At 43.8% G+C, this 57,671-nt stretch carries 59 protein-coding genes and 1 tRNA gene (1 of these 60 running past the window's edge); 24 read left to right on the forward strand and 36 right to left on the reverse strand.

Annotated features, from left to right (window positions below; translation table 11 throughout):
- Nucleotides 1–260: 260 nt before the first annotated feature.
- The 6 genes from NWF01_03020 to NWF01_03045 all read right to left on the reverse strand — a co-directional run bounded on the left by NWF01_03020 (nt 261) and on the right by NWF01_03045 (nt 6,367).
- A complete protein-coding gene (locus tag NWF01_03020) occupies nt 261–692 on the reverse strand; it encodes a hypothetical protein (protein MCW4023989.1) in 432 nt (143 codons plus the stop codon).
- A 339-nt stretch (nt 693–1,031) separates the two neighbouring features.
- On the reverse strand, nt 1,032–2,504 hold the full coding sequence (locus tag NWF01_03025; protein ID MCW4023990.1) for a hypothetical protein: 1,473 nt from the start codon (nt 2,502–2,504) through the stop codon (nt 1,032–1,034).
- Nucleotides 2,505–2,568: 64 nt separating this feature from the next.
- Nucleotides 2,569–2,982, reverse strand: coding sequence for a toprim domain-containing protein (locus tag NWF01_03030; protein MCW4023991.1), 414 nt, complete (start codon nt 2,980–2,982; stop codon nt 2,569–2,571).
- A 5-nt stretch (nt 2,983–2,987) separates the two neighbouring features.
- Nucleotides 2,988–4,076, reverse strand: coding sequence for a tyrosine--tRNA ligase (locus tag NWF01_03035; protein ID MCW4023992.1), 1,089 nt, complete (start codon nt 4,074–4,076; stop codon nt 2,988–2,990).
- A gap of 93 nt (nt 4,077–4,169) precedes the next feature.
- On the reverse strand, nt 4,170–5,402 hold the full coding sequence (locus NWF01_03040) for a hypothetical protein (GenBank protein ID MCW4023993.1): 1,233 nt from the start codon (nt 5,400–5,402) through the stop codon (nt 4,170–4,172).
- A 137-nt stretch (nt 5,403–5,539) separates the two neighbouring features.
- Nucleotides 5,540–6,367: a S1 family peptidase gene (locus tag NWF01_03045; GenBank protein MCW4023994.1), complete on the reverse strand. Its 828-nt coding sequence runs from the start codon at nt 6,365–6,367 to the stop codon at nt 5,540–5,542.
- Between the two features lie 117 nt (nt 6,368–6,484).
- Here NWF01_03045 and NWF01_03050 point away from each other — a divergent pair, with 117 nt between their 5' ends.
- From NWF01_03050 to NWF01_03060, 3 genes are all read left to right on the forward strand, one after another.
- On the forward strand, nt 6,485–7,459 hold the full coding sequence (locus NWF01_03050) for a polyprenyl synthetase family protein (protein MCW4023995.1): 975 nt from the start codon (nt 6,485–6,487) through the stop codon (nt 7,457–7,459).
- Nucleotides 7,460–7,926: 467 nt separating this feature from the next.
- A tRNA-Ala gene (locus NWF01_03055) sits at nt 7,927–8,004 on the forward strand.
- Between the two features lie 171 nt (nt 8,005–8,175).
- Nucleotides 8,176–9,702 carry a PAS domain-containing protein gene (locus NWF01_03060; GenBank protein MCW4023996.1) on the forward strand — a complete coding sequence of 509 codons (1,527 nt, stop codon included), beginning with the start codon at nt 8,176–8,178 and terminating at the stop codon, nt 9,700–9,702.
- A gap of 48 nt (nt 9,703–9,750) precedes the next feature.
- Here NWF01_03060 and NWF01_03065 read toward each other — a convergent pair whose 3' ends face one another.
- The gene (locus NWF01_03065; protein MCW4023997.1) at nt 9,751–9,879 is read right to left on the reverse strand and encodes a hypothetical protein; all 129 of its coding nucleotides are present in this window, start codon (nt 9,877–9,879) and stop codon (nt 9,751–9,753) included.
- 186 nt (nt 9,880–10,065) lie between these two features.
- Here NWF01_03065 and NWF01_03070 point away from each other — a divergent pair, with 186 nt between their 5' ends.
- The 3 genes from NWF01_03070 to NWF01_03080 all read left to right on the forward strand — a co-directional run bounded on the left by NWF01_03070 (nt 10,066) and on the right by NWF01_03080 (nt 11,590).
- Nucleotides 10,066–10,797 carry an SDR family oxidoreductase gene (locus NWF01_03070; GenBank protein ID MCW4023998.1) on the forward strand — a complete coding sequence of 244 codons (732 nt, stop codon included), beginning with the start codon at nt 10,066–10,068 and terminating at the stop codon, nt 10,795–10,797.
- A 99-nt stretch (nt 10,798–10,896) separates the two neighbouring features.
- Nucleotides 10,897–11,382, forward strand: coding sequence for a hypothetical protein (locus NWF01_03075; GenBank protein ID MCW4023999.1), 486 nt, complete (start codon nt 10,897–10,899; stop codon nt 11,380–11,382).
- A gap of 55 nt (nt 11,383–11,437) precedes the next feature.
- Nucleotides 11,438–11,590, forward strand: a complete 153-nt coding sequence (locus tag NWF01_03080; GenBank protein ID MCW4024000.1) for a hypothetical protein — start codon at nt 11,438–11,440, stop codon at nt 11,588–11,590.
- 3 nt (nt 11,591–11,593) lie between these two features.
- On the opposite strand, the gene NWF01_03085 is transcribed toward NWF01_03080, so the two are convergent.
- The 5 genes from NWF01_03085 to NWF01_03105 all read right to left on the reverse strand — a co-directional run bounded on the left by NWF01_03085 (nt 11,594) and on the right by NWF01_03105 (nt 17,933).
- Nucleotides 11,594–12,256 carry a hypothetical protein gene (locus NWF01_03085; protein MCW4024001.1) on the reverse strand — a complete coding sequence of 221 codons (663 nt, stop codon included), beginning with the start codon at nt 12,254–12,256 and terminating at the stop codon, nt 11,594–11,596.
- Nucleotides 12,257–12,424: 168 nt separating this feature from the next.
- Nucleotides 12,425–13,396, reverse strand: a complete 972-nt coding sequence (locus NWF01_03090) for an NADH:flavin oxidoreductase (protein ID MCW4024002.1) — start codon at nt 13,394–13,396, stop codon at nt 12,425–12,427.
- 47 nt (nt 13,397–13,443) lie between these two features.
- Entirely contained in the window at nt 13,444–13,647 is a 204-nt protein-coding gene (locus NWF01_03095) for a hypothetical protein (protein ID MCW4024003.1), read from the reverse strand.
- Between the two features lie 131 nt (nt 13,648–13,778).
- On the reverse strand, nt 13,779–16,943 hold the full coding sequence (locus NWF01_03100; protein ID MCW4024004.1) for a right-handed parallel beta-helix repeat-containing protein: 3,165 nt from the start codon (nt 16,941–16,943) through the stop codon (nt 13,779–13,781).
- Nucleotides 16,944–17,153: 210 nt separating this feature from the next.
- Entirely contained in the window at nt 17,154–17,933 is a 780-nt protein-coding gene (locus tag NWF01_03105) for a hypothetical protein (protein ID MCW4024005.1), read from the reverse strand.
- A 120-nt stretch (nt 17,934–18,053) separates the two neighbouring features.
- Here NWF01_03105 and NWF01_03110 point away from each other — a divergent pair, with 120 nt between their 5' ends.
- The 4 genes from NWF01_03110 to NWF01_03125 all read left to right on the forward strand — a co-directional run bounded on the left by NWF01_03110 (nt 18,054) and on the right by NWF01_03125 (nt 22,663).
- On the forward strand, nt 18,054–19,625 hold the full coding sequence (locus NWF01_03110) for a dihydropteroate synthase-like protein (protein ID MCW4024006.1): 1,572 nt from the start codon (nt 18,054–18,056) through the stop codon (nt 19,623–19,625).
- A gap of 382 nt (nt 19,626–20,007) precedes the next feature.
- Entirely contained in the window at nt 20,008–20,877 is an 870-nt protein-coding gene (locus tag NWF01_03115; protein MCW4024007.1) for an ATP-binding protein, read from the forward strand.
- 72 nt (nt 20,878–20,949) lie between these two features.
- Complete coding sequence (locus NWF01_03120) at nt 20,950–21,870, forward strand: dihydroorotate dehydrogenase (protein ID MCW4024008.1); 921 nt, start codon at nt 20,950–20,952, stop codon at nt 21,868–21,870.
- A complete protein-coding gene (locus tag NWF01_03125; GenBank protein MCW4024009.1) occupies nt 21,845–22,663 on the forward strand; it encodes a dihydroorotate dehydrogenase electron transfer subunit in 819 nt (272 codons plus the stop codon). The genes NWF01_03120 and NWF01_03125 overlap by 26 nt, the downstream gene beginning before the upstream one ends.
- Before the next feature lie 88 nt (nt 22,664–22,751).
- On the opposite strand, the gene NWF01_03130 is transcribed toward NWF01_03125, so the two are convergent.
- Complete coding sequence (locus NWF01_03130; protein ID MCW4024010.1) at nt 22,752–23,069, reverse strand: hypothetical protein; 318 nt, start codon at nt 23,067–23,069, stop codon at nt 22,752–22,754.
- A 323-nt stretch (nt 23,070–23,392) separates the two neighbouring features.
- Between NWF01_03130 and NWF01_03135 the strand changes: the two genes are divergently transcribed.
- Nucleotides 23,393–24,586, forward strand: a complete 1,194-nt coding sequence (locus tag NWF01_03135) for a hypothetical protein (protein ID MCW4024011.1) — start codon at nt 23,393–23,395, stop codon at nt 24,584–24,586.
- A 131-nt stretch (nt 24,587–24,717) separates the two neighbouring features.
- Nucleotides 24,718–25,008, forward strand: coding sequence for a DNA-binding protein (locus NWF01_03140; protein MCW4024012.1), 291 nt, complete (start codon nt 24,718–24,720; stop codon nt 25,006–25,008).
- A gap of 22 nt (nt 25,009–25,030) precedes the next feature.
- On the opposite strand, the gene NWF01_03145 is transcribed toward NWF01_03140, so the two are convergent.
- The 5 genes from NWF01_03145 to NWF01_03165 all read right to left on the reverse strand — a co-directional run bounded on the left by NWF01_03145 (nt 25,031) and on the right by NWF01_03165 (nt 30,221).
- Nucleotides 25,031–25,981 (reverse strand): 2-oxoacid:ferredoxin oxidoreductase subunit beta, encoded by a 951-nt coding sequence (locus tag NWF01_03145; GenBank protein MCW4024013.1) that lies wholly within the window; start codon nt 25,979–25,981, stop codon nt 25,031–25,033.
- 1 nt (nt 25,982) lies between these two features.
- Nucleotides 25,983–27,905 carry a 2-oxoacid:ferredoxin oxidoreductase subunit alpha gene (locus NWF01_03150; GenBank protein MCW4024014.1) on the reverse strand — a complete coding sequence of 641 codons (1,923 nt, stop codon included), beginning with the start codon at nt 27,903–27,905 and terminating at the stop codon, nt 25,983–25,985.
- Nucleotides 27,906–27,926: 21 nt separating this feature from the next.
- Nucleotides 27,927–28,061 (reverse strand): hypothetical protein, encoded by a 135-nt coding sequence (locus NWF01_03155; protein ID MCW4024015.1) that lies wholly within the window; start codon nt 28,059–28,061, stop codon nt 27,927–27,929.
- 63 nt (nt 28,062–28,124) lie between these two features.
- Complete coding sequence (locus NWF01_03160) at nt 28,125–29,105, reverse strand: ferritin-like domain-containing protein (GenBank protein MCW4024016.1); 981 nt, start codon at nt 29,103–29,105, stop codon at nt 28,125–28,127.
- A gap of 120 nt (nt 29,106–29,225) precedes the next feature.
- On the reverse strand, nt 29,226–30,221 hold the full coding sequence (locus tag NWF01_03165) for a hydroxyacid dehydrogenase (protein ID MCW4024017.1): 996 nt from the start codon (nt 30,219–30,221) through the stop codon (nt 29,226–29,228).
- Between the two features lie 218 nt (nt 30,222–30,439).
- Between NWF01_03165 and NWF01_03170 the strand changes: the two genes are divergently transcribed.
- Nucleotides 30,440–30,610 carry a hypothetical protein gene (locus NWF01_03170; protein ID MCW4024018.1) on the forward strand — a complete coding sequence of 57 codons (171 nt, stop codon included), beginning with the start codon at nt 30,440–30,442 and terminating at the stop codon, nt 30,608–30,610.
- Between the two features lie 118 nt (nt 30,611–30,728).
- Here NWF01_03170 and NWF01_03175 read toward each other — a convergent pair whose 3' ends face one another.
- Both NWF01_03175 and NWF01_03180 read right to left on the reverse strand, forming a co-directional pair.
- Entirely contained in the window at nt 30,729–30,896 is a 168-nt protein-coding gene (locus NWF01_03175; GenBank protein ID MCW4024019.1) for a hypothetical protein, read from the reverse strand.
- A 159-nt stretch (nt 30,897–31,055) separates the two neighbouring features.
- Nucleotides 31,056–32,294: a glycosyltransferase family 4 protein gene (locus tag NWF01_03180; protein MCW4024020.1), complete on the reverse strand. Its 1,239-nt coding sequence runs from the start codon at nt 32,292–32,294 to the stop codon at nt 31,056–31,058.
- A gap of 164 nt (nt 32,295–32,458) precedes the next feature.
- Between NWF01_03180 and NWF01_03185 the strand changes: the two genes are divergently transcribed.
- From NWF01_03185 to NWF01_03205, 5 genes are all read left to right on the forward strand, one after another.
- Nucleotides 32,459–33,895 carry a M56 family metallopeptidase gene (locus NWF01_03185; protein ID MCW4024021.1) on the forward strand — a complete coding sequence of 479 codons (1,437 nt, stop codon included), beginning with the start codon at nt 32,459–32,461 and terminating at the stop codon, nt 33,893–33,895.
- A 69-nt stretch (nt 33,896–33,964) separates the two neighbouring features.
- Nucleotides 33,965–34,618, forward strand: coding sequence for a DUF996 domain-containing protein (locus NWF01_03190; GenBank protein ID MCW4024022.1), 654 nt, complete (start codon nt 33,965–33,967; stop codon nt 34,616–34,618).
- 108 nt (nt 34,619–34,726) lie between these two features.
- Nucleotides 34,727–35,050: a metalloregulator ArsR/SmtB family transcription factor gene (locus tag NWF01_03195; GenBank protein MCW4024023.1), complete on the forward strand. Its 324-nt coding sequence runs from the start codon at nt 34,727–34,729 to the stop codon at nt 35,048–35,050.
- Entirely contained in the window at nt 35,047–35,673 is a 627-nt protein-coding gene (locus tag NWF01_03200; protein ID MCW4024024.1) for a 4Fe-4S ferredoxin, read from the forward strand. Before NWF01_03195 ends, NWF01_03200 begins: the two co-directional genes overlap by 4 nt.
- Nucleotides 35,663–35,914 (forward strand): hypothetical protein, encoded by a 252-nt coding sequence (locus tag NWF01_03205; GenBank protein MCW4024025.1) that lies wholly within the window; start codon nt 35,663–35,665, stop codon nt 35,912–35,914. The genes NWF01_03200 and NWF01_03205 overlap by 11 nt, the downstream gene beginning before the upstream one ends.
- A 199-nt stretch (nt 35,915–36,113) precedes the next feature.
- On the opposite strand, the gene NWF01_03210 is transcribed toward NWF01_03205, so the two are convergent.
- The gene (locus NWF01_03210) at nt 36,114–37,157 is read right to left on the reverse strand and encodes a hypothetical protein (protein MCW4024026.1); all 1,044 of its coding nucleotides are present in this window, start codon (nt 37,155–37,157) and stop codon (nt 36,114–36,116) included.
- Between the two features lie 230 nt (nt 37,158–37,387).
- On the opposite strand from NWF01_03210, the gene hisS reads away from it, so the two are divergent.
- Nucleotides 37,388–38,662 carry a histidine--tRNA ligase gene (gene hisS, locus NWF01_03215; GenBank protein ID MCW4024027.1) on the forward strand — a complete coding sequence of 425 codons (1,275 nt, stop codon included), beginning with the start codon at nt 37,388–37,390 and terminating at the stop codon, nt 38,660–38,662.
- A 67-nt stretch (nt 38,663–38,729) separates the two neighbouring features.
- Here hisS and glnA read toward each other — a convergent pair whose 3' ends face one another.
- The 3 genes from glnA to NWF01_03230 form a co-directional block, all read right to left on the reverse strand.
- Nucleotides 38,730–40,067 carry a type I glutamate--ammonia ligase gene (glnA, locus tag NWF01_03220; protein ID MCW4024028.1) on the reverse strand — a complete coding sequence of 446 codons (1,338 nt, stop codon included), beginning with the start codon at nt 40,065–40,067 and terminating at the stop codon, nt 38,730–38,732.
- Nucleotides 40,068–40,229: 162 nt separating this feature from the next.
- Entirely contained in the window at nt 40,230–40,697 is a 468-nt protein-coding gene (locus NWF01_03225; GenBank protein MCW4024029.1) for a hypothetical protein, read from the reverse strand.
- Nucleotides 40,694–41,578, reverse strand: a complete 885-nt coding sequence (locus NWF01_03230; GenBank protein MCW4024030.1) for an RsmB/NOP family class I SAM-dependent RNA methyltransferase — start codon at nt 41,576–41,578, stop codon at nt 40,694–40,696. The genes NWF01_03225 and NWF01_03230 overlap by 4 nt, the downstream gene beginning before the upstream one ends.
- Before the next feature lie 214 nt (nt 41,579–41,792).
- On the opposite strand from NWF01_03230, the gene NWF01_03235 reads away from it, so the two are divergent.
- Nucleotides 41,793–42,926 (forward strand): hypothetical protein, encoded by a 1,134-nt coding sequence (locus tag NWF01_03235; GenBank protein ID MCW4024031.1) that lies wholly within the window; start codon nt 41,793–41,795, stop codon nt 42,924–42,926.
- A gap of 103 nt (nt 42,927–43,029) precedes the next feature.
- On the opposite strand, the gene NWF01_03240 is transcribed toward NWF01_03235, so the two are convergent.
- Nucleotides 43,030–43,545, reverse strand: coding sequence for a hypothetical protein (locus tag NWF01_03240; GenBank protein ID MCW4024032.1), 516 nt, complete (start codon nt 43,543–43,545; stop codon nt 43,030–43,032).
- Between the two features lie 269 nt (nt 43,546–43,814).
- On the opposite strand from NWF01_03240, the gene NWF01_03245 reads away from it, so the two are divergent.
- Complete coding sequence (locus tag NWF01_03245; GenBank protein MCW4024033.1) at nt 43,815–44,696, forward strand: helix-turn-helix domain-containing protein; 882 nt, start codon at nt 43,815–43,817, stop codon at nt 44,694–44,696.
- On the opposite strand, the gene NWF01_03250 is transcribed toward NWF01_03245, so the two are convergent.
- The 10 genes from NWF01_03250 to NWF01_03295 form a co-directional block, all read right to left on the reverse strand.
- The gene (locus NWF01_03250) at nt 44,677–46,029 is read right to left on the reverse strand and encodes a hypothetical protein (protein MCW4024034.1); all 1,353 of its coding nucleotides are present in this window, start codon (nt 46,027–46,029) and stop codon (nt 44,677–44,679) included. The genes NWF01_03245 and NWF01_03250 overlap by 20 nt on opposite strands.
- Nucleotides 46,026–46,811, reverse strand: a complete 786-nt coding sequence (locus NWF01_03255) for a hypothetical protein (protein MCW4024035.1) — start codon at nt 46,809–46,811, stop codon at nt 46,026–46,028. The genes NWF01_03250 and NWF01_03255 overlap by 4 nt, the downstream gene beginning before the upstream one ends.
- A gap of 2 nt (nt 46,812–46,813) precedes the next feature.
- The gene (locus NWF01_03260) at nt 46,814–47,239 is read right to left on the reverse strand and encodes a hypothetical protein (GenBank protein MCW4024036.1); all 426 of its coding nucleotides are present in this window, start codon (nt 47,237–47,239) and stop codon (nt 46,814–46,816) included.
- Nucleotides 47,236–48,264 (reverse strand): hypothetical protein, encoded by a 1,029-nt coding sequence (locus NWF01_03265; GenBank protein MCW4024037.1) that lies wholly within the window; start codon nt 48,262–48,264, stop codon nt 47,236–47,238. Before NWF01_03265 ends, NWF01_03260 begins: the two co-directional genes overlap by 4 nt.
- A gap of 10 nt (nt 48,265–48,274) precedes the next feature.
- A complete protein-coding gene (locus NWF01_03270; protein MCW4024038.1) occupies nt 48,275–49,780 on the reverse strand; it encodes a type II secretion system F family protein in 1,506 nt (501 codons plus the stop codon).
- Nucleotide 49,781: 1 nt separating this feature from the next.
- A complete protein-coding gene (locus NWF01_03275; GenBank protein ID MCW4024039.1) occupies nt 49,782–51,356 on the reverse strand; it encodes a type II/IV secretion system ATPase subunit in 1,575 nt (524 codons plus the stop codon).
- Nucleotides 51,357–51,358: 2 nt separating this feature from the next.
- Entirely contained in the window at nt 51,359–51,805 is a 447-nt protein-coding gene (locus NWF01_03280) for a hypothetical protein (GenBank protein MCW4024040.1), read from the reverse strand.
- Complete coding sequence (locus NWF01_03285) at nt 51,806–52,651, reverse strand: hypothetical protein (GenBank protein MCW4024041.1); 846 nt, start codon at nt 52,649–52,651, stop codon at nt 51,806–51,808. It lies immediately after the preceding gene.
- Between the two features lie 188 nt (nt 52,652–52,839).
- A complete protein-coding gene (locus NWF01_03290; protein ID MCW4024042.1) occupies nt 52,840–53,352 on the reverse strand; it encodes a hypothetical protein in 513 nt (170 codons plus the stop codon).
- Between the two features lie 120 nt (nt 53,353–53,472).
- Nucleotides 53,473–54,051, reverse strand: a complete 579-nt coding sequence (locus NWF01_03295) for a hypothetical protein (GenBank protein MCW4024043.1) — start codon at nt 54,049–54,051, stop codon at nt 53,473–53,475.
- Between the two features lie 328 nt (nt 54,052–54,379).
- Between NWF01_03295 and NWF01_03300 the strand changes: the two genes are divergently transcribed.
- From NWF01_03300 to NWF01_03310, 3 genes are all read left to right on the forward strand, one after another.
- The gene (locus NWF01_03300; GenBank protein ID MCW4024044.1) at nt 54,380–56,008 is read left to right on the forward strand and encodes a hypothetical protein; all 1,629 of its coding nucleotides are present in this window, start codon (nt 54,380–54,382) and stop codon (nt 56,006–56,008) included.
- An 85-nt stretch (nt 56,009–56,093) separates the two neighbouring features.
- Nucleotides 56,094–56,585, forward strand: coding sequence for a hypothetical protein (locus tag NWF01_03305; protein ID MCW4024045.1), 492 nt, complete (start codon nt 56,094–56,096; stop codon nt 56,583–56,585).
- Nucleotides 56,586–56,675: 90 nt separating this feature from the next.
- Nucleotides 56,676–56,936 carry a hypothetical protein gene (locus NWF01_03310; GenBank protein ID MCW4024046.1) on the forward strand — a complete coding sequence of 87 codons (261 nt, stop codon included), beginning with the start codon at nt 56,676–56,678 and terminating at the stop codon, nt 56,934–56,936.
- Nucleotides 56,937–56,983: 47 nt separating this feature from the next.
- Here the strand turns inward: NWF01_03310 and NWF01_03315 are convergent, their stop codons facing one another.
- A protein-coding gene (locus NWF01_03315) for a LysR family transcriptional regulator (GenBank protein MCW4024047.1) crosses the window boundary here: on the reverse strand, nt 56,984–57,671 show its 3' portion. Its footprint extends 218 nt past the window's final position; only the last 688 of its 906 coding nucleotides appear in the window; the start codon falls outside the window, past its right edge; the stop codon is at nt 56,984–56,986.

Genomic DNA, 57,671 nt, shown 5'->3' on the forward strand with positions numbered 1-57,671 from the left:
AACTATTATTTTTTGGCGGTTTTTTGAGAAGGTTTTGGAAGCTTTAGAAGGGGTTGTTGGTTTTGCGTGTGTTTGGAGGGGGGTGTTTGGTTTAACCATTCAGGCCAATCCGTAGTCGAGGAGAAAGGAGAAGGCTTCGAAAACGGAAAGATTTTGGCTTTTTTGGTTAGCCTGCAAACTTGCCACCCTCCATTCACATCTTAAGAATTACGACATTATAAATATAAGCTTTATGAATTTAAAATAAAGATTCAGAATTACTATGCCAGAGACAAAACGCCGTCTAAAACGGCTTTCTCTGAAACAGTAAGCTGCATAGACAACCAGCATTTCAAAAGCACAGACAACTTTGGCAGCTCGCCACTAAAAGAAATAACTTGGTTGCCTTTAACTGCGTTAACCTCAAAAACACGTTCAGCCTCCTTAAAACTAAAGGACAGCATCCTTGCTTGAGAGGCAAGATTCTGGAAATCTTCCCAATTTTTGCACCTTAGGCTTAAATGTGGACCCATCGGAACCTGCGCATGCACTATTGCTGGCGTGGTTGGGGCGGGCTGTTTTGGCTGCTCAGCGGGCAGGGTTGGTGTTGGCGGCGCTGTTTTTGGTGTTGTTTGGGCGTGGTTGATTAGTGCGGCTACTTCTCTTTGGAGAAGGTCGATTTTTTTGTTTATGCCTTCGATTTTTCCTGCCATTTCGCCTGTGTCACTTATTTGTTCGGTGACTGTGCCTAGTTCGTTGATTAGTTTGTCGAGGTCTTTTTCGTGTTCTTTGAGAACGTTGACTATGAAGTCAAGTGCCTCTAATGCTTCGTTTTTTGGTTTATCTGATATGTGCTTTTTCCCCCTGATATCGCAAACCTTACTATACGAGATATGCTTTTAAACATGACGAATCCTAAAACAGGACTCAAACTACAGATTCAAAATAAACAAAAACACCTAATTAACCTTAACCCAAAAAACCACAGATATGTTGCTTTTGCATAGACTACCCTTCTAAGTAGATTAAACATCTAAGTGAACCCTATTTGACTATACTTTAACTGCATTTGCTTTTTTCCTACGCGTAAACGCCATCAGAATAACCAGTGCCCCAGCGACAACTATTGCTGCAACTATGCAACCTGCCAAAGTGGCATCCAGAAGTGGCTCATCCAAAGCCGCGAGGTCCATTTTTATTTGATGTGTACTGTGCGAGTAATTCAAGGTTATAATCCACGATGTTTCATCGGAGAAAATTTGGGGCTCAATCAAGTCCCCATCCAAATACACTCTCAAATCATCCAGGTTTGGAAGAAAACTCTTAGCCACCGATACATTCACGTAGCCTGTGGTTCCAGAGTCCCCCGTAACATTGAAACTTAATTCCTGTTTTTGGCTGTCAAAGGCAAGAGCGGTTATTGTGCTGTTTGATTGGAAATTGAAAAATTCGGGGTTAGGTGTTGAAGATGGCGTTTGGGTTGGTGTAGTGGTTGAGTTTAGGGTTGCGTATTTGAGCCAGCGATCCATATAGTAGCTTATATGCGGGGTTCCAGCTGAATCAAGAGCAAGGGAACATTCATGCCCTTCTGTGTCTACCGTTTGTATGTTCCAGCTTGAACCAGTCCATGTAGCATACTTAACGCCTGGATTAGTCGTAAATGCTATATGGGGATTATTTGCGGAATCTAAAACAAGAGAACATGAGTAGGCAGCGGTCTTTGAATATATCATCTCAACATCCCAACTTGAACCGTCCCAACTGACATATTTCAAACCAGAAGGAAAGCCAGTGTCACAATAGCACATATGCGGATAACCGTTTGAGTCTAAAGCAAGAGAGCATGACCACGATGGACTTCCGCTTGAATCCACAGTTTGAACTTGCCAACCTGAATCTGTCAAAGTGGCATAATTAAAATCGTGCTCATAAGAACCCATATTGAAGCAACAAATATGTGGAGTACCTTTTGAGTCAAATGCAAGTGAAGAAGTTTGTCCTCCACCAACCGTTTGCATATCCCACTTTAAACCATCTAAACTGGCATATTTGCCATCATAACTAATATGAGGATCACCATTAGGGTCTAAACAAAGAGAAGAGTAATAACCACCACGTGAAACACACAATGTATTCCAATCTGAACCATCCCAATTAACATAGAATAATGCTGCTCCAGTTGTGAGGTCAGCATAGGTTATGTGTGGGTTATTAGAAGAATCCAAAACAAGACAGATGTCACCGCCAAACCCGCTAGTGGAAGCCACTTTTTGGGTACTCCAACCAGTTCCGTTCCAACTAACATAGTTTAAACCTTCACCGATACCGCCATAAATTATATGAGGGTACCCATTAGAATCTAAAGCAATTTTGGTATCATAAACGTCTTCTCTCATATCTTTTACTTTTTGAACATTCCAAGTTGGGGCTGCTGCTTGTTGGGCTTGTGTTTTGTAACAGCTTAAAAACATGGTTAAACAAAGTGTGAGCACCAATATACTTACCATAACTGCCTTTTTTTGCAAGTACTTAACCCTCAATTGCAACTTGTGGCATCTACCTTTATTATCCTATCGCAAAAAAGGGTGCTTAACTTTGGGTTTTGTTGTGAAGGGTTTGCAGGTAGCTTGGGAGGCTTTCAATACAGCGAATCTCCTTGCCTGCTAAACGGAAGAGTTGAAGCCAAAAGGTTTGGTCGGGAACGATTTTTAGGCGTTCAAGTTCAACTTTGAGGCGACGTGTGGCTTCTTTACCGCGCCTGTCAAAATCCAAAAAAAGAATAACCCTGCCCGAACCTGTCTGCTCTATTTCTGAGATGACATCAAGGAAGGATTTGCCCCCTGTTTTCAGGGTTAAAACTTTGCCGCTGATTCCCAGTATTTTTAGTGCGTCAGCATCTTTTTTGCCCTCAACCAAAAGGGGTGTGCCTTTGGCGGCTTCAGTGGTGAGTTGAACGATAAGTTCTTGAAGTTTCTCTTCTCTTTCTCTGAGCCGAGATGACAAGGCGTTTACCTTGTGACTTTGGCTTTGCGAATTGTCTCCAAGCAGTCTTTGGCTTCCAAGTTGTTAGTGAAGTAACGGCGGACAGGCTCCAGTATTTTTCCAAGTTCAGTGGCGACGCCGTTTTTGAGGTCCATCGGGTGCAGGTTTCCTTCGGCAAAGGTTGTTTCGAGTTGTTGGAAGCTTTCAAAGCAGATGTTGCCGCCGAATTTGGCTGGGCGTTCAATCGTGAAGGTTGAGTGTTCTCGGAATATGATGTATTTAGCGATGTCTAAAATTGGGTTGTATTTTATTGTGCGTTCGGGGCAGAAGGCTTTAGACATTTTTTTCTTTATCTCTTCGGGTGTGTCGTAGATGAATATGCAGGTGTCAGGTTTGCTTTTGCTCATTTTCGCTGATGCCACTGCCTCTTTTTCTTGCCCCTCGGGAATTGGCCAAATGCCCGGTTTTGCCAGTCCCTGTAGCAGGTGATGATGGATGCAGACAGGTTTGTAGCAACCGATTTTCTCGCCGATTTCTCGTGCTACCATATTGGCTTTACGCTGGTCCATGCCGAGTTGGCACATTTTGACTTTCATGTGAAATATGTCAGCTACCTGCATGGGCGTGTAAAGGTAGTCGCTGACGTAGTGGGCTTCGCCTTCCTTGCGTCCCGCGATTTCCAGCGTGCGGGTGGTTCGTGCTAAGGTGAGATTTTTGGCGATAACCATGGTTTTAGCCCAGTAATCCAAATTGTCATAGAGCTTATCAGAATAAATGAACTCAACCTTGTCACCGGGAACACCCAATGCAAGCCAACTATGCCTAAACAAGTCAGCGGCTTTACGGATAAGTTCAAGGTCGCCGCCGAGCTTATTGTTGAGGTATGCGTGCCATGTAGCAAGGAAAGCTTTGAAATGGATGCCTGCTTCGGCGAAGTCTCTCATTTTATATGCGCAAATCACGCCTGTTCCCAAATGCGCCAGCCCTGATGGTTCCCAGCCGTTGTAGGCGATGGGGTGCTCTTCAGTTTCCAAAAGTTGCCGCAAATCATCTACGGTTACGATTTCTTCAGTTGGTGGTCTGCAGATAAGCTCAAGTTTTTTCTCTAAATCCACGGTGTTTCAGCTCAATTGTCATAGCTTAGATTGTGACTGGTAATTTAAGAATTTAGTTGCTGAAAGGCTACCGTTGTTAAGGAGTGTATGCTGTTAGCTGGTACCAAATCGTGATTTTTTGCGTTGTGCTTTTTTTATGTAGGTTTGCATTTCTCTGTTTTGGATGGTTTTTTGAGAGAGCGTTTCTGGAGCATACGTCAAGGGCAATATAGCTAAGAATAGGAAGAAGCTGGTGAAGGAGAAGATTGCTGTTGAATTAATTAGTGAAGATATTTCAGTACCTATTGAAAGTTCAGTGAAAATTGAGAACAGGAAAGGCAAATAGCCGATGGCGTAGAATTTTTCGCTTTTCTTTCCCATTGCAATGTCACCCCAGATGGTCATCAGGAAAATAGTGTAAAATATACCCCACGAAACCCCATCAGCAACCGTGTAAAACCACCAACTGACAAGGTTTTGTTCAAAAAGCCCAAGACTCGCATATCCTATGCCTAAGAGCACAAAACCTATAAGCACAAGGCGTTTACGTCCAAAACGGTCAGCGAAAAAGCCTGTTGCTACCGCGATTACTCCTGCTAGCAAGTTTTCGATAAGTATTGATTGTTGGAATAAGTCAGGGAATATGTTGTTGACTATGGGTGTGCTGATGTAGTTGACTATTGCAAACATCATCCATGGAACGAAATAGAGGACAAATGTTTTGTTGGTGAAAACTTCTTTGTATTTGACATTTTTTTGAATGACTTGGTCGGGGGGTTTTATTATAAAGATTAATGCAAAAGCTAACGCTTGACCAATAGCTAAAACCACAGCGTTCATGGCAACACTAGAAAGACCTATGGCGCCAAGTAAAAACACGGCTATAAAACTTATTAGAAAAGTAAATCCGCCAAATCTTGCACGATTCTCCTCTTTAGTCACCCACGCAAAATATGCCAAAGCAACAGGCATACCTAAACCAAAATAGGCACCACTTAAAGCAAAGTAAAACATGGATTGATAAAGAACAGAAAAATCCATAACCAATCCCAAAAGCGCCAATGCCAACCCAACAAGCAGCCAATTACGAAGAAAAGAAATCCGACAGAACCTTTTAGATAAAACAAACCCGAAAAATATCGCAAGTACTGTTCCGATTAGGTTCATTGCCCAAATCATTGTTGATTGAGAACTTGAGAATCCAGCGGATACTGTTACGTCTGATATGAATTTGCCACTGTAGAGATACCACACAAAAGTATCAGCCACTAAAATTAATGCCGCAAAAAAGCTTCGGAAACTACCGTTAGGCGTACTTATGAAAGAGCGCTTAGCCGTAAGTTCCAAAATGGATCCTCAAATCAGTTAAAATAAGAAAAAGAGGTTATTGTGTGTTTTTGTGAGCAGAACAGGAAACAAAGGATTTTGCTCAGGAAATTTACCACCACATGCCAACTACGGTAGGGGTAGGTTTTGCTTGGATTTTAGCTTTCTTGTTCAATATTTGCCACCTCCATTATCCAATTGTGTGCCTGTTGAGTGTCTAATCTAACATGATAGGTTACACCAACACAGTTTGTATTGGTTGCATAGGAATGTAATGCAATAACAATGTTTGAGTCCCCAAGCAACACTGGACCACCTGAATCACCAGTGCAGATTCCGCCTCTACCATTACCAGCATTTGCTGAACACCGAATGTATTCATCGCTCCAAGCAAAATTACCTGAAACTGTCGTGGCATAAGCGTAGTTGCGCATGATGTATCCTGCAGTTGCCGTTTCAAAGCCATATCCGACAAGAGTTACATCTGTTTTAGGCAAATCATCCACGATACCTAATTCGGGAAGTTGCCCATAACTGCTAACAACATTTGTTGGCACCGGCTCGTTTAGGATAATCACTGCCAAATCGTTATGCATAAAATCACCCAGTGCACCTTGAGTTGCCATGCTAAACTGTGGGTCTGGATAAGCGGTGCCTTCGTAAATGGAGGTTACGCCTTGAATCTGAAGCGCACCATCTTGGACACCCCACGTTATTGGTCCCTGATCAAAGCAGACCATGACGTTTGGGGTAACGCAACCATGTGCAGTTGTTATCATTACTGTTGGTGAAATGAGAACTCCGCTACAGATGGAAACGGGAAGTATGTTATTGCTGCTGTCCTGCTCGTAAAAGACTACTAAGCCGACAAAAGAGTGAGCATCATCTGGGTGTATGTTTCCTGTTATGGCATATGCTGGCACGGCAGATATTGACAGGATAATTATTAGTGCAAGAATTGTTGTTTGGGTTTTTGTTTGGCGCATTTTTGTGTCCTCTTAGCCCTTGGTAGGTTACTTTTTCGTAAGATATAAGTATATTGAACATTAATACATCATAATACCATTATATGCACCAAAACCAACTTCTAAAGAGAAAACAGCATGACCAAACAAGACCTCACCCTGCAAATACAAACCCTGCTCACAAAATACGGACAAAAAGGCCTACAAACCACAAAACAAAACCTCAAAGACAAAAACATTGCACAACCCATCCAAAAAATACTCACCTACTTCATAGAGGAAACATGGCCAAACACCCATCACCCCGCCCTCATCGCACTCAGCTGCGAAGCCGCAGGTGGCAACCCAGAGGCAGCCAGCACAATAGGCGCTGCAGTTGTTATGCTTACAGGCGCAGCTGACATCCATGACGACATAATCGATAACTCCAAAATCAAAAGCGGAAAACAAACAATCTACGGCAAATACAACAAAGAACTGGTTTTGCTGGCGGGCGATGTCTTGTTTTTGAAAGGATATTTCCTTCTTCAAGAAGCATGCAAAGGTTTTCCCGCAGCCAAACAGCAGGCAATAAACAGCACCATTGAGCAAGCATTTAACAAAATCGCAGCAGCCATAACCAGCGAAAGAGTTCTGCGAGAAAAACCAGTCAACCCTGACATGTTCCACAAGGTTTTGGAGCAAAAAGGCACGATAACACAGGCATGTGTGGAAGTCGGCGCGATTTTGGCAGATGCCCCTGAGGAGCAGCGGATGGTTTTGTGTCGTTTTGGGAAAACTTTGGGGTACTTGATGACTCTAAAAAACGAGTTTGACGACCTATACAAATGTGCCGAGATTAGAAATCGTTCAAAAAACGAGATTCTGCCCTTGCCGTTGCTGTATGCCCTAAAAGATAATGCGGCAAAAAAACAGTTAACTCCCCTGCTGCAAGGAAAAATAAGCCAGAAAAAAACCCGACAAATCGCGGAAATAACCGAAAACGTACAGCGCGTAATCCAACTAAAAACCGACATGTTCTACCTAAAAAACAACGAACAAATAAAACTAAGCCAGCTCCCAAACACTGACGCCCTAAAACTTCTCCTTGACTACACAGTCGTTGAGGCATAACGGTTTTTCGCGGGTAATGTCTCCCCCGTAACCTAACACTCAACCGCACAGCTAAGCGTCGCTTAAAGCTTGGTTAAGCTCTCTCGGCGAGGGATTTTGCTCCCGCAGCTCACCTGTTCCATAATTGGGTAGAACTCGCTCGTCACTGGGTGCAAGATTTGTGGTGCTTGCTCCTCTGTTGAGTCCGTCGTTATGGGTGCTCAATTTCGGTGAGCAAAAAAAATAGTACAACGGTACAGATTAAACATTGCTATACATTCTCGGTTATTTCGGAGACCCTCTCCTATGTTTTCTGCATAGGTTGGCTATTAGGCTCCTAATAGAAACGCAACCACTCCTACCCCTCTATGGTTTCTGCAATGAATTACTAATAGGCTCCTATTAGGCTCCAAATATGTTGGCACCGTTTCCAATCGTGATACCGAAACCTAAAAAAACCCACACAAACCTATCATTGCACCCAACAGGGGCCAGTAGATCAGCCTGGTATGATCGCCGCGTTCGCAACGCGGAAGCCGCGGGTTCAAATCCCGCCTGGTCCACCACAAAATTTTGCACTACCAATGCATTGTCATTAGCCTTTATGTTTGAAATTCTTAATTAGGGTCGTTATGTTTTATTTTTTATTGAGGCAAATATTGTTGTGTGCCTCTACAGCTGATTCTGTGTTAATTCAATCCAAAAAGAAGAAAAAGGCTCCAAAGAAGAATCGTGAGTTGTCAAGTCAAAAGACAAAGCTGCTTGAGTTAGCGGAGCAAGTAGCGCATTTTGGCAGTTGGGAATGGGATATATCAAAGCCAAGAGCAATTTGGTCTCCTGAGTTGTTTCGGATTTTTGGTATTGCACCAAGACGTGAGGGATTAACCCTTGAAGAATACCGAAGTTTCATTCACCCAGACGACTTAGAGCGGATAAGCAAAAGAATGGACATAAGCAACGTGAAAGTCAAGTTAAATCAAACATCTAAAGTTGACTACCGTATAATCCGTGGTGATGGTTCTATTCGGACAATTCATTCTCAGCGTCAGGTAAGAGAAGTTACAGAGGAGGGCAAACTCAAAGTTATCGTAGGTGTAGACCAAGACGTGACCGAGCAAAAGGAGGCAGAGGAGGCGCTTCGTCACAGTGAGGAACGTTTTCGCGCAGTTGCGGAAGCAGCTAACGTTATGGTCTACGAATCTGACTTGGTCACGAATAAAGTCCACGTTGTTAGGGGTGAAAAGGAGCTGATGGGGTTTGAATCTTTTGAAGGTGGCGATCGAACTGTTGATTGGGTTTTAAGTCGCATCCACCCAGACGATGCCCCACATGTACTGTCAGTATGGGGTAAAGCAAAAAACAATCCGAACGTAAACTGGTACTCTTTAGAGTATCGCATACGTCACAAAAATGGTCGCTACCTCATAGTGAAAGATACTGCAAAAGCCGTAAAAGACAGGAACGGCAAAACAGCATTTTTTATCGGTGGCATACGAGATATTACACGACGAAAGCGGGACCAAGAAAAAATCAGGCAATACAGCAAGCACCTTGAGGAATTAGTGGATGAACGTACCCGTCAACTTCAGGAAAAAGAGCGGTTAGCTGCCATTGGTGAAACGGCGGGCATGGTTGGACATGACATCCGCAACCCTCTTCAATCGTTAACTGGTGATGTTTACCTCATAAAAACAGAATTAGACAGCCTACCCAAGAGCGGTATAACAAAAAGTATTATCGAATGCGTAGATAGTATCGAACATGATATTGGGTATATTAACAAAATTGTTGCGGACCTGCAGGATTACTCTAGACAGCTAAACCCTGAATTTCAAAAGGTGAACTTAGCAGAAGTAATTGGAGATGTGGTTAAGAAAATCTCTTTTCCTGATAATGTAAAGTTGATTCTAAACATTGAATCTGTTCCAGAAGTAAGCTTGGAACGCACTTTTTCTAGGCGGGCATTAACTAACCTAATCAACAACGCTATCCAAGCTATGCCAAACGGGGGACAACTTGAAGTCACAGCATATCAAGAAAAAAACCAAATTAACATGGTAGTTGCAGACACAGGGGTGGGTATACCAGATGACATTAAAGCCAAAGTTTTCACACCAATGTTTACTACTAAGGCTAAAGGTCAGGGGTTAGGTTTGGCGGTGGTTAAGCGTTTGGTTGAAGCTCAAGGCGGAAGCATCAGTTTTGAGAGCAAAATTGGTGTGGGTACAAAGTTTTTGATTAAATTGCCCATCGAAAGACCTTAACTAAAGAAGCTATGGGTTCAAATCCTTGTCAACTTTTTTGGTAATTTGTTACTTTTTTGGTTTTGTGCGTCCAGCGAAAATTGCGCCTGAGGTTCCAATTAAGTCGATTCCAACTATTCCTATAACTGTTGCAATCCCCGTATGATTCTCTCCGAAAAGTAGTTCTCCCGCTACCATCACAGCAGCCCCTATCAAACACAACGAAATCCCAAACACAAAAATAACAAACGCCCAACGCATTTGTTGCACGCCCATTCTATCAATAATAAAGGCTCTATATTCAGTTTAATGTTGTGGAAGAGGTGTTTATGGGAATCTTCTTATAGTCAGAGTTGCCCAGTTATTTTTTATGGGTTGAGTTTTATGGGTAAATTAAACGGTAAAGTAGCAGTTGTTACTGGCGCTGCTCAAGGCATCGGACGAGAAATCGCCCTAGTCTTGGCTGAGGAGGGCGCCGCGGTTTTTGTTTTGGATATTTCAGATAAAATTTTTGAGGTCGCCAAGGAGGCAGAAGGGGTTATTGCGGTTAAATGTGACGTAACTGATCCTGCATCTGTTGAATCCGCCATGACGCAAGCAATTGAAAAACATGGGAGCATTGACATTTTGGTTAATAACGCGGGGATTTATCCGCAGAAACCATTTCTTGAAATGACCAAGCAGGACTGGGACAAAGTCATAAACATCAACCTCAATGGAACCTTTAACTGCACCAAAGCAGTCATCCCAAAAATGGTTACAAAACATTACGGCAAAATCGTAAACATCGCCTCCATCGCAGGCGCAGTCGTGGGATTCTCCAACTTGACGCATTACAGCGCAAGCAAAGGCGCAGTAGCAGGATTCACAAAATCGTTGGCACTTGAAATGGCACCGCACGGCATCAACGTAAACGCGATTGCTCCTGGACCCATCGATGTTGGCATAATTCCTGTGGGCTCCGAAATCGCACAGCAAACCGTAAAAGCAATTCCTGTGGGCAGGATGGGGCAACCGCGAGATATTGCTGATTTGGTGGTGTTTTTAGCCAGCAACCAAGCAGGCTTCATCACAGGACAATGTATCGTGTGTGATGGAGGATACACGCTGCCCTAAACTCCGCTTTAATCAAATATAGCTGCCCTTTAGTATCTTTTATATTTACGTTTTATTTTACTGAAACCTATCAAGATAGCGATTGGTGAAATAAAGAATATGAAGTTACCAGGTTTTGTTCAGCAGGAAATCCAGCAAATTCATACACAATTAGCGCCTGAAAAAACCAGTTTGGAGTTGATTATGCTTCAGCAGGCGGTTTATAATAAGAAGGCGATTTGGCTACAGGGAACAGTTACTTCGGTGGTCAGCATTGATGAGATGGATTCTCAAACTGTGGGCACCTGGTTTATGAATCTGCCCACAACCGTGCAAACTACTGCATCAGCAACCTGCTTTTACCTGCAAGATGCTAGGGGTCAGCAAATTTTGGTGAAATATCCAAGTGATGTTGACGTTTCAGCAATGGATAACGTAACGGTAGTAGGTATTTTTAGGGCACATGGGGTTATTGTTGAAACCAAGGGGTTATTGCGGACAAAACAGGAAGAACTCAACAACTCCTTAGGGGAACCATTCATTGGAGCCATAACAGTAGAAAATCAGACCAAACAAAAAATGGAATACATAAGACAAAACCTGTAGAACCCGCGGATTTAAATGCTGCATACCAGCAATATTTTAAGTAACAGGTGAAAGCATGAGCAAAAAAATTGAATGCCGCAACACCGATTACACAAAGGGGTTTAGCATCACCCGTGAAAACGGCGTTTTTGTTGCAACCAAAGACAAAGTCAGACTAACAGCGGCGACAGCTGAAGAAATCAATAAGTTAATTCAAAACCAAAAATAGCCGCTAAACATCCAAACTGGCTCTTTTTCGGACTCCTGCCCCTATATTTTCGACACCGTCTATCTCGGGTAGTCTTGATTGGAGTTGGCTTCCTGCAGCAGCTTCAGCTTCCTCCAAAATCGACAATGCATCCGCGCTTGCCATGGTGGAAGTGACTTGTTGCATGTCACTTTGCTGCGTGGTAACCATAATGTCTGAGAGCAAATTGCCAATGTTACCTAATTCCTCGCTTGCCTGAGGGAAAATACTGCACATTTCGTTGCTGATTCCGCCCAAAGCATTTTTTGCTGGACCCAAAATAGTGACTAAATCGCCCATTTCTGAGACCGTGCTAAGACGCATGGAAACGCTTTGCAGTGCGAGGGAGGCGTTGTTTAGGAATTTTTTGGCTTTTCGGAGTTCTGCCAGTTCGGTTGCGAGGATGTTGGCACGTGCGGTTTCCCGGTTGGTCATGGCTTTGACGACTCGGCTAAAGAGTGCGTCTTCGCGTGCTTGGAAGCGTGCTACTGCAGCGTCAAGGTTTCGGGTCTGCATGTCTAGACGCTGGGTGACTTGTGCGATTTGGGTTTTTATGGGTTCTTGTTTTTTGCCTACGTTTAGAATTTTTGAGGTAACTGTTTCCTCTTTTTCTTTAGGTTTCCACCTGTCAATAAATCCCCTAACCACAACAATCACACAAACCCCATTAGAAGCGGATGATAAAAGACTTGTTTTAAACAAAAAGGTATAAACCCGCCCCATGAAGAAACTGTTTTTTCTCCCTAAATTTAAAGCCACACGGCTCAATAGGCTGAATCTTTGCGGTTTCTCATGGGAAAAAAATAAAATTAGTATTTAAGCAGTCAGCGTTTGAAGGGCTTTTTGTGCCCACTCATTATCATGCAACAGTGCCCGACCAATTGCTACCAAGTCCACTTTGCCCATCCGCACAAGATTGTCAGCAAATTCTGGCTGCGTGATTGCACCTACTCCAATAATGGGCACGTGGGTTTCTGCTTTGACGGCTTCTGCCTGCGGGATAAAGTAGCCTGAGATATGCTGGAGTTGCTTTGGGTTGCTTCCACACATGCCACCTGACACGTCCAAAATGTCCACGCCTGCTGCTTCAAGTTTTTGCGCGAAAATTATTGCTTCTTGCGCGTGGTTGCCGTTTGGTGCTAAATCATCCGCGCCCAACCGATACAGCAGCAATTTGTCACCCAGTGCCTTTTTGACCTTCTGCGTTACCAACAAAGGAAAGGCCATGCGTTTCTCAAGTGAGCCCCCAAACTCATCCTCACGCTTATTGAGCAATGGTGAGAAAAATTGGTTAAGCAAGTAACCGTGAGCACCATGGATTTCTACTCCGTCAAAGCCAGCTTTTAGCGCACGTTCTGTGGCGGCAACAAACGCCTCAGATATGGCGTAAAGTTCCTCGATTTGGAGCATTCGGGTTTTTCCGCGGTCGCTGGGTCCAGCAGGTTTTGCACTGATAACTTTCTCATTTGCAACGCCTCCTGCATGGCTAATTTGCACCACAGCAGGTGCACCCACTTCGTGAATAGCGTTTGCAAGCGCCTCAAACCCGGAAATTAAGCTGTCACTGTAGATACCGAGTTGTTTGGGTCCGATTTTGCCCATAGCTTCAACGTATGCATGCTCAACGATAGGTAATCCGATTGCGCTGCTGCGTCGTGCATAAAAGTTGATGAGTCGTGTGGTGACTTCGCCTTGGAAGCTTGCCCTGCCGCTTTGCATTGGGGGCATTACGATGCGGTTTCGCAGCATTATGTCTTTAACTGTTAGGGGGTCTTGGAGGCGGGGCATAGTGTTTCGAGACTTATTGCTTCTGTGCCCTATTTGAACTAGTTGGATTAAATCTTGCTTGTTGCCCTGTCCTCTATTGCTTGTTCAACAATGGCTTTTTCCATGAGACTTAGAAGCGCACTGTTCAGGTTGCCGCCGAAGTAGGGTTTAACAATTTTTTGGGCGAATTCTTGGAGTAGATTAGCGGAAACGCTGTGAAGCGTTAAATCCACCCGCAAATCCCCTGGGGTTGCGAATTGGGTTTCCGTCATGCTTGTTCACGGGCAGCGTTATCGCCGTTTTTGTTTAAAAGATGCGTGTCCAAACTGGTTTATTGGACTGGGGAGAGGTAAGTTAAAGAAAGGTGTTGTGGGTTTTCACCCAGTGACTGGTTTATTGTTACCTATCGTTTTAGTACAAAACGCCAAATACCAATAACCGCGGCGCCTATGATGATTACGACGATAACAACTATTACCCATGTACCCAGCGGATCGCCTGATGCAGGAGTAGATGCAGGTGTTGGTGTTGCGGGAGTGTTGATTGCTACTGTGCTGCTTCCTGTGTTGCTGCCAGCGGAAACATTGATTATTATTGAGCCAGTAGTGTTCAGGGTTACCTGTCCGGTCCAGACGCCGTCAACAAACGAGCCTGAAACAGCAGGGCTAATAGTTCCTTGGCTCGTGGTCAGGTTAGCTGTTCCCGTGAAGCCCACAACTGTGTTCCCGTAGGCATCTTTTGCCGTGACTGTGATATTGAAGGCGGAGTCCACATTTGCGGAGTCTGGTACAGAGACTGCGAAGTGGTCAACTGCTGCGGGGGTAACGGTGAGAGTTGCCGTAACAGTTTTGCTATTGTATGTTGCTTCAATTGTGTAGACGCCGGCTACTGTTATGTTTATTTCATTCCCAGAATAATCAGTTCCGTTCACTTTGAAGGATGCAGCCACATTAGATGCTATGAGGTTGCCGTATTGGTCGTAACTATCAACCGTGTAGACTTGTGAGTCGCCGGCTGTTATGGTTGCACCAACTGGACTAATTGTAAGATGGTCTAAAGGTGCCGTATTAACAATTAAAGAGGCTGTGGAAACTGTTGAACTTACTGTTGCAGTAACTATCCAGTTTCCAGTTTTTTCTGCTGTGTAAATGTTATTGCTCCATGAACCGCCTGCAGTACTGTTAATGCTCCAAACTACCACGTCCGTAACATCCCAGGTGTTGTCGTACGCATCATAAGCGGTTGCAGTGAAGGCTTGAGTGTTTCCTGCAGTGATTGCAGACTCAGATGGACTTAGAATCAGATGGTCTATTGCTGCAGGATTTATCGTGAACTGGGTTGATATTGGTGTTGCGTCTTCAGCGGTGATGGTAATTTCTGGAGTGCCGACAGTGGTGTCTTTGTAGTAGACGATAGCTTGGCTTGAACCCGGCAAAACAGTAAGACTAATTATTTGGTTTGTGCCTGCTGCGTCGCTATAGAATGTGCCTGTGGTCGAGTTTGATGCCAAGTTTACGGTGAATCCTGTGGTGACAGCGCCAAGAGAATCGTGTAGTTCAATTATTATGGCTGTTGAGAGTTGGTTTGCAGCTAAAGTTTGGCTCTCACCATCAATGAAAACCAGATGCAAAGCGTTTTCTGTACTGTAAGGATGGTAATCAAAGAAGGTGTTGTTACCAAAAACATCAAACGGGGTGTCGATAAAGCCGTCTTGGTCTGCGTCTGCTCCAATCTGGCTGGGTCCTGTGCCGTCTGGATATGCCCAATAGTTACCGCCAATCATGCTACCAGCACCATAAACCCGTACACCCGGTTGTATTGTCGTGTTAAAGTGTAGGATACTGTCAATTGTAGATGTTGAGGTGCTGTCGGGGTGAATGTATGTTGTGTCGTTAATGTAATTGTTGAAGAAGAATAGTTGGTCATTAAAGTTATTCGTGTTATCTGTTGATAGGCTCAGGGTGAAAGCGTTGTTTTCAAAAATGTTGCCATAAACATAGATGTTATTTGAGTTAGCGTTAGTATCTTCAATTGCTACTGCCCCAGCAGAATAATCAACCAAATTATTATTCATCAATCGACTGCTACATAGGGTAATGTTAGAATCAATCGTGGTTAAACCACCAAAGACATTGTTGTTTATGGTTGTGTTCGTTATTGTCAAGTTATTTGAATCAACTAAGAAAAATCCAAAAGCATCATTGTCACTTATTATTGAATTTACAATTGTAAAATTGCCCAAGTTTTCTGAGTACACACCATCATCATAGTTGTGGTTTAATGTTGAGTTGGTAACTGTGAAGTTACCTGAATCAATTAAACACAAACCACACCAATTGTTGTTCAGGTTTGAGTTTGTTATTGTAAAATTACCTGAACTATCAGTGAACACACCATAATCGTAATTGTCATTTAAGGTCGAGGTTGTTATGGTGAAGTTACCTGATGATTCATAGGTGGTCACGCCGTCCCAACCATTATTGTTTAAAGTTGAGTTCAGGATTGTAAAGAAACTTGAGCTTATACTGTAAACGCCACTTCGCTGCTCGTTATCGTTAAAGACTGAATCTATAATTGTGAAGTTGCCTGAATCCTCAACCTCCACGCCGCACCAATAATTATTGTTCATGGTTGAGTTCATTATTGTAAAGTTGCTTGAACTTGTAGCATTCACGCCATCCCACCCGTTGCCGCTTAGGATTGAACCCGCAATTGTAAAGTTGCCTGAATTTTCAGCGTACAAGCCATTATAATCATTGCCGCTTAAGGTTGAATTCACGATTGCGATGTTGTTTGAATCCCCAACATTTAACCCATGGTTATTACCCGTCAGGTTCGAATTTTGGATTGTAATGTTACTTGAAGAATCTGCGGCTATACCAGCAGCATAAGGAGTGTTAGTTATGTTTGAATTCTGAACCAAGAGATAGTTTGAGTTTGTAGAGTATATGCCCACATTGTTACCACTCATGGTTGAATTTATGATTGCATAGTTGCTCTCATCAGTTATAATCCCTGCACTATTGCCATCCAGGTTTGAGTTCGTAATCGTGAAATTGCTCAAACTAATGGTCATTGCTCCAGCGTTGTTGTTTAGAGTAGAATTTGTGAATGTAAAGTTGCTTGAACTAGCAGCGAAGGCTACGATGATATTGTTGTTTAGTGTTAAATTATTGGCTTCAAAGTTATTCGCTTCAACAAGATATACTCCAAATAGATTGTTTCTGTTTATCAGAGAGTTAAGGATTGTAAGATTACTTGAACGTTCTGAGTACACACCAAAATAATTACGGGTTAGAGTTGAATTTACGATTGTGATGTTGCTGGCATCATTTGCTACTATGCCATTGAACCCATTTTGTATGTTGAGTTTCTCTAAGGTTACATTTGACCTGTCAACAGCAATTTCTACCACAGCATTATCAAGTATTGACGCGGATATCAGTATATTTTGCCCATCAACAACCACATTGTCAGCGTCTATGGTTAATGCTGTTCCACTGCCTGCAGTCCAAGTGCCGGTGCCAACAATCCGATAGTTACCGCTACTGGAAATTGTATACGGCAATGTAATATCGGTCCAGGTTGCTGCCTTTGCAGGTTCAGAATAAATCACAAAACAAGCGGTTAACAATAACAAAGTTAAAGATAAAGAGAACAAGCGGTTTGTTACTTTCATCTCACGCACCACAGCGCTACTATGTGAGCTTATTGCACTTAAATCTTAAGCCCTTTAAAACAAACATTAAATTGGACATATCTGCAAATTTAAAAAGTATCAGGGAACTGGTTTAGGGGCTAATTTTTCGCGTAAGCGGTCAACGGCGGTAAATCGTAAACCGCTTCTTTGCAATGCCACTAGTACACCTGTTCCTATGAGTGCTCCACATAGGCAGTTGAGTGAATCCGCAATTGCATAATATAATGTTAATGGTGCCCACCACATATACATTTCAGGCACACCCCAACCCATGACCCAAACGCCAATGTTGTTTCCTGTCGCAACGTCTCCACCTATTCTTGCAGTCCACGCCAGACACCAAAGTGCCGCTACAACGTATTTTTTGTCAAGAGTCACGATGGAGTTTATGATTTTCTTTCTAACGGGAGGCACCAGCAGGAAAACAAAAACGGGCACGAACTCCCAGAGTATGATGGGCATGAGTTGATAGTATGCGAAGGGGTGAGCTAGCCAGATTGCGAGTTGAAGGGTAAGCAGGATTGTTGCTTCTTTCCATCGGTTGTATAGAAGTAAGCCGCCCATGAGTGCTGACATTGTTGGAGCAAGAAAAGTTAGGAGGCCTATGGATGTTGCTGGGCTAACGTATGGGACGAGCATTCCGAAGATGAGCCCTGCGGCGGTTCCGTATATTGGTCCAAGAAGTGGCGCAGTCATGCTTGAGAGTAGTATGCTTGATACTGTGATGGTGGCTCCTGTGCCAAATATGGGGTATGCGGGGATGATTGATGTGACAAGGAGCAGGGCTGTCCATGTTGCGACTAACGCTATGGTTATTGTGGTGAAGGTTTTTTTGAGGTTTACTTGGTCGGTAACCATTTTTGTGCACCCCATTGTAATATTATTCTACGTGTTGTAATTTTTTACACTACAATATTAAAGTTTCCCAACAAAAAACATATACAAAACCACCCACAAATCAAACAAGAAGGCAACACTTTGAAAGCACTCCTAATCACAGGCACCCTTGCACAACCCATCGTAGAACAATACGCAAAAGAAAGCAACATAACCACAGAAATTTTAGCCCTAAAAACCCAAATCGCCGCATTCCTAACCCCCCAAACCATAAAAAACGCACTCCAAACACACAACCTCAAAGACATCAACATCATCCTAACCCCAGGACTAATGCCAGAAGACACCCAAACCATCACCGACACCTTCAAAATCCCCACCTTCAAAGGACCACGATACGCCGCAGACCTACCAGCCATTTTAGACTCTCTAAACGAAGTCACACTCTCCACAACCGTGCCCGCTGACGATATTTTACGGGAAAAACTGCAGCAAAAAGCCCTGCAGGAGTTGGAGCGTGTGGAACAAAATCGTGAGGAACTTCTCAAGCGTGAGGGCAGTTTACTGATTGGGGGTTTGGCGGTGAGTAAAGCTTTGCCCATGCGGGTACTGGCTGAAATCGTCGATGCACCGCTTTTAACAGATGAAGAGATTGCTAGGCAGGCTAAAGAGTATGTGCAAAATGGAGCAAACATGGTTGATATTGGGATGGTCGCAGGGAAAAACAGCCCCGAGGAGGCAAAGCGGGCTGTTTTGGCTGCTAAATCCGCGGTTGATGTGCCTGTTAGCATTGATACTCTAAAACCAGAGGAAACCAAAGCCGCCATTGATGCAGGTGTGGACTTAATTTTGAGCATTGATGAGGGCAACATGGAAGAATTGGCGTCTTACGCAAAACATGTACCAGTAGTCATCATTCCCTCCAACCAGCGCAAAGGCATCTTCCCCCGAACAGTAAAAGCCCGAGTGCAAATGCTTAATCGCTTAATCAAAAAAGCCCAAGAGTTAGGCTATGAAAAAATCATCGGTGACTTAATTTTGGAACCCACCAACATAGTAGAGTCCTTTTCAGCTTTCCGAGCTTTTGCAGAAAAAAACCCTACGACACCTCTGCTAATTGGTGTCTCAAATGTCACTGAGCTTTTCGATGCAGACTCTGTAGGCATTAACGCATTGCTTGCACGTTTATCCAGCGAGGTAGGAGTGGATATTTTGCTGGTAACGGAGAAAAGCCCTAAAACAAGAGGAACCGTAAGTGAAATCTGTCAAGCCGCTCGTATGATGTTTTTAGCAAAGAAGCGGGGCAGTGTGCCGCGGGATTTGGGGTTAGACTTGCTTATTTTGAAGGATAAAAATTCGCGGGAAATTCCTTATGACACAGCTTTAGAAGGTTCATCCAAAGTTTTAGTTGTTAAAGAGCAAGATTTGCCCTTCACGGTTGACCCAAAAGGGATTTTCAAAATTGCCCTTGACCGCCAAGAAAATCTCATAGTTGCATTGCATTTTAAATCCTTCGAAGCCGAAAAACCCTCAAGCATAATTAAAGGCAAAACTGCTGAGTCAGTGTTGGGGAAGATTTTGGCGTTGGAGCTTGTTTCGCAGTTTGGGCATGTAGCGTATTTGGGGCGCGAGTTGGGTTTGGCTGAGGTTGCGTTGATTACTGGGAAGGAGTATTTGCAGGATGGCGGCTTGTTTAGGGCTTGTGGTTCTTGAAGATGAGTGTTGATTTAACATAAAAATGTTAAAAATGAAAGGTTTTTTTACCGTTTTTTAAACGGTAAATTTTTTCTACAAAATCAGGGTTTTTTAAATTTTTGGGCTTTATTTAACGCCTTTTTGCTGGTTAGCCCAAGAGTTCGACCTTAGACAAGTTTTAAATACAGAATCAAGTCAATAATAGAAATCGAGGTTGGAAACGTGGCTAAAGCTGCAAAAAAGAAAACTAAAAAGACCGTTAAGAAAAAATAAGCTTTTTTCAAGCCTTTTTTCCATCATTTTTCTTTTCATAGCACACTATTTAAATAAAATGTGTAAACCAATCTTAAGATAAACTTATATTATCTTTTTTCCTAAAATTAGTTAAAGGTTATTTCATTTGGTTTCTTCTTCTGATGATTATTATTCAATTATTCAAGAAAAGGATTTACAAAGCACCAATAGCCAATCAGAAAGTAGAACAAGCAACCAACTAAACAACTACACATTAGACCTTGAACAACTAGTTAAGAAACAGAAAAAACAGCTAAAAGAAGCAGAACGCATGGCAGCAATTGGGCAAACCGCAGGCATGATTGGACACGACATCCGCAACCCCTTGCAGGCAATCTTAAACGAGCTGTACCTTGCAAAAAGTCAAGCCTTAGAAATATCTAACGGGGAAGTCAAGAATTCAATACAAGAAAGCATGCTCTTTATTGAAGAGCAGATAGCATACATCAACAAGATAGTCTGCGACCTGCAAGATTACGCTCGACCCCTAAAACCTGAAATAAAAGAAAACATCATCCAAAACTTAATCCAAGACGCAATATGCACAATCACAATCCCCAAAAGCATCCGAATCAAAGTAGCCTCAGATAAACACATGCAAACCGTCAAACTAGACGATTTTTTTACAAAACGTGTACTGGTAAACTTGTTGACAAACGCGATTCAAGCCATGCCAAACGGGGGAATCATAACCATAAAGACTTTCCCTCATGCAAACAATGCAATAATTACTGTGGAAGATACGGGCGTTGGGATACCTGATGAAGTGAGACATAAAATTTTCACTCCACTTTTCACCACGAAATCTAAAGGGCAGGGATTTGGTTTGGCTGTGGCTAAACGGTTAATTGAAGTTCAAGGGGGAACCATCAATTTTGAAAGCGAAAAAGGCAAAGGCACAAAATTCATAATCTGCTTCCCAGTGCACAGAGTGAAAAACAGAACCTTGCTGGATTATACACCCACATTAATCTAAAGCAGACAACCCAGAGCCGTAAAAAAAACTTTATCTTCCTATAGAATATTAGAAAGGTGGGAACGTGAAAGTTTGGAGAGTAACCCTTTAAGCATAAACATCGCAGGCATAAAGCTTGACAACCCAACAATGCTTGCCTCAGGCGTACTTGGGTACTCAGCGGAATCATTTAAACGCGTCATTAAAGGTGGCGCTGGTGCAGTAGTTACAAAATCCGTTGGGCTCGAGCCACGCGTAGGCTACCCTAATCCTACAGTGGTACAGACAGAAAGTGGCATAATCAATGCCATGGGACTCCCAAATCCTGGAATCAACTATTTTACTGAAGAAATCAAATTCACAAAAACCATTATGCACGAACCCCTAATTGTAAGCGTGTTTGGTTACTCAGCTGAGGAATATGCGGAGGTCGCCAAAAAAGCTGTTGAAGCAGGCGCAGACGCTGTGGAACTAAACGTTTCCTGCCCACACGTAAAGCAAACAGGCTCAGAAATCGGAACTAACCCCAAAATCCTCCGCGAAGTGGTCAGTGCAGTTAAAGCACAAATAAAAGCCCCCCTTATCGTAAAGCTTTCCCCAAACGTTTCCGACATCACCGAAATCGCCCAAGTTGCCGTAAAAGCAGGCGCAGACGCACTCACAGCCGTAAACACACTCAAAGCCATAGCAATCGAGACAGAAACCCAGTTGCCCATCCTAAGCAACATCCGTGGTGGCTTATCAGGACCCGCAATGAAACCTGTGGCGCTTCGTTGTGTGTATGATATTGCTGAAAAAGTTGATGTGCCCATTGTTGGCTGTGGTGGCGTATCGGATTGGCGTGATGCTGTGGAGTTCTTTTTGGCTGGGGCGTCTGCGGTTCAGGTAGGTACTGCGATTGCAACGGAGGATGTTGCAGTTTTCAAAAATATTACTCGTGGAGTAGAATCATACTTGAGAAAAAAACATGCAAGGAGCGTACAAGATATTGTCGGCTTGTCCCACCGCAAATAACACCCTAAGAGTAAACCAAATCGTCAGAATCGAAACAGAGAGCCCCTCAGTGAAAACCTTCATCATGCCAGACAAACTCTGCACCAAAGCCAAACCCGGACAATTCATCATGCTCTGGATACCCGGCATAGACGAAATCCCCCTAAGCATCCAAAACGTAGAAAACGGGCTGGTTACCGTAGCAGTAAAAGCCGTAGGTGACGCAACACGACACATGCACAACCTTGAAGCAGGCGCAACCGTGGGCATGCGAGGACCCTTCGGAACAAGTTTCACGCAGAGCCGCGGCAGAGTGCTCCTTGTTGGAGGCGGAACAGGAACCGCGCCACTCCTATTTCTGGCAAAACAACTCCAAGAAAAAACCGAAAAACTCGCCTTCGTAACAGGCGCCAAAACAAAAAATGAACTCCTCTTCATTGACGAATTAAATGGTGTGTGTAACGAAAAAAGCCTAATCACAACCACTGACGATGGCACCTATGGACTGCAATGCATGGTCACTGAGCCATTGGCTAAATTGCTTGACCACGAAAAATTTGACATGATTTACACTTGCGGTCCCGAAGTTATGGTGAAGAAAATCTTTGAGTTAACCGAGCATCGCAAGTTGCCCCTGGAAGCCAGCCTTGAACGATTAATGCGTTGTGGGATTGGATTGTGTGGTAGCTGCGTGATTGGCAAGTACCGCGTGTGCAGGGATGGACCTGTTTTTACGGCGGCTCAGCTTCGTGAGATTAAGGATGAGTTGGGAATTTCTAAAATAGGCTTTGATGGCTCAAGAATCCCCATCTAATTTGCGGTTAAACTGCCCCTTCTTCTTTTTAGTTGTTAATGGTAAAGTTTCTTAACATAACCTAAAGTAGCGCAGTAATCGCATGCAATCATTTTCTTGCGTACAAATAAAGCGGTTCAGCTTTGAGCAGGTTTAGAATGCGAATGGTTTGGGTATCAGTTAATTTACAGGTTTTAGGGTCATTTAGGAAAGGCAACTTCTCGGGAGCGTTCTGCATTATGTGCAAATCTTCCCAGGTTACCTTCACGTTTTCAGAGATGCTTTCTTCCTCAATATCCATTGCCCATGCGCCCGCGTCCAGTTCTGTGCCGCCCTCAGTTAGCGAGGTAAAGGGACCCAGCAGACTTTTGTCATCAGTATTGTAGAGGAAAAGTACGGTGCCTTGAATGATTTTGGCTGTCGGCACACTTTGCCTGTCTGCGCAGGTGAACTTGTGTTGGCGAAGGCAGGTTTGCTGCGTAGAATTGTTACAAAATAAGACATAACCAAAATACATAATTATTCATAAGATAAAACCTGCTTATAAACAGTTAAAACACGTTAGGACAGACAAAATGAGGATAACCTTGAAAGGGCGGGTTATATTGGTGATTGGATTTTGTGGTCTTAATTGCCTGTTTTTGTTCCTAAATACCCGTTTTTTGAGTTGGCTTTTGATTAGTTGGAAGACATTTGAGACAAACGTTATATAATTGGGTATTGTTTTGAAGTGCTTGGAGAGCAAAATCTTTGATTGCACAAGATATCCTACAAGTTATTTATGCCCCCCATAAAGCATTCAAAAAGATACTTGAAAAACCAGGCTATTTAGCTGCACTTATAGTCCTAATAATCTTCGTTATTGGCCAAGTTGCCACCAACACGGTTTACTCTCAAAGAGCATACTTTGAAGATGTAGTTCCCAATGTCAGCGCGGACACGTATAACCCGTGGACAAGCTACACGTCATACTGGCAGGGAAGTTCAGGCCTTAACGTAAGCCTTAACACAGCAGATTACATAGGAATCGATACAGTAACCGCGCAGCCGTATCTAAATACGACAAGCATCCAATTCACAGGCAACAGTTTAAACAATGCAACCCTTGAGCTTGCTAATTTCGGCCAAAATGTAGACGCCACAGCTTATGACCAGTTAGCCCTAAGCATAAAACAAAATTCACCAGCTGTTGCTCCTCAATCAGTAACATTAACTCTTTATTCAATCGATGATTCCAGTTTCACTAGAACCTTAACAGCCAACTTTACAGCCACAACTCTTGGACAATGGAACAACCTAACCGTTCCACTTGGCACATCAGATTGGACAACCTCTGGAACCCAAGCAACCTGGGAAAACATTACAGGCTTAAAATTGGATTTCACATGGGTAAATGATTCGACGGTTGACATTTTAGTTGACGGAGTATTCTTCAGAGGAGTCTTCAAAGATTACATTTCATTCAGTGGCTCACTATTCTATGTTCAATCCTTACTAAGCGCAGTAACACCATTCCTGATTCTTTGGCTCTTATTCACTGCAACAATCTACCTCATAATCAAAGGCTTAAAAGGCAACATTATCTGGAAACCCCTAATGACTGCTGTTGGAGTAGCAATGATACCGCTAGCTATTGAATCATTCATAATGCTAGGAGTCTACGCAGCATTCATACCCAACATTTACTACCCCATAGAAGTATGGACAAACATTCAAGGTCCCGCAGCAGTTGCAGCATTTAACACCATAAACTCTCAGTTGGCATTAGTATCTAACATAAGCTTAGCTGTTCAATTAGCAGTTTACGTTTGGCTTGCAGCATTAGGTAGCTTCATCGTTAAAGAATTAACAGAATACAGCTGGGTAAAAAGCGCGATGGTCGCTGCTGGAGCTGTAGTTTTAACGGTGATAATCAGCGATATCCTATCTCTACTTGGGTTCTAAGAGCCCAAAAAGATTTTTTTTCTTTTCTTTTTTATTCTTGATGCGGTTAGCAAGATTTATATAAATTGAAAGAGCACTTGGACGTGAACAGTTTACTGTAAGGTAAAGACTGATTAAAGGGTGAAAAAACTTTGGATATTAAAGATTTAAGAGATGGAATGAAAAAGGTTGACGTGCAAGCAACAGTGGTTGAAAAAGGCAACCCCCGAGAAGTTAAATCCAGATACAGCGATGACCTTCTAAAAGTTGCTGATTCACAAATAGCAGATGAAACAGGAAGCATCAAACTAACGTTAGGGAATGAACAAATCGACCAAGTTGCAGTTGGAGACACCATAAAAATAGAAAACGGCTACATAACAAGCTTTAAAAGCGAAATCCAACTCAACATTGGAAAATTCGGCAAAATGACCAAAGTCTAACTGCCGCTTTCCCATTTAATTTTTAACTTGTTTTTAAATCATTAAAAAACTCCAACAAATCAACCGTCGAGTACCCATTTTCATCTTTTAAGCCCTGTTTAGCGGGTGGATTCTCTAAATAGAAGGGAATTCTGTTGATTATGCGCTGCTGAAAAGTCGGTTCAAACGGATTCTTATAAAATACGCCGATTGGGATATGGTCGCCCCATTCCCGAGCTTTGTTAAGAGCAGCGGTTTTCTTTTGGAAAATCTCTGTCTCGCTGTGAACTTCGGGGTCAAACCCTTCCTGCTCAAGCTTGTAGAGTCGTGGTTGTGGTTTGCCTTCGGCGTCTTTGCGGTCTAATCCAGCGTACCAGTCCTTAGTGTTAATGTCGTTATAGGTTGGGCAAGGCTGCAAACACTCAACTAGAGCCAACCCCTTGTGGGCTATTGCTTGTTTGATGGTTTCTTTTAGGTGCATCACGTCAAAGGCGTATGAACGGGCAACAAACGTATAACCTGCCGTAACCGCTAACGCTACGGGGTTTACTGCTTCGTTAATGTTTGGGTTAGGTAATGATTTGGTTTGCATTCCCAGTTGCAGTGTCGGTGAAGCTTGCCCTTTAGTTAAACCGTAAACGCCGTTATTGTAAACCAGATAGGTCAAGTCAAGGTTTCTTCTACCAGCATTCACAAAGTGCCCCGCGCCGATTCCCAGACCATCACCGTCACCGCCGACGCAGACAACTTCAAGGTTTGGATTGGCAACTTTTATGCCCATAGCAAACGGCAAAATCCGCCCGTGTAGCGTATGGACACCGTTGGCTTTAATAAAATGGGGAGTTTTGCTTGAGTTGCCTACGCCTGAAACCACCACAACCTGATGATTTTCAAGGTTAAGCTCAGCTAAAGCCATGTGTAGTGCGCTAAGGATTCCAAAGTCGCCGCATCCGGGGCACCAATCGGGGTAAACATCGTTTTTATAATCTGCCATTTTATGCTCCATCCATTAACACTTGTCGCTCTTTTGCTTTTCCTGTTACTATATTTTTTAGGGCACAGTAAACCTCAGTTGTCGTCATGGGTCTACCACTGTATTTTAGCACAGTAAAGTTGGGTTTAACCGCAGTTTTCTCAGCCACTACGCTTGCAAGCTGGGCGGTTGCGTTGTCTTCTATGTCGATTATGTGTTTTTTGCATCTAAGCATCTTGGTAATGTAGTTTGAGGGGAAGGGAAGAATCATGCGAACCTGCACAAACCCAAACCCAAAACCCTCAGCTCTTAACCGCTCTATAGCCTCAATAATTGCACCTTTTGGTGAGCCCCAACTAATCACAATGTTCTCAGCGTTTTCGTCTCCAAAAAAGTTAGCCTTAAATGAATCAGGCACCTCACGCTCAATTAAATCCATTTTTTTAAGCCGCTTCTCCATCATTTTAGTCCTGATGAAGGGTTCCTCGCAGATGTTACCCAACTCGTTATGCTCATCACCAGCATGCCAATGTACCGCATTTTCTGTACCCAAAAACGCCCGTGGAGAAACCCCGCTTTCGGTAAACAAGAACCGCTTGTACTGCTTACCCTCCAAGTCTTGCTCGGTTACGATTTGTCCACGGTCAATTTTGATTTTGGAGTAGTCAAAGTTGGGGTATGTTTGGCTGCAGTTGGCCATAGCTTTATCCAGAAGGTGAATCGTGGGCATCTGATACTTTTCTGCCAAATTAAAAACTTCAGCAGCATCAAAAAAGCATTCAGCAATATCGCCTGATGCTAAAATGATTCTGCCAAACTCGCCGTGTCCCGTATGCATGGCAAACCGTAAATCCTGCTGACTATGCCGAGTGGGCAATCCAGTTGCAGGTCCACCACGCTGATACATCGTCACAACAACGGGAACCTCATTGTTTCCAGCCCAGCTCAACCCCTCAGCCATCAAACTAAACCCGGGACCAGAAGTGCTCGTGGCAGCTCTTGCCCCCGCTAAACACGCACCCGAGGCAGAGTTTATGGCGGCGATTTCGTCCTCGGTTTGAATCACAATAACTGATTCCTGCCCAATGCGGGTTTTTAGTAGTTCGTGGGCTTCAAGGTATTCACTCTCGTCCGCTGCTGGCGTAATCGGATAATAGGTTTGTACTCTACAACCCCCCAATACTTTGCCCATCGCTACAGCTTGATTTCCTGTAAGGAAAAGTCGCGGCTCGCTGGCGCCGATGTTTTCCAGTTTATGCTTGAAACTGCCCTGGAAGGTTTTTTGGGCATAATCGTAGGCGACGTTTAGGGCGGTTATGTTCATTTCGGCGATTTTTGGTTTGAAAGTGGCGTGGACTGCTTGCTCTACCAGTTTACGGGGGTATTTTAGCAGTGCAAAGGAGATGCCGATTGTTAGGACGTTTATCATTTTGGTAAGTGTGCTGATTTTTTCGATTTGCAGTTTCTCGCCCACTTGCTTTAGCAAGTCCATGTAAGGAACAGGGAAGATCTGGACGCCTTTCTGCTTGGCGTAATTGAGGAAGTCGTTTATGGTTTCGCCTACGCCGTTTTCCGCCATGAACCCTTGCAAGTAATCTTTATAGTCTGGACCAAACGTTGGAATCCCTGTTAAAACATTAGTTTCTAAAAAGCGGGAATCAACAATCACGCCGCCACCTGCAACCACCTCAGTGATATGCCGCACAACTGTTTCAGCATCAAAAGCCGCCAGCAAATCCACATCCGCAACATTCGCTAAAATCTGCTGCTTACACACGCGCTGATGAAAATAACTGTGCATTGTTTTGATGTTTGAGTGATATTCACGTCTGCCGTAAACCCACAAGCCACCGTAGCCGCATGCACGTCCAAAAATGTTGGCTGCCGTGTCAACGCCGCTGCCTTGTGGTCCACCTGCCATCCAGTTTAAACTCTCAACTACCATAAACTCATATCCTAAGATTAGTTACCCGCCTGTTGCTCTTGCTTGCCCGATGCAGCAGGTGCATTTGTTGGTTTCTCCACAGTAGGGACAAACGCAGGTGCAGTCATCAATGAAGTTTCCGCATCGGGGGCAACGAGGTTCTTTAGTTTTACCCATAAGCATCAAGCTCGGGAAAATAAACAAGTACTAAAGAGACAAAAAAGGAAGAAAAAGGTTTTGTTACTTGGCGTAGTCGTCAAATGTCCAGTAGTGCTCTTCTTCCTGCAAAACAATATCCTCAAACATACGCCGAGTCGTTGTGTCGCCACGTTTTAGGGCTTCAGCAATAATTTGGCGGTACAATAGGATAGTGTCGGCTTCAAGTGCACGGTCAAGAGTTATGAAATCCATCGCGGTTTCACCCACCACTGGCAAGGGATCAGGATTATAAACTGCTTCGCCTTCAAGCAGGTAGATGCGCTCACTGATTTTTTCTAGGTGATCCATTTCTGCCATGAAAATGTCTTTGAGGATTTTGCTTATCACAGAGGCTTTGTTAGCATCTTGAATAGTTTCTAAAGGTGTATCTTTCATTCGCAGGTCAAGTAACGCAGCTTTCTCATGTTGATTAGTGTATTGGACTATCGCGGTGATTTCTGAGGCAACTGCCTTGTTGAGAAGTGCAAAGTAGTCATCGGTGAAAATCTTGCGCCATTCTGGCATGGGTACTTTGCTTGACTCGTCAGCTTCATCTTGAAAGCTGGTGTATTCTTGGAATTTGAAAAGATGCTGTTCTTCTTCGCTGTAGATTCGCTCAAACATCTGCTTTGTTTCCCAATCACCCATCTCTTCAGCTTTAGCGATGATTTGCCTGTATAAGACTAAGGCTTCTTCTTCGGCTTTAGCACCAAGTTTTGCGAACTCACTGATGCCGTTGCCGATGGTGACTTTGCTGGCTTTGGTGGTTGCTTTGCCTCCAAGATAGTATATGCGTTCTGTGATGTCTGCGGCATGCTTCATTTCAGTGATTGCGGTTTCCCGAAGGAATGCGCCAACCGCGTCGTAAGTTGTTTTGTCTAAAAGTATATTCTCGGGAAGGGTTTTGCGGATGAGTTTTTCCATTTTTCCATGCTGCAAAATGTACTGTACGGAAACTTGAAGTTCGCGTTCAACCGCTTTGTTTAAAAGTTCGATATATTCAAGAGAAAATTTGACTGCCAAAATTAATCACTCTCTACAAAAGAAAAACTTTATCCCAAATATAAAATTTTTTATGAATTAGTTGAATCAAAAGCAACCAACAGAAAACCTGTTTAATGTACTAATAAGCTCCAAACCACACTATCCATTTATAATGTTTTGTGGTTTGCCATCTATGAAGCCATGAATATTGCTGATTGTTCCGTTAATCAGCCGCTCAAGGGACTCGCGACTGTTAAAGGCACAGTGAGGCGTAATAATCACATTATCCAACCGCAAAAGAATATGCTCCCGTAACATCGTTGCCAACTTTTCCCGTGGAACATCATCCAACAACAACTCAGCTTCTTCCCGAATCAGCGTCTCCTCCTCCAGTACATCTAATCCTGCACCACCTAGCCGCGCTTCAACCAAGGCTTCAGTGAGCGCTTGAGAATCAATCAGTCCACCCCTTGCAGTGTTAATTATGATTGCTGTTTTCTTCATTTTGCTAATTGTATCCTCGTTGATGAAATGGCGGGTTTCATCGTTTAGAGGCAGGTGAAGCGTTAACACGTCAGCTTCTGAGAGAACCTTTTCTGCTTTTTCGTACTTAAAACCTAAGGAATCCGCCAAAGCATGATTAGGAAAACTGTCAAAAGCCAAAACATGCATTCCAAAACCTTTTGCAATCTCGATGACTTTTCTGCCAATTCTGTCCGTGCCTAAAACACCCAAAACCTTGCCCGCCAAATCAAACCCGCTAACCCCTCTGCAGGTAAAATCACCCTGCCGCGTCCGCTCATAGTAATCATGTATCTTTCGTGAGAGAGAAAGAATTAAGGCAAAAGTGTGCTCAGCCACGGTTGTTTCAGCATATAGTGGGACATTGCAGACTTGTATGCCTTTTTCTTTGGCGGTGGCTATGTCGATGTGGTCGTAGCCTGTGGAGCGTGTGGATATTAGGCTCAGGTTGGGGAGTTGTTCTATCAAGTTACGGGTTATGTTGGAGTAGATGAAAACTGAGAGGATTTCTGTGTCTTGGATTTTTTGGATGCTTTGCTGGTCTAGGGCTTCATTATTGAGGAGGAGCTCCTGGTTTTTTAGTCCGTTCTGGATGAATTTGCGTTCCCAATCTTGAACTTCAAAAAAAGCAATTTTAAAAGTTCATCACCACAAAAATGCTTAAAGGCAGCTATGAGTGATAAAAAATTTCTTTATTTAAGGGGTTGTAGCATCAACTTGAGACAACAAAATTTCATAAAACGGGATTTTTACATATTTGTAATTCAGAAATTATAAAACTGCATTGTTACTATTCCAAATTCGACTGAAACTATAAAACAAAAAACAAACTCATTGAAAAGATGATAACCTTGAATAACCCGTTTAGGCTGATTTCATCCTTCTTCCCTCAAAAATCTGGCAAAATAAAATGCAAAAACTGCGGCTATGCCTTCTCAAAAAAAGATGTTCCAATCAGTGGTTGGAACGACCACCGCCACGGTTTTCACAGACATTGCCCAAACTGCAATATAACTGTATAATTTTTTATTTCACAAAAAACGCCCAGACAAACTAAATAACTAATCACGCCACACTAAGAAATAGATTTAGAGCATGTGCTAAGTTTTGGTTGTTGTTTGCGGGTAAGTTTAGGACTTCTTAGTGTGCTACGCTGCGCAGTTGTTTTGCCTCAATTTCGAGGCATTCATCGCAGAGGTCAGAATTTGGTCGTCTAGAGCGTCTTTGGATGACAGCGCGGGGGTATTGCTTGCATTCTTTGTACCAGTGCCACCTATCAGGAGCGGGGCCTTTTACGTATTCTTCCACTCTATAAACCCTCAAAAATAAACTATGGCACAACTAATATTAGAGATTTTTGATTCAGGTAAAACTATAATGTGTCAACTGCCCGTAAATGAACAAAAACAAGTCATAAAATGAATAACATAACAACGTTAACATACGAATAAAAAAGAGAAAAAAGAGCTAAAGCAACGATTCATAGATTTTGCTTGTTTCCTCAGCAACCTTACGCCAAGTGAAAACATCCAACACACGTCGCCGACCGTTTTCACCCCAATTCTGGGCTTTCTCAGGATTCCTAAGAGCAGCCATGATACCCCATGCAATATCCGCAGGGTCTTCACCGTTAATATGCACGCCACTCTGTTCGGCACCACTGCTTACCACTTGCTCTTTAAAGCCGACAACACCACGCGCTCCAACAACTACGGGTTTCTCCATAGACATTGCCTCCAAACTAACAATGCCAAATGGTTCATAAACTGAAGGAAAAACGCACACTGTTGAAGCAGCATAATGTAGGATGCGTTCTTTTTCGGAGACAAAATCAAATCGGTAAACGATGTTGTTTTTTATTCCTAGTCGTTCGGCGGTTTCCACTATGTCAGCTTGTTCGTCGCCTTTGCCAAGAATAACCAGTTTAGTGTTAGGAAACTCTTTTAGAACAATCGGCATCGCCTGCAACAAGTTACGCACGCTCTTCACCCAGGTTAATCTACCAATAAAAAGCACCATGTTCCAGCCTGGAGGAAGACCATAACTTGCCCTTAGCGCGTCAATATCTTCCTTGCTGACTTTGCGGGGGTCATAAACTTCAGGGTCAACTCCATTCCAAACAACGCTGATTTTTGAAGGGGACCAGCCATGCTTAACTAGATCATCCTGCATAGCATGACTAACAGTAATTACGCGGTCAGCATTCTGAGCCATAGCCCTCTCCAAATGCGACACAACTTCTGAACCTGAACTGCCACTTCTACCCCATTCTGTGCTGTGTGTGTGGAAAACAACAGGGATTTTTGATTCATTCTTTATTATCAGCCCTGCAATGCTACTTAGCCAGTCGTGAACACAAACCATGTCAAACTTGTATTTTTCTTTGAGAATCAGGCTGTTGAGAAATTTTGTTGCACTTAGAACGTTGTAGATGAATATATCGTTGAATAGTTTAATGTTTGTACCCCACTTTTTAAGGTCATCAACCACAAAAAAGGGCCAGACGTTGCTTGCATCGGCGATTATGGGTCGATGCACTTCAACGCCCTTTAGGATTTCCCGAGTTTTCAACCCGTTATTGTTTAGTGTAAAGACTGAAACATCGTGACCAATATCCACGAATTGATGGGTGATGTTTTCTGCGTATGTTCCTAAGCCACCTACAAGTTGAGGCGGATACTCCCAAACAAAAAAGCCTATCCTCAAAACAGTAACCTCATAATTAGAATACCTAATAATTGAAAGCTACTTATATAATATGCAGGTACGCCTCGGCGTTAAGCTGTTAACCTTTTTCAGCAACGGTTTTAAATTAGAAAAGCCTTGGTTTAATTGGCGCAAAAATACTTTTTTAGGTTTGAAAAAAAATAATGGTTGAACCCACCATATATCATGTTAAAACGGATGTTCCAGCAAGTTATGTTGAGAAACTTTTTGATTTCATCCACAGCCAATACTTGCTATCTCAAAAAGAAAGGTTCACCAATTTTAACAGACAAACAACCAACCAGCAAGATTACCTAGCATACACTGTGACTGATAACACGGGCAAAATGCTAATGCAGGTTGAAGCAAAAAGCGACGACCCCATCGAGATAAAAGTTACACCGCTTGAGTCAAATGTAACCCAAACCATGATGGAAGAAGCAAAACAAGACATAGTTATCGCGCTACAGCTCTTTGAAGAACACGCAAGAAAAGCAACCTTGTATTTTGCTTGGCGGGAAGGCGAAGAAATAGTTCCTGAGGCTTACACAAAACCCGAAAAATCATTTAACAGGCTTTTTCTTGAGACCCAAATTCTCTTTTTCATCGTTTTCATAGTTTTTGGTACCTTCATCTTTATTGTGCTTTTAACAGTCAGTCCTGAAATTTTCTGGATAGCGCCGCTTGTTCTAATTGCCGTACAATTTGTTTTCGTTTTTTACTCAACTGCATTTATTGGAAGAACAGCCGACTGGAAAATTACTGCGGCCAACCCAACTATTCACCTTTTAGAGCTTTATTTGCCATCTGGAGATAAAAGCAAGTATTCAAAAGACCAAATTAGAGCAATAAAAAAAGAAATCTATGATGAAATAATCGCCACCAAAGGACAAAACGACATAGTTGAAGCTCAAAAAATCTTCTGCAAACATGGCATAGAATGTAAATTAGAAAACCTGAAAACCAAAAAAATAAATGTTTACGCGCTTGTAAAAAAAATTGCGGACCTTTTCAGTTTTCCAACGCCTAAAATTGTGGTTTCTAACACTATGGTTCCAAACGCTGCCGCCTCAGGACCCAGCCCAAAACGTGGACTTGTTCTCATCACCACTGGACTTTTGGTTAAGCTGGAAGAAGATGAGGTTGAAAGCGTGTTAGGGCACGAGTTTGGACATTTACGCGGCAGGGACCCCTTGATTTTGTATGGGTTGACCGCAGCGGAGTTTTTGTTCCGATTCTATGTACTGTTCCCGCTGTTTCCCATTATTTTCTCAACGCTTCTGTTCTTTGTTTACTTCTGGGCAATCATGGTTGTGATTTTCTTCATAGCCAAATTCTTTGAGGCACGCGCAGACATTGTTTCAGCCAACATGGTTGGGCAACCCTCGGTTCTTGCGGGGTCTCTTGAAAAAATTGGTTTCCAGCGGCTCCTATATGAGCGCACGCCCTCTTTTCGATTGCAGGAATGGCTGGGTCTGGACCCTCATCCGCCGATCTATTTTAGAGTTGATCGCCTTGAAAAGTTGGGAGAGAAAAAAATTCGTCACCCTCTAATACGCTCAATCAGGGATGTAATTTCAGGTTTTTTGGCAAGCTTTTAGGTTAGGGCTTTGTCGGCGATGCAAAAGCTTTTATCTTAAAACCTAATAGAGAAAAACTGAGGTAAAAAAATGAATTTTGAAACAACGAAAAATCTAGGCGGCGTTGGAGCACTACTAATGTTCATTGGTGTCCTAATACCCTTTGTTCCTTACGTAGGAAACATCATTTCTATTCTCGGCTTGGTTATTCTGCTATTTGCCCTTTACGGTTTTGCTGGCATATACAAAGAACGCAGCATCTTTAACAATTCCATTTATGGAGTCATCGCAGGCGTAGTTGGAGTAATGGTTTCGGTTGTTGTGGGTTTCGTTGCGATTAGAGGTCCACTGGTAGAGTTCCTTCAGAAAATGTTCCCTGGATGGAACGGCACAGATTGGGCGGCGCTTTCAGGTATGACTCCTGACACTGCAAACATTAACCCAAGTGATGTTATTCCACTGCTTGGTTCACTGCTGGTAGCCTTCTTAATTGCGTGGGTATTTATCATAATCGTTGCTTTCCTGTTTAGGAAATCGTTGAAGACTATGTCCGTTAAATCAGGTGTAGGCTTGTTTGGAACTGCAGGATTAATTTTGCTTATTGGTGCAGTGCTGGCGATTATCTTCGTTGGCTTTTTGCTGATGTGGATTGCGGTTCTGTTGGTTGCTATTGCATTCTTTATGATGAAGCGTCCTGAAGAGGCCGTGGAGATGGCAAGTCCGCCTCCGCCAGCGCCTGTTTAATCTCCTCTTTTTCTTTTTTTGTTTGTTTTTTGGATTTGGTTGAAGCCAACAAGTTTATATGAATAATAATTCATATGAATAATCACTCATGCTTAAAGATGAAGCAAAATGAAAAAAAGCCTAACCCAAATCTGCCACAAATTCTTCACCAACCTCGCAAACCCCACACGCTTAGCAATCATTGAACAACTAATGCAAAAACCCATGAGCGTAACAGACCTCGCAGACGCACTTGGGCAGGAACAAAGCATGATAAGCCACAACCTAAAACCACTCCTTGCCTGCAACATAATCCTCCTAGAAAAACAGGGTAAAAAACACATCTACGCCCCCAACAAGGAAACCCTTACACCCATCTTTAAAGCCATTGAGAATCACGCCCAAAAATTTTGCCCCACTGGCGGAAAATGCCTAAGAGACGAAACAGTATGAAAAGAAAAATAGTAAACATAAACGAGGAACTCTGCAACGGATGCGGACAATGCATCCCCAACTGCGTAGAAGGCGCCCTACAAATCGTCAATGGCAAAGCCAAAATCGTCAAAGAAACCTACTGCGACGGATTAGGCGCATGCATAGGACACTGCCCACAGGGAGCAATCACCATAATCGAGCGAGAAGCCCCAGCATTTGATGAAGCAGAAGTCCATGCGTACCAAAAAACCAAAAAAGCCCAAACCACGGCAGCACCCATAAAGCCACAGTGGCCAGTCAAGCTTGACCTTGTGCCTGTTAAGGCACCGTTTTTTGAGGGAGCGGATTTGCTGTTTGTGGCAGATTGTGCGCCAGTCATAATCAAAGACTTCCAAGGCGTAATCGCTGGCAAACGCGTCATAATCGGCTGCCCAAAATTCAATGACGCACGCGCATACGCGCAAAAACTCACCGAAATCCTACGCCAAAACAACATCGCCAGCATCACCGTGTTGCACATGGAGGTTCCCTGCTGCACAGGCTTGAAGTGGGCAGTGAACAAGGCGCTTGAGGGTTCAGGCAAGAAGGTTCCTGTTTACGAGTTTGAGGTTAAAGTGGGAGGTGAAATCATTGAGCTCTGACAAACCCTTTGAGAAAAACCCAGAAACATGCCCAGGCTTAAAACAGTTCCTGCAACCAACCCCATCCTACATTAAATGTCATGTTTGCGGAGGCGACTTGGAAGTGTGGAGTGACGAAGACAAAACCACGTGTCCAGAATGCGGAGCCGAATGGAAACGCCCCGCCGACGACGCGCCATGCCTAAGCTACTGCCAATACGCCGATAAATGCCGGGGAATAATCGCGCAAAGAAAACATTAACCTTTTTTCTTTGAAGGGGGCATAATTTTTTTGAACGGCTGGTTTTGGTTGGGAAATGCTCCATTAGGAACCCTCCCCTCTATAGTTTCTGCATAGAGTTTCTAATAGGAACCAAATAGACTTTGACCCCTCTCTATCGTTTCTGCAATGATTGACTATTAGGCTCCAAATAGAAAGGTAGTCAAGTGCGCTGTTCCAATTACTTATCTTTAACTGGAGAACGCTTAAAATTATAAATTAGCCCTGTTGCAACCAAAACAACCGCGGTTACCACTGCCCCAATAATCAAAACTGAAGCACCCTCGGGTGAATTGTCGCTAGGTGAAGCAGACGGCACTGTACCGTAACCCAAAGGAGTGTAAACATCGATTGCTTGGGTGTATTCAAACCAGCCAACCGCGCCTCCTATACAATAAATCCTATCATCCAACACTGCACTAGCAAAGACGCAACGCGCCGTAGGCATACTTGCTACAGAACTCCACGTATCAAACGCAACATCATAAACATAAGTCGTATTAACCACACTTTCAAGAAAACCTACATACCCGCCTAAAACATAAATTTTCTCAGGAGCAAACTGCCCCGTCGTAGCTATAACACCTGCACCAGCGTAATACTCAGGTATCTGCGCGCCAGTACTCCAATTATCGGTTTTTGTATCATAAATAAAGGTGGCTGCAGGGTATATGATACATATTTTCTCGTTGACACTGACAGGTTGCATATTATCGCAACTTATCGAGGTTATTTTTGTCCAAGTATCAGTTGCCGGATCATACTTCTGGATTTCTTGATTAATTAACACATAAATTTTATCACCTATAACACAAGCATCTACCCTGCTAGTTGTGTATGCTAAGGGCGTTTTTGTTTCCCACGTATCAATTTGCGTATCATAAACCTCATTAACATTTGTCGGCTTATCTGTCAAGTTCTTGCCACCTATCAAATAGATTTTATCACCTACTGCCCCAATAGCAAAAGTTGTCCTAGGAGTAGGCATAGCAGTCTTATTCATCAAAGTATCAGCTTCCGGATCATACATATAAGTGGAAAATCTATGGAAAACAAATATTTTACCACCCACCGCAACAGCCTCCAAGCCACCTACCCGTTGGACTGCGGATGTTTTGGTCTCCCATGTGTCACCTGTTTGTTCGTCAGCACCAGTATTAGCTATCAAGGCGGGACTTAACGTTACTAAAAGAGCCAAACAAAGCAGCAAGGTAGCAGATTTCATAATTTTTTTCACCACACCCGAATGGAACTCACTTCGCTTATTAGCCTATTGCAAAACACGTGTAAAACAAAAAAACCTTTGATTAAAAAGCCAAACCAAACAATCCCTCCAGAGGATTCCACAAAGAAAAACTAACAGCATCCAAATAGGTTTGTTGAATTTGCTGTTTAGGAGCGATACTTTAAAAGATTAAGAAGCACCATACAGCTAAACTGTAGAGGTTCAACTATATGCCTGCTTTCCAGCCTGTCCGCGGAATGAGAGATTTACTCGGCGAAGAAGCCCAACTCTTCACCCACATAATCACTAAAGCAAGAGAAAACGCTGCAGTCTATGGCTACAAAGAAGCCATAACCCCGCATGTGGAGCCGCTTGAGTTGCTCAGTGCAAAGTCGGGTGAGGAAATCCGTCAACGCATGTTTATCTTCAAAGATTTGGGTGAGCGTCAAGTGGCGCTACGCCCCGAATTTACTGCCTCCATCGCACGATTAGTTACCACTGCATTGAAAAATGAGCCTAAACCACTCCGCTTGTTCTCAGTGGGCACAGTGTACCGTTATGATGAGCCACAGCGAGGTAGGTACCGCGAGTTCTGGCAATCCAACTACGAATTAATGGGCTCCGCTAAACCAGAGGCAGACGCAGAAATCATTCTACTCACCAACAGCCTCATGAAATCGTTGAATCTTAATGGGTACGCTTTCAAAATCGGGCACATAGGCGTTATCCGCGCAATTCTCACCGCTGAGGGTGTGGATGAGAAGGTGCAGAATGCGGTTTTGCAGCGTATGGACAAAAAAGAGTACGATGCCGCATTGGAACTGGTAGCCTCTGAGAAGTGCCAAGAAATGTTGGTGGGCTTGATTGGGATTAAGGGTAAAGATTGGCAGGACACAGTTGAACAGGTAAAGGCTCTTGTTTCAGGTTATGAAGTAGCTAAGGCTACAGTGGAGAACCTCACGCAAATCCTAACGCTCCTCACACAAAACGGCGTTGAAAACCTCACCGTAGACCCCGCATTCGCGCGTGGCTTAGAGTATTACACGGGTATGATTTTTGAAGTTTACATCCCAGAGTTGGAAATCGCTTTAGGTGGAGGAGGACGTTACGACAGGCTCATCGAAGTCTTTGGCGGCGAATCCACACCTGCGGTTGGTTGTGCCCATGGAATTGACCGCGTTGCAATTGCCTTGCAGACTCAGCAAACCCAGCTATTAGCCCAACAGGCGAAGAGGGTAACTGTTATCCCCGTTAACGATGCCGTCAAATCGGAAGCCCTCAAAATTACCCAATCCCTGCGCGCGGATGGCGTGGCGGTGGAGTTTGAGGTTATGGGCAGAAAAATGGGCAAAGCCTTAGAAGATGCGGATAAACGCAAAGTAGACTACGCGATAATCGTGGGTGAGCGGGAACTCAAAGAAAGCGCGGTTATGCTGAAGGATTTTGCGAAGCGAGAACAATCAGTGGTGCCTTTAGAGAGTTTAGTTGAAAAAATTAAAAATTAAAGAAAAAATTGTGTGCCCAAAAAATGGGCTTTTTTGTGGTTTAGAGTCGTGTTATGTAGCGGTTGACTTACCACTCGGTTACCTGTGTGCGGTAGAGGTCCCATTCGTGGCGTTTTTCACGCAGGAAATTGTCGAATGTAACTGGACCTAGGGTTTCTCTCATCAACTCGCTGCTTTCAAGCTCGTCAAGGGCTTCTTTGAGGTTTTCGGGTAGGCTGACGATTCCGCGTTGTTTGCGTTCTTCGTAGCTCATGTGGTAAACGTTTAGTTCCACTGGTTCACCTGGGTCAATCTTGTTCTTGATACCATCCAAACCTGTTGCTAAGAGCACTGCAAACTGTAGATAGGGGTTTCCTGCACCGTCTGGGCATCGGATTTCCATTCTTGCAGCATTCTTTCTGCCGCCAAAGTTAGGTACACGAATAAGTGGACTGCGGTTTTTGTGTGCCCATGCAAGATATACGGGTGCTTCGTATCCTGGAACGAGACGTTTGTAGCTGTTTGGCCAGCTGTTGAGGACTGCAACCATTTTGCGTCCGTGTGCGAGTTGTCCACCGATGAAGTTACGTGCAACGTCACTGAGGTATCCATGTGCAGCATTTTCGGAATAGAACATGTTTTCTGTTCCGTCTTTGTTCCAGAGGCGTTGGTGAGTGTGCATGCCGCTTCCGTTTATGCCTTGGAATGGTTTTGGCATGTAAGTTGTCATGTAGCCGTTTCTTGCTGCGACAACTTTGCCGCACATTTTCATGGTGATTGCGCGGTCGGCGGTTTCGAGTGCTTCGCCATATTTGAAGTCGATTTCGTTTTGTCCCAACGCGACTTCGTGGTGGCTGATTTCGATGTCTATACCGAAAGCTTCTGCAGTGTCGGCGATTTCACGTCTTAAATCGTCGGTTAGGTCACTTGGGTGGAAGTCAAAGTATCCTGCCAAGTCGATTGGTTTAGGTAAGCCGCCGTTTTCGCTTTCTTTAACTATGAAGAATTCTAGTTCAGGAGCGCAAATGTAGGTGTATCCTGCATTGTTTGCTTTTGTGATGGCGCGTTCGAGGATGTATCGGGGGTCTCCTTCGAAGCGTTTGTTTTGTGGAGTGTAAACGTCACAGATTAGCCTGCAGGAAGCTTTTTCTTTTGGTCTCCATGGCAACACAGCGAAAGTTGTTGGGTCCGGATATAGCACCATGTCGGACTCTTCAATAGGACGATAACCCGTGATTGAAGAACCGTCAAATGATTGCCCGTTTTCAAACATACTTTCGATGTTTTTGGAGCTGACGGCTAAGTTTTTGAGCATGCCGTTGATATCGGTGAATTGTAGCCTAACAAATTTTATGTCTTTTTCTTGGATTTGTTGGACTACTTTGGTTACGTTTTCTTTCCAAACTGCATCTTTAAAATTTTTCATTGATTTCTCCCCTTTATAATGGCTACTGTCACATGTTATGGAAAACACATTTGCCATAAACATATTTAAGCATATCGCTTTCCTGAGTAGATAAATGTCCAAAGCAAATCCTGTTTATTGAAATAATGCACACTTTTTTTACACTGCTAAAAAGGTAGACCCCTAAAAAAGCCACTTTCGTTCTCTTCTCAAAAAATCCCCCGCATCTAAAACATTCCCAACCGCCACACCCGAATCACCACTTACTTGTCCAAAAAACCTGCCAAACCCCAAACACTCCCCAAACTCATTAAGCACCAACGTATTACAATTCCGCCGCGAACCATAAACCCTAACAACCCCCTTACTCAAAACATCCCTGCCACAAATGAAAAGCCAAGCAGCTTTTTTATCCAAAACCACCCGATTAGCCGCCGAAGCAACCAGCAAATTCAACAGGTTAAAACTGGGAAAGAACTTGCCCTGTTTAGCCTTACCCAAATAGAGTCCCGCATAAAAAAAGTCGCCCCGAACAAATTTGCGCACCAGTGGATTTACCAAGTAAAACCTACCATTTTTCTCCACAACCCCCTCAGGATTCAAAGCAATTTGGGCGCCAACTGAGGCGGCAAAATTTAGCAGTTGTTTCAAGGTTCCTTCCTCCCAAGTTTGCAAACAAAAAAGCCCTGTGTCTGCTCAGGCCACAAACGTCTGCAACGTGCCACTGATGAGTCAAGCGTTTTGCCAAACACTTCTGTTAAGCCATATTCACCGAGGCAGTCTATTTCCTTGATTTTTAGGTTCAAGTTTTTTACTGCCCAATCCATGTTAAGCTCGTCTTCTTCAGGTTCAAGCGAGCAGGTGGAGTAGATGATTTCGCCGTCGGGCGTGAGGCATTGTGCGGCTTTGGCAAGGATTTCGCGTTGCAGTGCCGCGTTGCGTTTCACGTCTTTTAGGGTTCGGTTGCGGAACCAGTTTTTGTCGCCTGCAAAGTTACCTGAACAGGGAACATCAGCCAAAATCCTATCAAATTTTACGTCCAGCTTAGGTACTTCTCGTGCATCCAACTGATAAACCACCGTGTTAGCCACATGACACCGTTCCAAATGATTGCTCAGTGCGGTTAACCGCCGTTTATCCACATCCAACGCCACAATTGCACCCGTGCCTTCCATGAGGTCGGCGAGTTGCGTGGTTTTTCCACCTGGAGCTGCTGCCACGTCCAGAACTTTTTTGCCCTTCAAATTTGTGAAGAGAATGGCGGGAATTTGTGCGGCTGCTTCCTGTATACTGTAGAAGCCCAGCAGATACTCGGCAGTTGCACCCACCGACACGTTGCTGTCCATTACCCAGTAGCCCTGCTGTAGAAAAGGAATCTTTTTAAGATGCACGCCCAAGCTTTCCAATCGTCCCACAAGATTTTTGCCCCGAACATTAGTGGTGTTTATGCGGATAGCTTGCCGCAACTCAACCTCATGGTATTTCCAACCCAGTTCTGCATAACGGGAGATAAAGAAATCCTTAGCCGACATCGAACCCTAAATGGGTAAGTAAAGATAAAAACCTTTCAAGGATTTCCGGAGCAGCATTGGCTTTTTTCAACCCTATTCCGCTTGATTACATGTTATTTTTAAAATTTGTTTTAAATGATGAAATGCACAACCTTAAAACATAAAAACACAATAACCCGTTTTTATCACAAATGTTATAACACTAATTAACTGACTGTTTTTTGAGGATGCAAAAATGAAAAGAAATGTTTTGCTTGTTTTCCTCCTTGCAGTCTGTTGTGTTTTGTTTTTTCCAAGCGTCACTGCCGATGAGGTTTCAGTGGGGGATTTTTGGGAGACAAAAACCGCTATGCCTCAAGCAGCCAGTGGCATAAAAGCAGTAACCGTTGAGGACAGCATCTATGTTTTTGGCAAAACCTTCACCTACATGTACACACCAGCAACAGATACATGGACACAAAAAACAGCCATGCCCACACCAAGAGTAAGTTATGCCATAGCCGCCTTAGACAACAAGGTTTACGTTATAGGCGGTCAGGGACCAAATGGTGAATCTAGCGTTAATGAGGGTTATGATGTTTTAACTGACACTTGGGAAAAAAAGCAGCCCCTGTATCCAGCTAGAGACAAGATGGATGCTAACGTTGTGGATGGCAAAATCTACGTTATAGGAGGAATAGGCGCAGTACGCAGTGATAAACAAGGGTTTGACAGTTTAACTGAAGTTTATGACCCTGCCACAGACAGCTGGACACAAAAAACGTCGCCCCCCAAACTGATGAGTTCCCACCTCTCCTGCGTCATAGACAAAAAAATCTACATAATAAACCAAGAGTTTGACGTTGACATATACAACACAAAAACTGATCAATGGAGCAAAGCAGCAGACATACCCGAATTTTACAGTTCACGAGGCATAGCTGCAACCACGGGAAATCAGGTGCCAGAGCGGATTTATGTGATAGGCGGCTTTTTTAGTCCCCGCTTCATGGATCTTCGGATGGTGCAGACAAATTATGTTTATGACCCCGCGTCTGATTCATGGAATATAGCTGCGGATATGCCAACCGCTCGGGCTGGTTTTGCAGTGGCAGTACTTAAGGACAAAATATACTGCATAGGCGGCGCATTAACTAGTAATGTAATAACAGGACAAGAAACAGGTGTTGTTGAGGTTTACACGCCTCAGGGCTACCAAAATAATTCACCTTCCAGTAGCCCCGGAAATACGGAAGAGAAACAACCTATCCTGACAGAAACCACTACCATAATCATCGGGGTAACAGTTTCAGCAACAATCATCACAGCCACCAGCATAACAGTATACCACTACAAACACACCTCAACCAAAACCTCAAAATCCCCCTAACACCCAATTCACACACAAAACACTACCTCCAGCAACACAACATAACTTTGGATTTGTAGATTCAGTTGTAGAATCAAACTGATGTTATAAATAGAGGAAGGGTCTATCGTGATAGTAACAGGTTCTTCAGCTTTTTTGTGCTACGACATAGCAGGTTAACCACGTCAGGAGTGAAAATTGAAAGCGATGCCAAAGTGAAATTCAGCGGCAGCATCAAGGCACTTTCAAAAATGTTGAATCCAAACGGAGCAATCAGTAACTCGTAGCCTAAATATTGAAAGGTGCTCCAAAGGCTTTGCTGAAACAATGCGCCTGCAAGACGCGCGAGATACTTGTTTTTGCCTTTTAGCGGTGTGCCTTTATGGATGACGAAGAAGGTTTCGCCTAAAATTGCTCCTGCACCGCCGGGAAAGAAGGCGTTGACCAGAATTTTTTCCAGCAAGTTGCCAGGTATCCAGTATCCTATCCAGTAACCTGGGAAATCAAGAAAGGGTATGGTGACGCTTTGGGTGGCAAACCGGTATATTACTGGGAGTGCGTAGATTATTATACCTGCGAGTTCCCAGCGCCATACTCTTCTGCTTTTAAGGGTCTCTACTGCAGTTGATTTCCAGTTCATACACGAAAATTCAGCTGTAAATGTTTAAAGGCTTCCCTAAAAAACCAGTCCCCAACAGCATCATCTGTGGAAACCTTGAAGGGGCAGTCTTTTTTGGCACAATTTTCAACCATAAAATCTGATAATTTAGCGTTTTTGTGCCTATTTTTCAGGGGGCAAAAAAACATGGATTTTGAATCCATATTTTGCATTCATAATGGTATTATATACAAACCGTCAGTATTGGGATACAATATCGTAACTACGGAAGTTAAGGTGCAACTGGTAAAATGGAACTTGCGTTGGAAAATCCTGATTTCGCAAAAATCTACAGCAAGCAAACTGAAGCTTGGAAAATGGCGAAAAAAGACCAATCATTCAACAAGCAACTAACAACTATAGAGGATACACTATCCAAGTATGGTTTAATAAAAAACGAAATCAAAGTCTACCTTTACTTGGCAAGGGCAGGACAAAAGAAAGCAGGGGAAATCGCTGAAGCCATCGCTCTTCACCGAACCGAAACCTACCGCATTTTGCGTGACCTAGAAAAGAAAGGCATCGTATTCTCGCTCTTTGAGAAGCCCCTCAAATTCACCGCTGTCCCAATGGATAAAGCAATAGATTTGCTGGTGGATGCCGAAAAAATCAAAATAAAAATGCTTGAGCAGGAAAAACAAAGCCTTGTTGATTTATGGGCGTCTATTCCTCAGCCTGAAGTTAAGGAAGCAAAAAAAGAGCTTTTCCAGATGTTGGAAGGTGAACAGCAAGTCATCATGAAAGCAACTGAGTTACTTGAGAGGACCACGCAGAAGTTCCAGATTTTCGCATCTGCAGATTATCTTTCGCAGTTTTACTACAGTGACTTCTCTGATGAGCTTAAAAAGCAAGCTGACAAAGTAACCGTGTCGCTTATCACTGACAACAGCCTCAAAAGCGCCTATTTCCTTGGGCAACTATCCTGGCTAAGTGATGTTGGCAGAATCGTGGACAACCAGAACCTCCCCTGCTTCATAATCTCAGATAACAAAGAAGTCCTCATCGCTTTCCACGAAAAAGACCCAAGCAGCGAAGACGCGAAAAGAAAGTTCCGCACAGGCGCAATCTGGACAAACTACAGCGTGTTCGTAAAAACGTTGCAGATGCTCTTTATCAAGCTCTCAGAAAACTAACTTTCCCTTTTCCAAAAATAATTTTAGCGACAACTCCCGCAAGAACCACCCAAACCGCAACAGTAGCAACCCAGATAGCCAGTTTCGCATTTGACAAGTCAAAGCCAGCCTCAATTTCAACCTGCACTACCCAGTAATCGTAGGTTTTTTTGCCCACTAACTCAGGTACACCTTGGGGGTCAGTCCAACCCGCAAGCAGAAATTGGTCCTGAGAAATCTCAATTACGCCATAAGCCTCCTGATAAGCAGAATCACCAAGGGTACAACTCCACAAAACCCTTCCTTCATTATCAATTTTGGTTAGCCAGTAATCGCGGTAGCCTTCACCGAAAGAAAACGTGAAGCCAGCCACCAAAAATCCACCATCACTTGAAGCCACAATCGTAGCTGGGGAATCCGTGCTTTTTCCACCCACGGTTTTTGTCCACTGGATTTGGCCGTCAAAGGAAATTTTCATGATATAGGCGTCGCTGTCGGTTTCTGCTGAGAGGCCATCGCCCGTAATCACTGCACCGTCACCGGTTTTTGCCATGGCATAGGCTTTTTGGCTTCCGTTTCCGCCGCAGGTTTGGTTCCACAGCAGGTTACCTGAGGTGTCGAGTTTCAGGATTAGGAAATCGTATCTATCAGGGTTTTGCAGCTCCGCTATATATCCTGCAGCCAAAAAGTTTCCGTCTGGGCATGTCGTGCAGGTTCTCAATGCCGAGTCTGATGTGCCAAAGGTTTTACTCCAAATTATGTTGCCGTCAAAGCTGATTTTTATTACCCAAGACCTTGAGGTCTCATTGGCGGAGGTTAAGCCGCAGAGCATAAAGCCATCACTTGTCTGTGTTGCTGAAAAAAGTTTGTTAACTGTGCCCAAACCAACCGAGGTATTCCAGATTAATGCACCTTGCAAATCTGTTCGGGCAACATACCCGTTTTCGTTTCCTGAATCCAAAAACGTGTTACCCACAAGCAAAAAACCATCCGTTAAGTTGAGGGCGCAGCGAAGCTCAGTTCCGTCGCCTGTAAGGTAGGTTTGATTCCAGATTTCTTCGCCGTTTTGGTTAAGCATCAAAGCCCAACCAACCATGACGCTACTGATAATGGACCATGAGGTGCCTACAACCAAAAAATCCCCGTTCTCAACGGGAATTGTGTACAAAGCTCTGTCATCGCTTGCGCCGCCGTAGATTTTTTCCCAATCTAGTTTTGCCTCAGAAACCTTCATGGAATCATCATGGGTATTTAGTGTTGGTGTGTTATCTGCAAAGGTTACGCCTACTGAGGAGACAATGAGCAAAACGGCAAGTATTGCCAAGCTTTTTTGGGTGCTGCTTTGCTTTGTCATGGTTTTTCAATTCCAGTGAACGTTAAAACCGCCGCAACCATTATGCCCCTTTGGTCAAGGCATGTAACAGAAACTGCAGCTGGGATGTTTCTTTGGTCAGATTCAAAAGTAAGCGAAACAAGGTAGGTGCCGTTGCCTAAATTATTAATAACCGTGTTTGTAGCGTTAACAGGAAGCCAATCTGAAGTGGAAAGCAAACCATCAAAATCGAAAAGGAAAGTGAAATTCTCCGCCAACGCAGCCTGTCCCTCATTGTACACGTTCACTGTCAAGTTAACCTCCTTGTATTTGCCTTCTAGCAACCAGCATTCTCCGTTGCAGTCGATTTCGGTGGTTATGGTTAGGTTGTATTGGGTGCTTGAGTTTTTCGTGTTTGTAACTGTGTTGATGTTGAGGTCTGTGCAGGCGCTGGAGATGCCGTATCCGCTACTGCCCCATGAAATATGTAGTCCATCTTGATAGGGTGCAGTGGTTAAGGAGCAGGTTTGTAATTGCAGCATAGACTGATACGATTGAGCAGTAACTGCTGAGGTAAACCTATCCAAATCAGAAGCCAAAACACTACTATCACCCCCATTGGTAACATTTGCCAGTGCACTGATTAGTGTGCTCTTTGCAGCCTGCTGATAAGCGGCAAAGTCGTTTTGGCATGTTTGGGCAGTTGGTGCAGTTTTTTCGGATTGGATAACGTAGAGTGCCGTGGATAGCAAAACCAACGCAAGCAGCAAGGCAGACACGATGAGCACCTGCCCCGAATTGTTTCGTCTAAGACTGCGTTTCATGGCTAATCCTCCACTGAGAGTTGCAGCCGCAAAACATACCAAGTGTAATCACTGCTTGGGCTTACACAAACGTAGGTCTCTGAAATTATGCTGTCGCTGACTGCTCCTGCATTGCATATTGGGTAACTGTTTAGGATGTTGTGGTTTTGGTCAAAAACGGTTAGGTTAAACCATACGGTTAAGGGCAAAACTGCTTCAAGACTGCTTTTTAGCGTTTGCCAGTTTTCCTGCTCTATTGCGTCTGCTAAATGCCCGTTGCTGTCAAGACTTAACAGGACGTTTTGGGCGGTTGCTGACAGGTTCACGCTGGAATCCTTAACCTGCGAGGGCGCCGCAGGAATCATCATCACGCACGAAAACAGCAGAACCGTAGCAAAAAACGCCTCAATAACCCGCACTTGGCCACGCTTATCTGAAATCAGCCTCACTTGGGGGTGCCTCCTAAACTGACAGCCAGCTTATAGAGAACACCTTTGATAGTTACGGTGTAGCTGAATATATTTCGCTCAGAATTGGTAAAGTTTGAACCAGCATTCAACGGAACCAGCGGATAAGCTGTCCAGTCTTGGAAGTACACGCTACCGTTTTCTCCGCAGACAACCAAAATAAATGGGCTGTTGTCGATGATTTCGGGAACGGCAAACTGGCTTTCTGATGTTTCAGTCAAGTTTTGCTGGGTGGCAAATGAGAAGAGGTACACGTTTTGCACGCTGACACCTGAAGCGTTTGAGCTAACAGTTAACGTGTAACCAATAGCACTCAGGTTCAAAACTTGGTTTTGCGGGGTTTCCATTTGAGTTGCACTGGCAAAATCATAAACCATAAACGATGTTAAACGGTCATCAAAGCCTGCACGCGCAAAAACCAGAAGCACCGCTCCGCCTGTTTTGTCCGTGGGAATTTGCAGGTTTATAGAGCCTGAGCCGTCGGTTGAGGTGTTATAGTAGTTGTCGCTTTGGAAGCCATCTGCCAACACGTAGCAGTGGAGGCTTGCGCTTGACAGTTTAGAGTTTATGCTGGTTTGTACCGGAAAAGTGTAGGTTGTGTTTTCTGCTTCGGTTTGGGTTTGGGGCTGCTGGAGGCTTATTTGGAGGATTTGGGAAACGGATATGCCCAGTGCGATGTTGCTTAGTTTCGCGGAGGCTGCAAGGTTAAAGGTTGATAGCGTGCTTAGCATGCAGATTTTGTCTGCATCCACTTCGTATGGCACGGTGGAGTTTGAGGCGGCTAAACCGAAATCTTGCGGAATCTGACTGCTTGTGCCCCAATTGGTTGGTGTTCCGCAGTTTGTAACTATGTGGTCTGCGATTGACTGCAAATACACATTCTCGTTTGCGTTGTGAGTGGCATCTATTCGGGCAATCAGTGAGGAACCCACAAAAGCTGTAGCTATCAACGCGACGGCAACAATTATTGTGCAGGCAAAAAACGTGTCAATTGTGGTTGTAGGCATCTTTATCCTCCTATTTCAGCGGCGGTAAACTCATGTTGAAAACGCCTGAGAGCAACACCTGTGAAACAACCAGCGACAAGTACGCTGTTGCTGCCAGCATTGCGCCATGTTTGAAGCCTGCGCCAAAGTTGCCTTCGCTGATTTTTCCGATGAAGAATCCTGAAATCCAACATTGTATAATTATGCCTACGGAGAAGATTTTGAGTTGGTCCTGCATGACTATGTTAGCAACTGAGGTCAAGTCTTCGCTGACCATGGCAGTCATCATGTTGGTGGTTAAGGCAACAATGGTTGTTGTCACGGCGATAAGCACGCTCCACATAAAAGCCAGCAAAATGTAGGGTTTTAGCAGGGCGCGGCGGTTGACTTGGAGTTCGCGTTCTTTTTCGCTGTACTCCGATAGGATTTCAAGAGATTGGATGCTGTTGCCGCCGATTTCAATGGTTTCCACCATCATGGCAAAATTCACCACGACAAACCAGCTTCGGATTTCCTTTTTGATGTTTTCAAAGGTTTTCCGCAGTGGCACACCCCACTCGATTTGGCTGCGTATGAGGTTTAGGAATTTGGAGAAGGGTCCGTAATCTTTGCGTTTGGTTGCTTGCACAATGCTTTTTTCTGGAGATAACCCTGTTTTTTGGGATTCGGTAATGTCACGGATGAAGCTGGGAATGGATTCTTCAGCGTTATAGTTGATTCTTGAAATCCGCCAGTACTGCAAAGCAGCAGGCATGGATGCAGCAACTAAACATATTGTTGCAATTTCGGGCAGCCCCAAGGGTCTGATGGCGTTTTGAAGGGAGGGCATAAAACCAAAGATGCCGATGACTGCGAAAGCTGGAACAATCATTACGAGTGCTTTTTTGTAGAGGTCTTTGAGGTCTGGGAAGGCACTTTTTTGCATGTTGTGGGCGGCTAAAATGAAAATGCCAGACATCACAGGCATAATCAGAAACGCAATGAGATAGGACATGGCAGGTGAGACATCAATTGTGCCGCCACCCAAAATATCCATAAAGTTAGATGAACTAAAAACCACGAACAAGATGTAGGTACATAAGACCACAATCAGCATAACTGAGTAGGCTTCAACAAGTGTGGCTATTTTTTCGATGGAACGGTTCAGGTTAATGTAGCGTAATTCAAAGATGGATTTTAGCTGGCTTTTCATGTAATCTACCAGTTTGCCGCCGCTTCTCACTGAAGAAACAAAGCCGCCTAGGAAATTGCGGTAAAGTTTAGAGTGAGTGGTTTCTGCTCGCTGATTCATAACGGTTAAGGGGTCTTTGCCTAAAACCTCAACTTGCCGCACCACCTCATCAGCTTCACGTTTAAACACGGGCAAAAAGGACAGGTTACGCATTTTTTTCCAGCTTTCATATGGCGAAATCCCGCTGGCAGCCATCAGAGTGAAAATCATGACTGCAAAGGGCAGTTCGCGTTCGGTGTTTTCTCTTTCTTCACTAGTTGCCTTATGGATAAAGCTGAAGATTTTGCCTAAACCGCCCGCTGCCACGCTACTGTGCCTCCGCTTCTTCTTTTGGGTTTAAGCAGACGTTTACGGAACTGTTTAGGGCCTTGTGGACGCTACGGAAATCACGCATGTTAGTTTCCACCATGTTGAGCAGTATGCGTTTTCTGCGTTCAAATTCCTGCTGAACCACACTTAACGGTGCGTCAAGATTTTGAGCGATTTTTTTTAGCAGGTAACTGTCTTGTAGGTTCTGCTGGAAGGTGTCTGAGGACATGTTCCACGTGAAAACCTCATGAGTTGCGCCACCGTTGTCTATTTCGGTGACTTTGGTGAATTTTCTTGAAGACATTTTGCGGTGGTGAGAATTAAAGCATGAAGTTTTAACCTGTTTAACCACAATAACACAATTCATCAGTGAGAGAATGTTTGTGGGGATGTTCATGGGCGGCTGGGTAAGCCTCATAACTACGCTTTCAACATCATCAGCGTGCATAGTACAAAGGCCACCGTGACCAGTAGCCAAAGCCTGAAACAGCACATACGCTTCTTCACCTCTGATTTCGCCCACCAAAATCAACGCTGGACGGTGACGCACAGCAGACTTGATGAGGTCGTAGAGTGTGACTTCTCCTTCACTGTCGCCGCCAAAACCTGTCCTTGCAATGGTGGAAACCCAGTTTTCTTGCGGTAGATTGATTTCTTGGACTTCCTCTACAGAAATCATTTTGAAGTCAGGGCGGACAAGGCAGGCAACAGCGTTTAATGCTGTGGTTTTTCCTGCTCCTGTGGGACCAACAACCATTACGGACATTTTGTTTTCCATAAGCATCCAAAGGTATGCACCGATGGATTCGTCGATGGTTTCGTTTAGTATGAGGTCCACGATGGTTAATGGATCTTCTTTGAATTTTCGGATTGTGAAGCTTGTGCCTGCGGGGGTTGTTTCTTTGCCAAACGAAACAGCTAGACGATGCTTTCCCGGCAATGTCAAGTCAACGATGGGGTGTGCGATGCTGACGTGTTTACCTTGTCTGTGAACGATGCGGGTTACGAAATCATCAAGTTCTTCCTCGTCGGTGAAGACGATGTTTGTTTTGGCGTTGGCGTATTTTCTATGATAAATGTACACAGGTTTATTGATGCCTAAGCAGCTTATGTCTTCAATTAGTGGGTCAGAAAGGAGTGCATCGATTTTTCCGTAACCAATCAAATCCTTCTCAAGATAGTAAATAATTTTGCGCAAGCCTACCTCATCAGCTTCAACTGATTTGGAATGTTGCTCAAGAATTGCTGGGAGTTGTCTGTGGAACGAGTCAACAAGAGTTTCATCAATACGGGGTGCTTTAAGCTCATATTCCAGAATATTTTTTAGGCGTTTGAATGATTCTCGTTCTTCTTTGGTCATGCCGAGCTCATCAATCACGTAAAAGTAGCTTGCTTCGGAATCATCTTGAAACACCCAAGCGTAGGAAAACGGCGCATTTAACGGGTAACTTTCAACTTGACTATATCCTTCAGGAACCTGATACCCCTGAATGCCAAGTAAAGCTATCATTTCTTCATCGCTGGTTTTTTCTTTTTCCGCCATTTCCTCTTGCTTTTTCTTTTTCCCAACCATTGCTAAGCCTCACTTGTCAATTTTAAAGTTACAACATTGTTTTGTGAACTACACTCAAGAACTGCCCTGCCACTGCCACTCACATAAACGCCTGACGCCCAAACCTGAGCAGGAATTGCAAACTTTGCCTGATTGATGTTTGTGGTTATGCCATAGCCCGATGACACCCAAGCGCCGCTGGTATCATTTGATATTAGTATCCAGAATCTTTGATTACCAACTTGGGAGGGCAACTCTAAAATCAGTGTATCGTTCTGATTTTTTCCCGTGGAATGTGACAGCAAAGTCATGCTCTGTGCTGCCACGTACTCGTTGATGTTTTCTAACTGGGCGGTTTCTGCTTTGATTTTTACGTTAGCCATTGCGACACTGCAAACGGAAACCACGATTGTGCCAACGATTAACGCTGCAAAAAGCGAGTACACATAGCTTGGAATGTTAGAGGGCATTTAGCGAATCCACCTCTCAATTGTAACGCTTGAAACCACCGTTTCCAGATTAACTATGGCGCCATCAGGGGTGCTGCTGATTGGGATTGAAACGCTGTTGGTTGCTGTGCCTAAATGCGCGGTTAACGTAAAGTTTTCAGTTCCGCTGGTGAGGTTGTAGCTTCGGGTTGAAAGGGAAGTGTCAACACAGGAAATTTTGAGTGGAACTTGCCCTTGCGAAGTTATTGCCGAAGAAGAATTCAAGTTGACGAGGTAGATACGGATGTTGGTTACCGTTTTGTCATCTTGTGTTCCAGCTGCGGCGTAGGTAACTGTTGGGCGATACTGCAGTTGAACTTCTGGACCTTGCGTGCCCTGAATAAGGAAGACTTGGCTTGAAGATGCACCAGTTTGGTTTGTTATGGTTTGGCTACTGCCCCGCAGATAAAGCCCAATAGACATCGTGCCCAAGTTTGAGATTCTGTAGTTGACTTGTCCAATGATTGAGTCATAGACAGTTTCGTCAATTGTTGCCCCGTCGCTTGCTGTTATGGTTAGGGTGTTATTGTTGGGTTGAATGGTTAGCAGTCCACCTGAATCGGCTAAATCGTAAGTTGCTGAAGTTCCTGGGTGCCAAAGAGTTGAGATGATTGTGCTGTCTAGGGATAGGAAGTTTTGTCGGGCTGTGGATACCTTTAGGGTTTCGCTTTGTGTGCCTATTTTTTGTACTGAGAAGTAGTAGGTTGCCATTATGAGTCCTAAGGTTGTGACAAACAGTATCAGGAATGTGACTGGCAGTGCTAGCGCACGTTTTGAACTAAAGATTCTTCTAGTTGAACGTTTTAGGAAGACTGCCAATTTCATCACGCGGTATACTCTTGTATAGTTAGTCTGAAAAAATGGATTAAGCCATTTGTGTGTCCAAATAATTACACCTTATTTTAGAAAAAAAACCAATAATGCCATAAATAATGGTGTATTTTACAGAAAATCATTGGATATAAAGAAAAGAAAATGTGGGGGGGATTTAAGGGTTAAATGTTTTTAACCCATTATTATGCCGCTGGGGCTGCTTGAACGTTTACTTCTTTGTAGTACATCGCTTGTGATGTGAACACAGAGAAGCCAACGGTCAAACCGATGTCTTGTGTGCTGATGCTGTCTGGTGAGGTGATGTAGATGCTAACGGTTGTGCCTGCAGATAGAGTAACTGGACATGAATCTTCACCTGCGGGTGAAGCTGTGTATGTTAAGTCTGTTCCAGTGGCATTAGATGCAACTGATGCAACGGTCAATGTACTGCATTCTTGTCCACGTACTGCAACTTTGTTTATGACGACATCGCGTCCGCCAGTGTTAGTTACCATGATTGCTGCGACAGATGCACCGTCATCGTCAACCCAAACGTGTTGCCAAGAAAGCGATAATGCTTCCTCTTGCACGCGGGTGCTGGTGACGTTGATTGCGTAGTATGTGACGACGCCTGCGAGAAGCACTGAAACTACCAAGATGATCAGCGTTGTTACGACTGTGCTTAAAGCCAAACGGTTTTTTAGTATATTTTTCATTTTATTTTGCTCCTGAAAAGCCAATTACACGATTTTTGGATAAGTAATCTTGTGCGTAAAAAAAATTACACTCTGAAAATAAATGGAAAAGAGAAAAATTGTTGTGTGGAAGTGGGGATTTTATGCTATTGGGGCTGCTTGGATGTTTACTTCGCTGTAGTAAACTGCTTGTCCGCTGTGGACTGCGATGCTAACTGTTAAGCCGATATCGTTGGTGCTGATGCTGTCTGGTGAGTTGAAGTAGACCACGATTGTTGAACCAGAGGGCAAGATTAAACTGCCGCTGGTCGCTGCAAGTGCATTGTCAAATCCATCAACTGTTCCGGTATCTGCTGGTGCCGTTGTTAGATATGGCAGGTCAGTGGTAAAGTCGTCATCGTCTGTTGTTGCTACTAGGGAGAACACGTCACCCCATGCGCTTGTTTGCCCTCGGATGGAAATCATGTTTATGACTACGTCGCGTCCGCCGTTGTTGGTTACCATGAATGCGCCTTGAGCGGCTCCGTCAGAGTCTACCCAGATGTGTTGTTTAGTTACGTGCAAGTTTTCTTCTTGGACTCTTGTGCTGACGACGTTGGTGGCGAAGTACGTTAATACGCTGGCCAGAAGTATGGATACTACCAGGATGATTAGGGTGGTTACTACGGTGCTTAGTGCTTTGCGGTTTTTCATGAATCTGTGGAAGGAATTGTAGTTCATTGGGTACTTTCACCTCCTCTTTGGAAGGATTGGGGGTTTTGTTTTAGTGTGCTTTTCATGATGAGTTCACTGTTGAACTCACAGTGGGTTGTCTACTTATAAATCCCTTGTGTAGTAAGATTTAATATACAATATACTGCTTGAAAATACATAAAATAACAACATCTTAAAAATATGAATCAAAAATAAACCCCCAAAACCGCCCGCAACAAGAGAAAACTTTACCGTTTCCAACTGTTACAATGCCTGATTTGAAATATGAATCTGGGCTTCATAAGTAATATCTCTACACTCTTGCACCATAGTACTATTCAACTGATGGTCAGGAATGTATCTGAAAACCAAACTCCCCACAAAAGCCATATGCTTAACGCTGATTACAGTCCTGACTATCTGCCCCCTAATCGCTCAAGCTTTTAGCATGCAACTAACCAACACCACAGAATACAACACCTACGTTCACACCTACAGCACCACCCAAGGCAACTTCACATACATCCAAAAACCCATCTTCCCCATCCAAATAAACAACACCCAAATACAAGTCGGAGAAAACTGGACCATAATTTGCCCTCTCCAAGCAGCACATAACTACCACGTTTACTGCTATGGTTCATGGGTAAACACATCTTCAACTGCAAAAACAGACTACGACATTTACGTTTATGGTCCACAAGGAAACTTAGAAAGCGGTCACACTGAAGCCGCTGGGTTACCTGAGCATCTGGGAACAGCACCCAACGAGGCACTTTTTACACCCCAGCAATCAGGCAATTACTCGTTTGTTATAAAAAATGATGCACGACAAAGCAGCGATGCCCAAGCAGCAACTTTCATGATTATGGAAGCGCTCACATGTGACCAGTGGCACACCTGCAGTGTTGAAGGCAAAACAGGCGGCACCTCAAGTTTTCGTACTTATTGGGCTTATGAGTTGGTAACAAATGCGTCAACAGTTGAACTTTATGTTAACGTCCCACATACACTTGACATGTATGAGGCAAGACTGTACTTGATGAACACTGCCCAATCATTGAGCATAAACTCGTACCCGTTACCCATAGAGGCTGGCTTGTATGGTAACCAAACCGGCGGCGTAGGCGGATACAATTTTGAAGCTGAAGGATACCGAGGCGTTTCCTACGCCAGTTGCGAGCATCATGGACAAAGCATGTTCCTAAACTATACCTCGAACCTTAATGGTCTAAAACTCTACCACTTAGTCCTAATTGGTGAGGAAGGCTCAGGTGAGGTACAGTTCATGTTAAAAACCACCTTTGAAAACACCACCCTAACCCCCATAGCAACACCTAAACGCGTTGACCCCCAAACCCCAACCAACATAGCCTACAACTCAAGCACCAACAATTTAGAATCCGCCCAACTCACATACACCACAAACAACTGGACAGGCACCCACAGCCTCAACATGCAAGTAGCGGACACAACCTGCAATGCCACAATTCCAGGGCAAACTGCAGGCACCCTTGTCCAATACCAAATTTCTGCTTTTGATGTTCTCAAAAACAGCCTTAACGCTTCAGGAAGCTACACTGTCAAAGAGCAACCCACCGTAAACATTACAATAGAAAAAGATGAAGTGAGCTACAACGAAAACATCACTGTTCAAGGCATTCTTTCACCGATGGACAAAACTTCAAACGTTAGCTTATTTTTTGATAAAGGAAGCGCAAACTCAACCATCGCAGTAACCTGCCAACTCAGCAGCAACGGCTCTTTTGTAGCCAGTTTTCAGCCTGAAAGTTCAGGTTTATGGTATGTTTTGGCCAGTTGCCCTGAAACCAGCAGCGCTTTTTCCTGCCAAAGCCAAAATCTGACTGTAGAGGTGGCTGAACCGCCAATCTACATCAAATACTCCATTCCCATAATTGGAGGACTTGTTGCTGCGGGAGCTGTCGGCGGGGTTGTTTACTTCTTTAAGTTCAGAGAACGATAACTGTTGACTCTATCAGTAGGGTTACCCCTTTTTTTGCAATATTATTATATAGTAACGTCACAGATTTTTTGACGAGAGGGGCATAATGAATAAAAAAATGTGGATAATTGCTGTTATGATTGCTTGTGCACTTGTTGCGGGTACCGCCTTTTACTCCGTTAATCTTGGGCAACCAGCCCTGTCGCCAACTGGACCATTAGATTTCACGGTAGCAGGAAGCAATGATTGCTTGAGATTTCTTAACAGTTCAGTGAAAGTGGTTTATGTACCCTTCACCTTAGACGCTAACCAGAACTGGCAACTAACAATAAACGCTACAAAAATGCCTGGTGGAGCCAACGCTTGGGTAGACATTTACGTCTATGACGATTACTGGGACAACGGAGCAGACAACATTTGCCAAGCAGGAGACATTTACACAATACTGCCTGACATCCAAAGCACAGATTTCGCTCTAAAAGCCAGCGAACCCTACACCCAAACTTTCCAAGACACTGCAAAGCACAGCTACACAATCTTCTTTGTTCTCCCACCGGGCGGGCAATCAGAATTCCAGATAACACTACAGCAAGCATAAACAAAAAAATCCTTTCTTATTTTTTCTTAAAACTTCACAACAAGTAATTAAACAATGAAGAACCATCCTGTAATAATGGGGAATCAAAAAATGGCTAAAACCGTAAATTTGCCCGAAAAAATTCATGATGATTTAGTAGCGGTCTCTGAAGAATTAACACTTATGGCAAAAAAACCCGTTTCAGTTTCCATGACTGTCAGCCTTTTAATGGAAATCTACCGCGCCCACATGAACAACCCCTGTGCACTGGACGCTTTCAGCCAACAAATGCTAAACTCAGATATTTTGTCTCCTGAAGAATTTGATAACATGTGGGATGAACCACTCAAGATAAAACCATCCGAAAAATAGTGCGTTAATACACCCAAAAATTATACTTCAGAACATGCCGTGACTGCTTATTTAAAAATGAATTGGTTGCAGAAATCCCAGAAAACCTCTGCACCCTTCAAAAGAGGCTTTTTCTGCCGGGCGACATAAATTTTTCTTGTGGTTTTCGCTTCTTGGATTTTGAGGATTCTCACCCGTCCTGCTGCTTGGGCTTTTTCAGCGGCTATGGATGAGCTTATGCTGATGCCTCTGCCCTCAGAAACAGCAGTAACCACTGACTCTGTGCTTCCCAATTCCAAAGCCACCTCTAACTCTGTGGATGCAATACCGTTTTTCTCAAATAGTGCGTCTATTTCTTTTCGAGTTCCAGAGGTTTCCTCTCGGATGATGAAGGGAAAATTGAGAATTTCAGGTAGGTTTACTGTTTTTTTGCTGGCTAACTTGTGGTCGCAGGGAACTATCAGTACCAAGTGGTCTTCTCCTACTTGGATGAACTCAAATTTTTCTTCAAACCCCTGAATTGTACCAACCGCCGCGAACTCTGCATCGTCTGTCTCCAACGCTTTGAGGCTTGTTAGGCTGTCTTGAGCAAAAATTTTGAATTTCATGCCTGAATATTTTTTCTGAAACTCTGCCGTCAAGCTGGGAATTATGTGTTCTTCAGGGATTGTGCTTGCGGCTATGCGTATGGTGCCTGAGAGTATGTGTTTGGCTTTGGAGATTTTGGCTTTTGCAGCTTGGGCTTCTTGGATGATT

Source organism: Candidatus Bathyarchaeota archaeon (genome assembly GCA_026014585.1).
Taxonomy (GTDB): Archaea; Thermoproteota; Bathyarchaeia; order Bathyarchaeales; family Bathycorpusculaceae; genus Bathycorpusculum.

Bases quoted from the DNA above. Each gene is read 5' to 3' on its own strand.
- NWF01_03190 (MCW4024022.1), top strand. From the start codon at position 33,965: ATGAATTTTGAAACAACGAAAAATCTAGGCGGCGTTGGAGCACTACTA.
- NWF01_03070 (MCW4023998.1), top strand. From the start codon at position 10,066: ATGGGTAAATTAAACGGTAAAGTAGCAGTTGTTACTGGCGCTGCTCAA.
- NWF01_03050 (MCW4023995.1), top strand. From the start codon at position 6,485: ATGACCAAACAAGACCTCACCCTGCAAATACAAACCCTGCTCACAAAA.
- NWF01_03240 (MCW4024032.1), bottom strand. From the start codon at position 43,545: ATGAACTGGAAATCAACTGCAGTAGAGACCCTTAAAAGCAGAAGAGTA.
- NWF01_03295 (MCW4024043.1), bottom strand. From the start codon at position 54,051: ATGAACTACAATTCCTTCCACAGATTCATGAAAAACCGCAAAGCACTA.
- NWF01_03230 (MCW4024030.1), bottom strand. From the start codon at position 41,578: ATGTCGGCTAAGGATTTCTTTATCTCCCGTTATGCAGAACTGGGTTGG.
- NWF01_03265 (MCW4024037.1), bottom strand. From the start codon at position 48,264: ATGCCTACAACCACAATTGACACGTTTTTTGCCTGCACAATAATTGTT.
- NWF01_03255 (MCW4024035.1), bottom strand. From the start codon at position 46,811: ATGAAACGCAGTCTTAGACGAAACAATTCGGGGCAGGTGCTCATCGTG.
- NWF01_03300 (MCW4024044.1), top strand. From the start codon at position 54,380: ATGTATCTGAAAACCAAACTCCCCACAAAAGCCATATGCTTAACGCTG.
- NWF01_03245 (MCW4024033.1), top strand. From the start codon at position 43,815: ATGGAACTTGCGTTGGAAAATCCTGATTTCGCAAAAATCTACAGCAAG.
- NWF01_03145 (MCW4024013.1), bottom strand. From the start codon at position 25,981: ATGGCAGATTATAAAAACGATGTTTACCCCGATTGGTGCCCCGGATGC.
- NWF01_03075 (MCW4023999.1), top strand. From the start codon at position 10,897: ATGAAGTTACCAGGTTTTGTTCAGCAGGAAATCCAGCAAATTCATACA.
- NWF01_03305 (MCW4024045.1), top strand. From the start codon at position 56,094: ATGAATAAAAAAATGTGGATAATTGCTGTTATGATTGCTTGTGCACTT.
- NWF01_03105 (MCW4024005.1), bottom strand. From the start codon at position 17,933: ATGGTTACCGACCAAGTAAACCTCAAAAAAACCTTCACCACAATAACC.
- NWF01_03235 (MCW4024031.1), top strand. From the start codon at position 41,793: ATGAAAAGAAATGTTTTGCTTGTTTTCCTCCTTGCAGTCTGTTGTGTT.
- NWF01_03020 (MCW4023989.1), bottom strand. From the start codon at position 692: ATGGCAGGAAAAATCGAAGGCATAAACAAAAAAATCGACCTTCTCCAA.
- NWF01_03280 (MCW4024040.1), bottom strand. From the start codon at position 51,805: ATGCCCTCTAACATTCCAAGCTATGTGTACTCGCTTTTTGCAGCGTTA.
- NWF01_03185 (MCW4024021.1), top strand. From the start codon at position 32,459: ATGGTTGAACCCACCATATATCATGTTAAAACGGATGTTCCAGCAAGT.
- hisS (MCW4024027.1), top strand. From the start codon at position 37,388: ATGCCTGCTTTCCAGCCTGTCCGCGGAATGAGAGATTTACTCGGCGAA.
- NWF01_03290 (MCW4024042.1), bottom strand. From the start codon at position 53,352: ATGAAAAATATACTAAAAAACCGTTTGGCTTTAAGCACAGTCGTAACA.
- NWF01_03275 (MCW4024039.1), bottom strand. From the start codon at position 51,356: ATGGTTGGGAAAAAGAAAAAGCAAGAGGAAATGGCGGAAAAAGAAAAA.
- NWF01_03045 (MCW4023994.1), bottom strand. From the start codon at position 6,367: ATGCGCCAAACAAAAACCCAAACAACAATTCTTGCACTAATAATTATC.
- glnA (MCW4024028.1), bottom strand. From the start codon at position 40,067: ATGAAAAATTTTAAAGATGCAGTTTGGAAAGAAAACGTAACCAAAGTA.
- NWF01_03200 (MCW4024024.1), top strand. From the start codon at position 35,047: ATGAAAAGAAAAATAGTAAACATAAACGAGGAACTCTGCAACGGATGC.
- NWF01_03080 (MCW4024000.1), top strand. From the start codon at position 11,438: ATGAGCAAAAAAATTGAATGCCGCAACACCGATTACACAAAGGGGTTT.
- NWF01_03195 (MCW4024023.1), top strand. From the start codon at position 34,727: ATGAAAAAAAGCCTAACCCAAATCTGCCACAAATTCTTCACCAACCTC.
- NWF01_03090 (MCW4024002.1), bottom strand. From the start codon at position 13,396: ATGCCCCGCCTCCAAGACCCCCTAACAGTTAAAGACATAATGCTGCGA.
- NWF01_03065 (MCW4023997.1), bottom strand. From the start codon at position 9,879: ATGGTAGCGGGAGAACTACTTTTCGGAGAGAATCATACGGGGATTGCA.
- NWF01_03310 (MCW4024046.1), top strand. From the start codon at position 56,676: ATGGCTAAAACCGTAAATTTGCCCGAAAAAATTCATGATGATTTAGTA.
- NWF01_03150 (MCW4024014.1), bottom strand. From the start codon at position 27,905: ATGGTAGTTGAGAGTTTAAACTGGATGGCAGGTGGACCACAAGGCAGC.
- NWF01_03250 (MCW4024034.1), bottom strand. From the start codon at position 46,029: ATGACAAAGCAAAGCAGCACCCAAAAAAGCTTGGCAATACTTGCCGTT.
- NWF01_03095 (MCW4024003.1), bottom strand. From the start codon at position 13,647: ATGACGGAAACCCAATTCGCAACCCCAGGGGATTTGCGGGTGGATTTA.
- NWF01_03210 (MCW4024026.1), bottom strand. From the start codon at position 37,157: ATGAAATCTGCTACCTTGCTGCTTTGTTTGGCTCTTTTAGTAACGTTA.
- NWF01_03155 (MCW4024015.1), bottom strand. From the start codon at position 28,061: ATGGGTAAAACTAAAGAACCTCGTTGCCCCCGATGCGGAAACTTCATT.